Source organism: Streptomyces huiliensis, assembly GCF_020037025.1.
Lineage (GTDB): Bacteria > Actinomycetota > Actinomycetes > Streptomycetales > Streptomycetaceae > Streptomyces > Streptomyces huiliensis.
This window is the reverse complement of record NZ_JAIQLH010000095.1, coordinates 1-53,187: the sequence shown is the minus strand read 5'-3', so window position 1 is coordinate 53,187 and position 53,187 is coordinate 1. Positions and strand designations below refer to the sequence as shown.

The window sequence follows — 53,187 nt, the reverse complement described above, 5'->3', positions numbered from 1 at the left end:
TCGAGATCCCCAAGCGCAGGCTCACGGTGTTCACCGGCGTCTCCGGGTCGGGCAAGAGCTCGCTGGTGTTCGACACCATCGCCGCCGAGTCGCAGCGGATGGTCAACGAGACCTACAGCGCCTTCGTACAGGGCTTCATGCCGGCCCTGGCCCGGCCCGAGGTGGACGTCCTGGAGGGGCTGACCACCGCGATCATCGTCGACCAGCAGCCGATGGGCGCCGACCCCCGCTCCACGGTCGGCACCGCCACCGACGTCAACGCCCTGCTGCGCATCCTCTTCAGCCGGCTCGGGCAGCCGTACGTCGGCCCGCCCGGCGCGTTTGCGTTCAACGTCCCCTCGGTCCGGGCGAGCGGCGCGATCACCGTCGAGCGGGGGACGAAGAAGGCCGAGAAGGTCACCTTCTCCCGCACCGGCGGCATGTGCCCGCGCTGCGAGGGGCGGGGGAGCGTCACCGACCTCGACCTCACCCGGCTCTACGACGACTCCAAGTCCCTCGCCGAGGGGGCGTTCACCATCCCCGGCTACAAGCCGGGTGGCTGGAACCACCGCCTCTACACCGAGTCCGGGCTCTACGACCCGGACAAGCCGATCCGCGAGTTCACCGACAAGGAGCGGTACGACCTCCTGCACCGCGAGCCGGTCAAAATGAAGATCGCGGGCATCAACATGACGTACGAGGGCCTCCTCCCGAGGATCCGGAAGTCGATGCTGGCGAAGGACCGGGAGGCGATGCAGCCGCACATCCGGGAGTTCGTGGACCACGCCGTCACCTTTGCCACCTGCCCGGACTGCGAGGGCACCAGGCTCAACGCGGCGGCGCGGTCCGCGAAGATCCAGGGCATCGGCATCGCCGACGCCTGCGCGCTGCAGATCAGCGACCTGGCCGTGTGGGCGCGCGGGATCGACGAGCCGTCGGTGGCGCCGCTGCTGGGCAAGCTGTGCCACAGCCTCGACTCGTTCGTGGAGATCGGCCTCGGCTACCTCTCGCTCGACCGGCCGGCGGGCACGCTCTCCGGCGGCGAGGCGCAGCGCGTCAAGATGGTCCGCCACCTCGGCTCGCCCCTGACGGACGTCACCTACGTCTTCGACGAGCCGACCGTCGGGCTGCACCCGCACGACATCCGGCGGATGAACGACCTGCTGCTGCGGCTGCGCGACAAGGGCAACACGGTGCTCGTGGTGGAGCACAAGCCGGAGGTGATCGCCATCGCCGACCACGTCGTCGACCTCGGCCCCGGCGCCGGCGCGGAGGGCGGCACGATCTGCTTCGAGGGGACGGTGGAGGGGCTGCGGGCCGCCGGCACCCGCACCGGCCGGCACCTCGACGACCGGGTCACCCTCAAGAAGACCGTGCGCGAGCCGGCCGGCACGCTGCCGGTCCGCGGCGCGACGGCGCACAACCTGCGCGGTGTCGACGTCGACGTCCCGCTCGGGGTGCTGGTCGCCGTCACCGGCGTCGCCGGGTCGGGCAAGAGCTCGCTCGTGCACGGGTCGATCCCCGCGGGCGAGGGCGTCGTCTCGGTCGACCAGGCCCCGATCCGCGGCTCCCGGCGGAGCAACCCGGCGACGTACACCGGGCTGCTCGACCCGATCCGCAAGGCGTTCGCCAAGGCCAACGGCGTCAAACCGGCCCTGTTCAGCGCCAATTCGGAGGGCGCCTGCCCGGCCTGCGGCGGCGCCGGTGTCGTCTACACCGACCTGGCGGTGATGGCCGGCACGGCCGCCACCTGCGAGGACTGCGAGGGCAAGCGGTTCGACGCGTCGGTCCTCGAATACCGCCTCGGCGGGCGGGACATCAGCGAGGTGCTCGCGATGCCCGTGACCGAGGCCGAGGAGTTCTTCGCCGCGGGCGAGGCCCGTACCCCGGCCGCGCACCGGATCCTGCGGCGGCTGGCCGACGTCGGGCTCGGCTACCTCACCCTCGGCCAGCCGCTCACCACGCTCTCCGGCGGCGAACGGCAGCGGCTCAAACTCGCCGCCCACCTGGCGGAGAAGGGCGGCGGCCCGTCGGTGTACGTCCTCGACGAGCCGACCGCGGGACTCCACCTCGCCGACGTCGAGCAGCTGCTCGGCCTGCTCGACCGGCTCGTCGACTCCGGCGCGTCCGTCATCGTCGTCGAGCACCACCAGGCCGTCATGGCTCACGCCGACTGGATCATCGACCTCGGCCCGGGCGCCGGTCACGACGGCGGGCGGATCGTCTTCGAGGGCACGCCCGCGGAGCTCGTCGCCGCCCGCTCGACGCTGACGGGGGAGCACCTGGCGGAGTACGTGGGAGCGGTCTGACGGAGCCCGTCGGGGCGCGGGGTCAGCGCAACGCGACGAGCCCCGCGTCCGTCGCGGTGAAGCCGCAGGCGCCGAAGTAGAACGGGCGCAGGTGCTCGTCGAAGTCGACGTGCAGCCACTCGCAGCCCGCCGCGCGGGCCTCCCGCACCGCCGCCGCCACCAGCTCCGCCCCGACGCCGGCCCGGCGCAGCTCCCGGGCCACCATCGTGTCGAGGACGAAGGCGTGGACGCCGCCGTCCCAGGCCACGTTGACGAACCCGACGAGCCCGCCGCCCCGGTGGGCGCAGACCCAGCCGAGGCTGTGGCGGCGCACCCGCTCCCGGAGGCCGAGCGGGGTCCTCGGGTGGCCGAACGCCTCCGCGTGGAGGGCGTCGGCCGCCGCGTCGTCGAAGTCGCCGCGCCACTCGTACGTGATCGTCATGGACGGCATCGTAGGCGGGCGACGTTGTGGGCGGCCGGCCCGTGGCGTCAGGAGAGCGCCACCAGCTCCCGGTACTCCGCGCTCCACAAGTCCTCGTCCGCGTCCGGCAGGAGCAGGACGCGGTCGGGGCGGAGGGCGTCGACGGCGCCCTCGTCGTGGGTGACCATGACGACCGCGCCCGGGTAGGCGCCGACCGCGGCCAGGACCTCGCCGCGGGAGGCCGGGTCGAGGTTGTTGGTGGGCTCGTCCAGCAGCAGGACGTTGGCGCCGGAGTGGACCAGTCCGGCCAGCGCCAGCCGGGTCTTCTCCCCGCCGGACAGCACCCCGACGGGTTTGTCGGCGTCGTCCCCGGAGAAGAGGAACGCCCCGAGGACGCCCCGGAGTTCGCCTTCCGTGAGGTGCGGCGCCGCGGCCGCGAGGTGGCCGCGGACCGTGCCGGCGGGGTCGAGGGTGTCGTGCTCCTGGGCGAAGTAGCCCAGCCGCAGCCCGTGCCCGCGCACGACCCGGCCCGCGTCCGGGGTCACCTCGCCGGCCAGCACGCGCAGCAGCGTCGTCTTGCCCGCGCCGTTCAGCCCGAGGACCACCAGGCGGCTGCCCCGGTCCACGGCGAGATCGACTCCGTCGAGGACGGGACGGCCGCCGTACGACTTGGTGAGGCTGATCGCGCCGAGCGGCATCCGCCCGCAGGGCGCCGGTTCGGGCAGCCGGATCCGCGCGGTCTTCTCGGTCCGCCGGGCCGGCTCCAGAGCGGCGAGCATGCGGTCGGCCCGCCGGCTCATGCTGCGGGCCGTCACGGCGGTGGCGGACCGGGCCTTCATCCGGTCCGCCTGCGCGTGCAGGGCGGCGGCCTTCCGCTCGGCGTTCGCCCGCTCCCGGGTGCGGCGCCGCTCGTCGGCCGCCCGCTGGGCCAGGTACGTGTCCCAGCCGGTGTTGTGGACGTCGATCGTCGCCCGGCCGGGGTCGAGGTGGAAGACACGGTTGACGACGGCGGCGAGCAGCCGGGTGTCGTGGCTGATCACGACGAGGCCGCCCTGGTGGGTGCGGAGGAACTCGCGCAGCCAGGCGATGGAGTCGGCGTCGAGGTGGTGGTCGGCTCGTCGAGCAGCAGGGTGCCGTCGTGGCCGGCGAACAGGATGCGGGCCAGCTCCACCCGGCGCCGCTGCCCGCCCGACAGGGTGCCCACCGGGCGGCCCAGCACCTCGTCGGGCAGGCCGAGCCCGGCCGCCACCCGGGCCGCCTCCGCCTCGGCCGCGTACCCGCCGCCGGCCTGGAAGTCCGCCTCGGCGCGGGCGTACGCGCGCATCGCACGCTCCAGCGCGGCGGGTGCCGTCGCCGCGGCCATCGCGGCCTCCGCGTCCCGCAGCGCGCGCAGGGCGCGGTCGAGGCCGCGCGCGGACAGGATCCGGTCGGTCACGGTGACGTCCGGGTCGGCGGCCCGGGAGTCCTGGGCGAGGAAACCGACGGGCCCGGTGGCCAGCACGCTTCCGGCGGCGGGCCGCGCCCGTCCGGCCAGGGCGGTCAGCAGGGTGGTCTTCCCGGCGCCGTTGCGGCCTACGAGGCCGACGCGGTCGCCGGGGGAGACGGTGAAGGAGATGTCGGACAGCAGCAGCCGCGCACCGGCGCGCAGCTCGACACCACGAACGGTCAGCATGGGATAACGCTCCGAATAAGCTCAAGGACACACTTCTGGCGTGGAAGCGGGTCCTGAGCTAGGAAATTCGGGGCGTGGACATGCGGCCACGGTAACCGACGCCGCCGCGGGGGCGCATGCCCTTTTCTTGATGAAGGGGCCGCCGGCGGCCGCTTCCGCGCGGCCGCCCGGAGTCAGCCCGCGCGCTTGAGGCGCTGCTGGGGGTCGTAGCCGTGGAACGGGCGGTCGAAGAGCCAGTTGTAGAGGAGCTCGCGGCAGACGGCGGGCTGGAAGGCCGGCACCTGGTGGCCCGAGTCGGGCACGGCGACCTGGGTCAGGTCGCCGAGGCGGCGGACGAAACCCTTCGGGTCGCCCTGGGACTGCGCCCAGACCAGGCGGGGCGCGTCGCGCCACAGCGCGTGCTCGTGCGCGCCCTTGCGCCGCATGAGGTCGTCGAGGATCTCCTCGGTGGCCCGGTAGCCGCACGCGGTGTCGAAGTTGCCGGTGTAGAGCAGCGTCTTGTAGCCCTTGCCGATGATCTCGGCGTACCGGTCCGAGCAGTCCCGCATGTTGTCCGCCGCGAGGGCCTCGGCCACCGGGCCGTCGTTGTCCGCGCACTCCCAGGGGACGCCCGGGGGCACGTGCAGCGCCGCCTTCACGGCCGCGCTGCCCAGGTAGGCGCGGAGGGCGCCCATGGGCAGGTCGTCCCAGCGCCGGACGTCGTAGAGGTCGAAGTTCCCGCCGTACGAGAGGACGGTGTCCACCAGGTCGTTGCCGAGCCGGGTGGCCTCCTCGAACCGGTCCGCGTCCAGGGCGGCCCGGTAGACGGCGTAGGCGTCCTGGAGGGAGTCGCGCTGGGCGATGCCGAGGAAGCCGGTGGTGTACGCGTAGTCGATCAGCACGCGGAGCGACAGTTCCGGCCTGATCCAGCCGTTGCCGACGGATATCCCGCGCAGGTCGACGCGGCTCCCCTCCGGCGCGCGGCCGTTGCGCGCGTCGAGCTCCAGGGCGATGGCCGGCACGTACTTGCCGGCGTAGCTCTCCCCGCAGACGTACAGCGGGCAGTGCGCGTACTCGGGATGCAGGGCGAAGAACGCCTCCAGGCCGTCGCAGAACATCCGGGCGAGCGCCTGCTCGTCGTGGACGTACGTGCCGGCGTCGGAGTGGCTGTAGCCGGTGCCGACGGGCTGGTCCCAGTAGACGACGTGCGCCTCCTGGTTCCAGGTGGCGTCGGTCACGGAGACCGTGCCGGCGGCGTCGTCGGCGATGGACAGCGGGCCGTTCTCCAGGAACAGGCCGAGCAGCGAGGAGGCGCCGGGGCCGCCGTTGAGCCAGACGAGCAGCGGGGTGCGGCTGATCAGGTCCTGCTGGTCGTGGACGGGGGTGCGCGGGTCGCAGGTCTGGCTCTCGAAGAACCAGTAGAAGAGGTGGTTTTGGGAGCCGGTGTCCTCCGCTGTGCCGTCGCCCGTGTCGTCGAGGTGGACGTGTCCGGCGTACGAGCGCGTCTTCAGGTCGATGCTGAGGGTGTCGAGGACGTTGGCGGGTATGGAGGTGACGAGGTCGTCCGGGGGCATGGTTCCCTTTCCGTTTCCGTTCGGCGGTGGCGTCGGCGCGTCGGGGAGCGGGCCGGGCTCAGGAGGTGAAGGGGCGGACGCGCCGGGAGCGGGTGCGGAACGCCCTGGTGAACAGCTTCGTCGACCGCTCCCGCTGTTCCAGGACGCCGATGCGCTGCCCCTGGAGGAGTTGCAGCGCGGGGAACCGGCCCTTTTCGAAGAGGAGGATGTTCAGCGAGCCGCCGTACTTGAAGTTCCCGATCCGCTCGCCCTTTTCCACCATGACGGGGTTCTCGCCCGACCCCGACTCCCGGAACTTCTCCAGGAAGTTCACGGACGCGATGGAGTTGAGGCCGACGGGCACCAGTCCGACGTACCCTTCGCCGTCCGGGCCGCCGGCGGAGTCCAGGTACTGGGTCTTGATGATGACGTAGCCCCGGCGGAAGTCCTCGAACATCGAGTAGTCGTAGCCGTATCCGACGTTTCCCTTGTCGAGCAGGCCGGGGAAGTCCCGCATTCCGTAGTAGCAGCCGCCGATGTCGTCCCGGGCGGCCACCACCTCGCCCGCCACCGGGGCGTGGTACCAGTGGTAGCTGTCGGGCATCAGGATGCACGACACCGCCGTGCCGCCGATGAACTTGTGGGCGTATTCCGAGTGGTCGAGCAGCTTTTCGACGTTCATGCTCACGGTCTTGACGGGTATCTGCGTGTCCGGGCCCAGTTCGTCGACGATCATGTTGATGACACAGTCGGCCGGGGCGACGACCACCGTGTCGTCGTCCTGGTCGGCCACCGGCCGCCGGCCGTCCTTGAGTTCGCGGACGAAGAACTCGTTGAAGTTCTCCCAGTCCCGCACCTTGTAGTCGTCCATGCGCTTCGAGCCGAGCTCCCGGATCCACGCGTCGATGAGGTCCTTGGAGTGCGGATCGTCCATCTGCAGGCCCTGCAGGTGGGTGAAGTCGGCCGTCATGGCGTAGCCGGGACCGGAGGTCACGAAGGTCATGCCGAAGTCGTTCAGGTAGTTGATCCAGCTGAACTTCTCGATGTAGTCGAGCCCGTTCTTGACCCCCGACTTCCAGTCGTACCATTCCCCGAAGAATTCGCAGAGGCGCTGGATGTCCGCGCCCTGCCAGTCGTAGTAGACCTCCGAGTCCTTGTCCTCCGGACACGGTACGACGTGCGCGATGGCGTCGTCGTACAGGGTCGCGAAGTCGTCCTGGTTCTGGTCGTACGCGGTCTGGATCCGCTCCTGGAACTCTTCGATGCTCGTCGAGAACGTCATGGGGTCGCTCATGGCCCGCCTCTTTCCTTCTTCTGATCAGGGGAAGTTCGGGACGTCGTACGGCGTCGCCAAATCTGCCTTCCGGCCGATCGTCCGAGGAAGGGCGCCGAGGCGGCGCATACTGTTCCCTGCCAGGGGCCGTCCCGTAACGCTGGTCGTCTCGTGTCACATGAGCATCAGGGGTGCCGCACGGCGTCGTCTCAGGTGTCCCGTGTGGCAGCCCTGATCCGTTGAGCAACTTCCGTTGCGGGGTAGGGGAGGTGCGCACAATGACCGGTATCAGAATCGGGCACACATTCGGATCGCTGCCGGAGGGGCGCTTTTTTCCGGGCGGGGGAAAACGCCGCAAGGAAGGAACGGGGAGAAACGCGGATTTCGAGCCACCGGACCGTCGGACACGTGTTTAGTGCGCGCGGCACCAATACGCCTGTACGCAGCGGGAATTCCCGTCAAGAGCGGCGAATCGGCGTGGCCGAAGCGCGCTCTGGCCGCCGCGCGGGACGGTGTGTGAAGGATGAGGGCTCACCACCGCCCCGCGGGCCGACGGACAGGAGACCCCCATGACGTCCCGGCAGACCGGCCACCGCACCCCGGCCGAAGTGATCGCACTGCTCACCCGTACCACCGACGCCGAACGCCGGCTCTCCGTCGAGCAGCGGCTGTTCCCCGACCTCCTCAACCTCGGCACCGCCGAGAACATCCTGCTGTTCCCGCGGCTGAACGAGCGGGTCTTCGGCAGGCTGCGCGCGCTGACCGAACAGGACCTGCGCTACCCCGTACCGATCTACGGCACGGAACGGATGCGCGAGGACATCGTGGAACTGCTGAACCCCCGGTTCGGCGGCGACCTCACCACCGACGAGGTCTTCGGCACCTCGGGCGTCTCGGCGGCCCTGGAGTGCCTGGCCTTCGCACTGAAGAGGACCGAGTACCTGGCGGACGGCGACCGGGTGCTGATCCCGGCCCCCTTCTGGCAGGGCTTCCGCTGGTGCTTCGAGCAGCGGCCGGGCCTGGAGTGCGTCCCCGCGCCGCTCGGCACCGACTTCGACCTCACCCTCGACGTCCTGCGCCGCACCTACCACGAGCAGCGCGTGAAGCCCCGGCTGCTCGTCCTCACCAACCCCAACAACCCGCTGGGCGTCAACTACGACAAGGAACTGCTGGAGAAGATCTACACCTGGGCCCTGACCCAGACCGACATGCACGTCATCTCCGACGAGATGTACGCGCACTCGCAGCTCCTGACCGCGCGCACGTCCTTCGTGAGCGCCTTCTCCCTCGACGCCTACCGCGACCACCCGGAGGCCCGGGACCGGGTGCACGTCGTCTGGGGCTTCGCCAAGGACTTCGGGCTGTCCGGCTTCAAGGCCGGCGTCGCCCTCACCCGCAACTCCAGGGTCCAGGACGTGCTCAACGGCACGGACGGCGAGCCCTACTCCTGGTTCAGCCCCTTCGACTCGCTCAAGCACCACGTCATCGGCAGCCTGCTGGAGACCCGGGACACCGGCGGGAGCTTCGCCGCCGAGCTCATGGAGGAGTACCGGACCGTCCTCACCCGGGCGTTCGACTCGGCCCGCACCGCCTGCGACGAGGCCAAGAACATCCCGTACGTCTTCCGCGAAGGGCAGAACTCCGCCCAGTTCCTCTGGCTCGACCTCCGCGAGCACCTGCGGCCGGACGCGCCGGAGATCCCCTACGAGCAGGGCCCGCACTTTCCCGGGGAGGGGGACGCGGGCCGGGCCGGGGACGGCCGGCTGCCCGTCCTCTTCTCCGAGATCGGCGACGCGGAGAGCGAGCTGTTCCAGTACATCAAGGACAAGGCCCGGGTGCAGCTACTCCCAGGCCAGACGCTCTCGGCCCCCGAGCAGGGGTACTTCCGGCTCTGCTTCACCGCCTTCGACGAGGGGACGGTACGCGAGGCGATCCGGCGCGTCTCCCAGGCGCTGGCAAGCCGTTCCGGTTGACGTGGCGGCCGGTTGACGTGGCGGCCGGTTCCGGGGTGGCCGGTTCTACGGCGGTCGGTTCCCAGGCGACGGCCTGGGCGAGGACGACGAGGACGAGCGGGTAGTCGTAACCGTCGTTCTGCACCCACAGGCCGTGCGGCCACTTGACGGTCAGGGCGACCGTCAAGACCCCGGCGATCCCCGCCGCCGCGAGCGGGGTGAGGGCGCCGCAGGCCAGCAGCAGCCCGGAGCCGAGTTGCTGGTGCCCGCGGCGAGGGCGGTGAGGACCCCGCCGCGGAAGCCGTCGCGCCGGAACTCCTCTGCCCCGCCCGCGAGTCCGCCGCCCCCGAGCCGCCGGCTGACCTTCTGCACGCCGTGCGCGGCGACGAGCAGGCCGACCGTGAGCCGGACGAGCAGCAGCGCGGTGTCCACGGTCAGCCCGCGGCGTGCGGGTCGACCATGGCGTGCGCGTAGACGAGGCCCAGGCCGTAGGCGCCGCCGTGCTCCTTGACCACCTGGGTCGTGGCGGCGTACGTCTCCGTGCGGGCCCAGTCGCGCTGGAGCTCCAGCAGCACCTGGAGCCAGGTGACCGGGACGGCGCCGGCGGCCGTCATCCGCCGCATGGCATGCTCGTGGGCGGCGGGAGTCACGCCGGCCGACGCGTCGGCGACGACGTACACCTCGTAGCCCTGCGCGAGCGCCGACAGGGCGGGCATGACGAGGCAGACCTCGGTCCACAGCCCGGACAGGACGATCTTCGTGCGGCCGGTGGCCTTGACGGCCTCGACCAGGGCCTCGTCCTCCCAGGCGTTCATGGAGGTGCGGTCGACGATCGCCTGCTCGGGGAACACCTCGCGGAGCTGCGGCAGCAGCGGGCCGGAGAACGACTCGGCGGCGACGGTGGACAGGACGACGGGTACGTCGAAGACGCGGGCGGCCTTGGCCAGCCCCACGGTGGCGTTGACGACCCCGGCCCGGTCGGCGCTTCCCGCGCCGAAGAACATCTGCGGCTGGTGGTCCACGAAGAGCATCATCGCGTTGTCGGGGGTGAGGAGTCCGGCGCTGGGCACGGCGCGGACGGCGTCGAAGTCGACCATGGTGGTCCCTTTCTGTGGGTCTTCTGTTCTGTGGGTCTTCTGTCGGTGAGACGGACGCTACGGGCGTTGTCACGGCCGGAGTTGACCGTGAGTGGCCAGGGATGTTCCGGCGCTGCACACGCGGGGTTCGGAGCAGGGGTTCAAAGCAGGGGTGCAGAGCAGGGGTTCAGAGCTGGAAGCAGGGGTCGAAGGCGGCCGGGGACGCCTCGGGCGCGGCGCCGCGGGCGACCCGCCACCGCCGGTGCTCCTCGGACGCGGCCACGGCCTCGGCGAGCGATCCGGCCTGGCGCGCACCGGAGCCGCCGGTCGCGCCGGAGTCGCCGGTCGCGCCGAGGCCGCCGGTCCGGGAAGGAGCCGGCGTGGCGTGGTAGCCGCCGAAGCGGGCCACCGGGCTCCACTCCGGCCGGACCGGCGGCAGTTCCTCGTCCAGCCCCTCGTACTCGGCCGCGGCGTACACGATCCGGCCGCCGACGACCGTGAGGACGGACTCGATGTGCGGGATGTCCTCGGCCGGGACGGTGAGGAAGTCGTCGCCGAGGACGGCGAAGTCGCCCAGGAACCCTTCCTTGAGGACGCCCTTGACGTCCTCCTCGCCCGTCATGCGGGCGCCCGCGCGGGTGTAGAGGGCGAGCGCGGTCTCACGGGAGAGGAGCCGGTCCGGCGGGTAGAGGGCCAGGTCGCCGACGGTGCGTCCGGTCACCAGCCAGTGCAGGGCGACCCACGGGTTGTAGGAGGAGACGCGGGTGGCGTCGGTGCCGGCGGCCACCGGGAGCCCGCGGGCCAGCATCTCCCGGACGGGCGGCGTCCGGGCGGCGGCCTCGGCCCCGTACCGTTCGGTGAACACCCGCCCCTGGAACGACATGCGGTTCTGCACGCTCACGCCGCCGCCCAGGGCGGCGATGCGGTCCAGGCTCTCCGGGGACGCGGTCTCCGCGTGGTCGAAGAACCAGCGGTTGCCGGCCGGGAACAGGCCCTCGGCCGCCAGCTTCTCGAAGACGGCCAGGTCGCGGCGGATCGTCTCGTCGTAGGTGGCGTGCAGCCGGAAGCCCCAGCCGTGTTCCGCCAGCAGCCGGACGGCCTGCTCGAACTCGCCCTCGTAACCGGCCGCGAGCTCGGGCCGTGGCTCGGCGAAGTTCTCGAAGTCGGCGGCGGCCCAGGTGAGGTTCTCGCCGGCGCCGTTCAGGCGGAGCCACTCGTCGCCGTCGCCCGGCCGGACGGTCTCCACCCAGCGGCGGAGGTCGGCCAGTTCCTGCCTGGCGGTCTGCGGGAAGAGGTGGTAGGCGATGCGGAGGGAGAGCTCGCCGGAACGGGCCAGGTCGACGACGGTGGCGTAGTCGTCCGGGAAGTTCTGGAAGCCGCCCGCCGCGTCGATGGCGGACGTCAGGCCGAAGCGGTTGAGCTCGCGGAGGAAGTGGCGGGTGGAGAGGCGCCGCCCGGTCTCGTCGAGGCGGGGTGCGGCGGCGAGGGTGGAGTACAGGATCAGGGCGCTCGGCGCGGCGAGGAGTACGCCGTTGGGGTCGCCGTTCCGGTCGCGGACGATCTGGCCGCCGCGGGGGTCGGGGGTGTCGCGGGTGAAGCCGGCGGCGCGGACGGCCGCGCGGTTGAGGATCGCGGACTGGTAGAGGTGCAGGACGAAGACCGGCGTGTCCGGGGCGGCGGCGGTGAGTTCGGCGGGGGTGGGCAGCCGGTGCTCGGCGAACTGGTCCGCCGTCCAGCCGCCGACGACCCGGATCCACTGGCCCTTGGGGGTGCGGCCCGCCTGCTCGCGGAGCATCGCGAGCGCCTGCCGCAGGGACGGGACGCCGTCCCAGCGCAGTTCGAGGACGTAGTTGAGGCCGCCGCGGATGACGTGCAGGTGCGAGTCGTTGAGCCCCGGCACGGCCCGCCGGCCCAGGGCGTCCACGACGCGCGTCCGGCGGCCGACGTACGACGCGACGTCCCGGTCGTCGCCGACCGCCAGCACGCGGCCGTCCCGGACGGCGAGGGCGCTCGCGGCGGGGCGGCCGGGGTCGCCGGTGAAGATCTTCGCGTTGCGGAGGACGAGGTCGGCGCTGTGCGCGTTGGGGGTGGAGGCGGGGGCGGGGTCGGGTTCGGGGGCGAGGGTGACACCGCTGACGGGCATCGACGTCATTGGGTTGGCCTTTCGGGTCAGGGGGGGTCGTGAGTCAGAGCGTGCGGATCCGAGGGTGCGGAGATGAGGGTGCGAAGATGAGCGTGAGGATCAGAGGGTGCGGATCAGAGGGTGCGGCGCACGCCCGCCTGCCGTTCGAGATCCCGCAACTGCACGGTCAGATCGCCCTCGACGGCCGCGTACGCGGGCCCGGTGCGCCCGATGGGCAGCACGCCCACGCCGCGCATGTCCTCCAGCATCAGGGCGAAGGCGGTGTACAGCGCGACGGCGGCCAGGAGGAGGCCGAGTACTCCGGAGACGGCCCCGAGCCCGTCGCGGCCGGTGAGGTTGTGGGCGGTGAGGTTGTGGGCGGCGGCGACCGCGAAGCGGGGCACGGCCACGCACAACACCAGCCACAGCGCGCGCTTGCGCGCCGCCACGCTCGCCATCATCAGGGCGAAGAGGGCGAAGACGGCGTTGAGCACGCCCAGCACCCGGGTGCCGCCGGCCGGGTCCAGCACCAGGACGAGGGATGTGGCGAGCCACATGCCGGAGAAGCAGGCCATCAGCGAGGCCGCGAGCACGTCCCGCGCTCCGAACGCCAGTATGGACACAAGGAGTTGCAGGACGAAGGCGGGCAGGATGACAAGCCCGACCGCCTGCCGGGCGTCCGGCCCGAGAACACCGAGCTGGAGACAGCCGACGACGACGGAGGCGATGGCCACGGCGTAGAAACCGAGCGGCATCGGGGAGGCGATGGGGCGGAGGTTGATGCGCGTCATGCGCCGGAGGTCGGGTTCGTGGCGGCGGGCGGGCGGGGTGTCCGCGGCGGGGGCGAGGGTGTTGTCACCGCTGGTGTTCATGGATGCTTCTCCTCCGGACGGGCCGGGCGCACTGCCGGCCCGTCCGGCGTTCGAGGACCTCGCGGCGAAGCCGCGACGCCGGTTGTCCGGGGCGGCGGCCCCGGGAAACGGTGAAGGGGCGGGACGGGGCGAGGCCGACGGCCGACCGCACCCTCACCCGGCCCGCAGCGCCCGCCGCAGACAGTCCGAGGCGAGAGTGATGGCAGACTCGGCGGCACAAGTGGAGCGCAGCGCGTCAAGCATGACGAAGTCGTGGATCGCCCCCAGAAACCGCACGGCGGTCACCGGCACACCCGCGGCCCGCAGCTTCGCCGCGTACGCCTCACCCTCGTCCCGCAGCACGTCGGCCTCGGCGGTGACGACGAGCGCCGGCGGCAGCCCGGCGAGCTGCTCGGCGGTGGCGCGCAGCGGCGAGGCGGTGATCCGCGCCCGCTCCTCCGGGTCAGGGGTGTACTGGTCCCAGAACCAGCGCATGGCGTCGCGGCGCAGGAAGTACCCCTCGGCGAACCGGTGGTAGGAGTCGGTGTCGAACGAGGCGTCCGTGACGGGGTAGAAGAGCACCTGGTAGCGGAACGGCACGCCGCCGCGTTCCTTGGCCAGCAGGGTGAGGGCGGCGCTCATGTTGCCGCCGACGGAATCTCCGGCCACCGCGAGGCGCCCGGGGTCGAGCCCCTTGCCCGTACCCTCCTCGACGATCCAGCGGGCCACCGTCCAGTTCTGCTCGACGGCGACGGGGTAGCGGTGCTCGGGCGACAGCGCGTACTCGGGAAACACGACGGCGGCGCCGGCGCCGACGGACAGTTCGCGCACGAGCCGGTCGTGGGTACGGGCGTTGCCGAACACCCAGCCCGCCCCGTGCAGGTACAGCACCACCGGGAGCGCCCCGGAGACCCCGGCGGGCCGGACGATCCGCACCCTGACCTCCCCCGTCGGGCCGCCGGGAACCGTCACCCACTCCTCCTCCACAGCGGGCGGCTCGACCGGCGGGGGCCCGGCCTGCACCTCGTCGACGGCCCGACGGCCTTCAGCGGGCGGCAGTTGGAAGAGGTACGGCGGCTGCGCGGTGGCAGCGGCGAACGCGGCGGCGGCCGGTTCGAGGAGGGGCGGCTGGGGCGGGTGGTCGGTCATGGGACGGGCCCTTCGGCTCGGCGGGCGGGCGGGGGGAGAGCCGCGCGCGGGCGCGGCACCCGCAGGACGCTAGGCCGGGGGCCGGCTGCCGAGGTGACGTCACGTGCACTGCTCCTTGCCCGCCGGCGCACGGGCTGCGGCCTGGGTGGGTGGGGTGCCCCGGTCCCGCCCTTTCACCGTTTCTGCCAGGCTGCGCCCGGCCCCCCGCATCGCGGCTTCGCCGCGAGTTCACAGACGAGGGACGCGCGACGCGGGACGCGGGACGCCGAGGGCTGGGGAATTACCGGAAGGCGTCACGGCCGAAGGGCCACCAACAAGTCGACGACGTCCGTCTCCTCGATCAGGCCATCGGGGAACGCCGCACTCAGCAGCCCGCGTTCGGCGGCGAAAAAGGCGCGCCGCGGCTCCTCGCCCAGAACGAGGAACGCCGAACGGCTGCCGATGTTGGCCAGGTGCGTATCGAGCGGGACCACCCGGCTCCAGCGCAGCAGACGGCGTACGACCCGCAGGCCGCTCAACCCGGCGAGCCGGACGGCGTCCTCGTCGTCGGGCCGAGTGGCGGAAGCCGGCTTGGTCCCGCGCACGGCCCGGGCGATGCGGGCGTGCTGCGCACGGATCCACGGCACGTCAAAGGCCGTGGTGTTCCACCAGATCGCCAACGCACCGCCCGGCCGCAAGACGCGCAACGCCTCGGGGACGGAACGGGCCGGATCGGTCCACTGCCAGGACTGCGCGTACGTGACGAGATCGAAGCACGCTCCGGCCAACGGCAGAGCGTTCCCGTCACCCCGCACGACCGGCACCACCTCCCCACACCGCCGAGCCATCGCCTCCCCGGGCTCCACGGCGACCACCTCGGCCCCTCTGCCACGCAGCAGCGCACTGGCGATCCCGGTCCCCGCCCCGACGTCGGCGACCCGAGCGCCTGCGAGACGACGACCGGCGAGTTCCTCGACGGCGTCCAGGAGCGCGGGCGGGTAGGAGGGGCGGGTGGTCGCGTACTGGTCGGCGGCCGTGTCGAAGGATCGAGCGCGGGGGTCGGTGGTCATCTCCTCATCATCTGCCTTGGGCGCGGGCCGTTGGGGGCCGGGCGTTGGCGGAGTCTCGTTGCGTTGCGGCGCGGCGTCCTGGGGGCGGACGGCTGATGGGGCGCGGCGTCGAGAGCACCGGGCCACTGGAGGGCGGGATGCCGTCGGGTGATCCGACGTGGGTTGCCATCACGGACCTGGGGAGCCGGTTGTCGGTGCCTCGTCGTACGACGGGCACTCCGCGCCCTGAACGCGGGCGCCTTGCGGCTCGCTGCGGTCGGCCGGATCGGGGGCGTGGCTGACGGGCCGGGCGCGCACAATTTGGGTGCGCGGCGCGCGACTACGATGGCGGCCGAGCCGGCGCATAAAGCCGTCCCGGCTTCGACGTTCCCGCAGCTTCAGTATCCTCGTGCCCGATCCAGCCGCTGACGGCTCCCGACCCATCGTGCAGCAGCTGCATCGACGGCACGGCTTAGCGGTTCCCCGGACTTGCGGAAGTGAAGGAAAACGGGGCTCCGCTCGTGAGAAGGTGCAGGTCACGAAGTGTCGTCCCCGCGCGTGCGGGGGTGGCCCGGTGAAGTGCCAGGTGTAGAACCGTCGTCCTTCGTCGTCCCCCCCCGCGCGGGCGGGGGTGGCCCGGTGAAGTGCCAGGTGTAGAACCGTCGTCCGTCGTCGTCCCCGCACGCGCGGGGGTGGTCCGGCGCCGGGCAAGGACGGGATCGGCTGGGGCATGTGGTCCCCGAAGGTTCGGGGAGGGGGCCGGGAGGGCGTGCTGAGCATCGGTGATGTGAACCTCGCCGGTGTGGGCCGGTTGCTCAGCAGCCGCCCGCCGACCGGAAGTCACCGCTTGCGCTGACCCGCCTGGGCAGCCGGCCGGTCACCACTCGCCCGGCTGCCACCGCGTCCCGCCCGCGGCGATCGGCGGAAGCACACCGCGTACGTACCCCCCGCACCCCGCAGAAGGACAGTCAACCGACTTAATACCCAGCCGCAGCCCACCACCCACACTTGCCGTGACCACCCCACCCGGCCGCGCCGGGCCACGAACGAGGAGTCACGTGCAGCACATCGACGCCGACGAGAGGACCGCTCCGTCGTCCCGCACAGACCGGCTCGCCGCCTGGCGGGACGCGACCGGACGCGCCCTGGGCGCCGCCGTGCAGACAAGAGCGCGGCAGGCAGGCGACTTTCACGGCACCCTCGACCTACGACACCTCGGCTACCTGCGGGTGCTGTCGCTGGAGGGGGACCCCGTCCGGCTGAGCAGGGCGCCTCGGCTCGTCGCACGCGAGCCCGCTGACGGGATCGCCGTCGCGCTCCAGCTCGAAGGGGTCGCCGCCCTGACGCAGGACGGCCGCAGCGCGACGTTGCTGCCGGGTGATCTGGCCGCGATCGACCTGCGGCGCCCCTTCTCCCTGGAGCAGCGGCTCCGCTTCCGGCAGCGGCTCTTCCGGCTGCCCGGGCACGTCCTGAACGTACCGGCGGCACCCCTCGCGTCCGTGACCGGGCGTGCGCTGCCGGCGGGCGGGGGAGCGGCGGCGGCGCTGGGCCCCTTCCTGGAGCGCCTGGCCGACCGCGCGGCGCGGATCGCCCCGCCCGTCGGCGACGTACTGGCCGGCGCGGTCGCGGACCTGCTGTCCGGGCTGGTGGACGCGTACGCCGACGAGGCCGACGACGGGACGGGCGCCGCCCGCGACCACCTGCTGCCCGCCGTGTACCGCTACATCGACCGGCACCTGGCCGACCCGGACCTCACCCCCGAGAGCGTGGCCCGCGCCCACCGCATCTCCGTCCGCTACCTCCACCGCCTCTTCGAGGGCGAGGAGTCGACCGTCGGCGGCCACATCCGCCGACGCCGCGTCGAGGAGTCCGGCAAGGACCTCACCCGGCCCGCACCGGAACGGGACCGCCCGACGATCGCCACCGTCGCCCTCCGCTGGGGCTTCCCCAGCCCGGCCCACTTCAGCCGCGCCTTCCGGGCCGCGTACGGCCGTTCCCCGCGCGAATGGCGCGAAGCGGCTGCGGCGGGGGCGCGGGGGTGAGAGTCAACAGCCGGGTGAGGCGGCGAACCGAAGGGGATTCGCTTGCCCAAGGCCTGGTGGTGGGGTGATGCGTGGGATGATCGCTCGCCCTCCGCAGACCCGCGCACGCGGGGAGGGGAGGCGGCAGACGAGGCGGGGTGGGGGGTCACTTCGGTGCACGCCCGCGCGCGGATGGCGGATGAGGGGCGCATACCGAACACGGGCACCTGCCCACCGGTGCTCTCCTCGCTCACGGGGACGAGACCGGGACGCGCAGACCGCACAGATCCACGGGAGCACATGGCGACGGGGACAGCGACTGCGTCTCGAAAACCCGCCGAGTGCTGGGGCAGCCTCGCACGTGCAGGGCCGAGTCGTCGGGGTTCCAGTAAGACCTGACTGGCGTGGGGCCAATCCCGCGGGTGCAGGGACGAGAACGGGGCGTGGACCTCGCCGGCCGCAAAGGCCGAACCACCCCCGCGCGTGCGGGGAAGAGGTCGCACAGATCAGCCCGGCCGACCAGAACGCCGAACCGCCCCCGCGTATGCGGGGAAGAGACTTCGTGACCTGCAACTTCTCATGGGCCGGACGTGGTTTTCCGTTCCTTGCCGGACTGGGAGCCAAAGCGTGCGGCACAGGGCCGGAGAGAAAGCCCGCGCACGCCCGCCGGCGCACGGCTCCGATGCCACCGTCATGGGAGTGCCGGGCTCCGCGACGAGCGCGAACGACGTGCACCCGCCCTCGGCATCGAGCCCGGCAGGGAGGCCTGCCCAGCTCGGTATCTCCCAGCCCGCCCGCGCCCCGAAGGGGTGAAGTCCTTGCGTGAGGTCTGTCGGGGAGGGGCGGCTTGCGGTGTTCTCCCCGAAAGGCGGCGTAGGCCGCGAGCCGGGTCGGCCGGAGGGGAGGGTGACTGCCGTGCGAGGTGGCTCCGGGAAGTGGCCCGCGGGCGGAGCCCGTCGGGGGCCGGTGTTCGTGGTCGTCGTGGCGATGGTGCTGTCCTTGCTGGTTGCCGGGCAGACGAGACCAGCCGAGGGCGCCGCACCCGCCTGGCCGCTGCCGGGAGCGGTCACCGGGGACACCTCCGTGCACGACCCCTCCATGGTCAAGGTCGGGGAGCAGTACCTGGTCGCGTCCACACACAACCAGGAGAACTCCGGGTGTCCGACGACCGGGTTGACTTCAGGCGGCTGGGCCCGGCCTTCGGCGCGGTCCCGTCCTGGTGGAGCCGGTTCAGCTCGTCCGACGACGTCTGGGCACCGGACGTCCCGTACCACGACGGCACGTACTGGATGTACTACTCCGTCTCCGGCTTCGGCTCGAACACGTCCGGGATCGGCCTCGCCACCAGCGCCACAGGGCAGCCCGGCACCTGGGTGGACAGCGGAGCACCCATCCTCACCTCCCCGTACCCCGGGTACGACTTCAACGCCATCGACCCCAACCTCCTGGTGGACAGGAACGGCAAGTGGTGGCTGACCCTCGGCTCGTTCCGGCTCGGGATCCACATGGTCGCCCTCGCCCCCCCCCGGACCGGGAAGCCGTCGGCTTCCGAGACCGGGATCCGCCACCTCGCGCAGCGGCTGCACGTCTGGCCCGACCCGGTGGAAGCTCCCTTCGTCTTCCACAAAGACGGCTACTACTACCTCTTCGTGTCCTTCGACTACTGCTGCAAGGGCGTGAACAGCAACTACAGCATCCACGTCGGCCGTTCCGCCGCCCCCGACGGACCGTACGTCGACCAGGCCGGTCGCGCCATGGTCGGGGACGGCGGTACCCTGCGCTCGGCACGCACGACAGCTGGGTGATCGGCCCGGGCGGGCAGTCCGTCGTCCATGACGACGCCGACAACCACGACCTGCTGATCTACCACTACTACGACGGCCGGGCCAACGGAACACCCAAGCTGGGCATCAACCACCTCGGCTGGAGCGGCGGGTGGCCCTACGTCTACTAGGGAGCACCGAGTGAGCCGTTTACCATTTCCTCGTGGCAGAGGAACCGATATCCATCAAGCTCACGCGCGATCAGGCCCTTGTGCTGTCGGACTGGCTTCATCAGGCGATGCACCGGTCCGACGTACTGGAGGACCTGTTGAAGACGGACCGTGCGGTCTGGTCACCGGTCTACACCATCTCTGGGGCGCTGGAATCGACACTCACCGAGATCTTCATGCCGGATTACGAGGGACGCCTGGAAGCGGCGCGTCAGCGGTTGCTGGTCGGGATGTACGGCCTTGAGGGCGAGGCCGCCGCCGACCTGTGACCGCGTCCCCATCCCTCCCGGGCAGGCAGGTGCCCGGCCCCGAGCGGGACTAACGGGCGTCGAGAAGGGCGACCACCTCGGAGAAATCCGCATGCGCGGGCCCGAAGTTCGCCGCGGCGACAAGGAACATCGATCGGTCCGTCAGGGCCCGGGTGAGGCGGGCGGGGTCGTCGGGCAGGCGGCGGGCGAGCGTCACGCCTTCGTCGAAGTACGGCCCGAAGCGCTCCTCGAAACGGTGGTGACGGTTGCCCTCGCGAATGGCCACGCGGAGGGTGATCCTGCGTTGGACGTCGACCAGTTCGGGTATGCGACCAGTCTTGCGGAGTTCCGCCGCTTCCCCTTCGAGCTCAGGCAGCGTGCCGAGGAAGGCGTCCCGCACGTCGCTCGACCATCCGAGGTCGGTGCCGAACGGCGGCATCGGGGACTCGGCGCTCGCGGCGGGTTCGTCGGCCCGCCCCGACAGGGTGAACAGCGTGACCCACCACGCGAGGACGCAGCTCCAGGACTTCGGCTCGCCCGTTGTCGCCAGCTCCTCCAGGACGGTCAGGGCCTCCCGCCGGGTGGCCGCGGAGTCCGGCCCACGCCCGGCGGTCTCGAACATCCGGGAGAGGTGTATCAGCTCCCAAGTAAGTATGGCCAGCGACGTGTTCTGGCCGACGGCCTTGCGCCGGGTCTCGTCGAGAAGTTCGCGGAAGACGGCCGATGCCGCGTCGTGGAGGCCGGCGCCTTCCAGGTTCGCCGCCCACTCGACCATGTTCCAGAAGGAGTGCTCCGGCTTGCGGTCCCGGACGGTCTTCTCGTTGAGCTGCGCGGCCTCCAGGAAGCGGCCCTCCTCGGCCAGGAGGCTCGCCAGCCGCCCGCGCTGTCCGGCCTCGGCCAGTTCCTCGCAGACCGCGCGCCCCTCCGCCCGGCGCCCGAGGGCGAACAGGGCCCGCTGGTAGGCGTCCAGCGCCCCGCACAGCCGTTCCGCCCGCTTCGGCGCGTCGGCCTCCATCCTCCGGCCGGCCCCGACCGCTTCGGCGGCCAGTGCCAGGCGCGCCTCCCGGACCCGGCTCTCGTAGCTCAGCGAGAGGAGCGCGTCGACGAGCTTCGGGAGGTACGCCTTCGGGCTCACCTCCGCCAGGACCCGGTACGCGTGGACCTTTTCGAGCGTGCTCAGCCGGCCGGAACCCAGCAGCAGCACGCGGGCCCGCAGCACCGCATCGTGATCGATCTTCCCCATGTTCCCCCTGTCTCCGCTTGGTTGACGAGGGAGATTCTGGGAGTCGGGGAACGGACCGGACAAGGCTCGCGAACTGTGCGTTCCGTCCTAGGAGATGCGCCGCTGAGCTGCCATGATGGACATGCTGTTGGGGTTGTCACGGTGTCGCCGGGCCTCGCGGAGGCTCCTCGGAGGCGGGTGCCGGACGCCGGCCGCTCTCCGTCGGCCGCCGGCAGGTGCAGGTCGCGCCAGGCGGCGGGGGACATGCCGTACGCCGCCCGGAAACTTCGGCTGAAGTGAGCCGCGTTGGCGAAGCCCCAGCGTTTGGCGACCGTGGCGACGGCCGGGTGAGGCTGTCCGGAACGCGCGCCGGCCAGCTCTCTCCTGCACTCCTGGAGCCGACGCCGCTGGATCCAGCGACTGACCGTGATGCCGTCGGCGGCGAACAGCTTGTGCAGGAGGCGGGTCGAGATGTGGTGGTGGGCGGCGATGTCCCCGGGGGTGAGATCGCGGTCGCCGAGCCGCTCGTTCACGTAGGCGCGGAGACGGGGGGTCAGGGCGCGGTGGCCCGTCGGTGTGCCGGGGGCTTCGGCCGAGGTGCCGTTCGGTGTCCCGTCTGGGGTTACTTCCGGCGTCTCCTCCGGTGTCTCCTCCGGTGTCTCCTCCGGTGTCCCGGCCGGTCTCCCGCCTGAGGCCCCGCCCGGTGTCCCGCCCGGTCGCGTCTCCGCCGCGACGGCGAGGGCGCCCAGCAAGCCGGTCAATCCGGCGGCCAAGTGCTCGGCCGTGCGCGGCGGGAGGTCCCGCGCGGCGGTGGTGACGTCCGTGAGTAACGGTCCCAGCAGGGACGCGACCGGTCCGCGGCCGTGCGGATGAACGCCGCAGAGGCGGCCGACGGCGGTGGCGTCCGCGCCGAGCAGGCGGCGTGGCACGCCGAGGAGGTGCAGGGTGAAGTCGTCCGCCTCGTGGAAGGCGAACGGCGTGGCGGCGTCCAGGACGACGACGTCGTGCGGGCCGCACGCGAGCACCTCGCCGTTCCGGACGAACGTCGCGACGCCGCGCCCGTGGACGGCGACGACGAGGTGGTCCTCGGCGCCCGGGGCCGACGCGACCAGCGGGGCCGCGGCCACGGTGGCCGGAGGCCCGGTGACCGTGGCCACGCGCAGCAGGCCGAGCGGGTGGCCTGGGGAGAGGCTCGGCGGGTGGGTCGGCGAGAGGCTCGGCGGGTGGGTCGGCTGGTGGTCCGGCCGGTGGTCCGGCCGATGGTCCGCGACGCCTACGGCGGCCCGAGGGTCACGGCCCCGATCCCGATCCGCTGGCTCCGGCGGACGCACCGTGCCCGTGCCCGTGCCTGTGCCTGTGACCGTGCCTGTGCCTGTGCCCGGACGAGCCTTCCCGCCGCGCCAGGGCCCGCTGCTTCCGCCACTCCGGGTGCGTCCCGGAGCGGCGGATGCGGCGGCGCGTGCGGTCGCGCTCGCGTCGAGGGCACGCGGCGCGGCCGTGGCCGGGGCCCCGGCCGTGCCGGTGGGTCGTGCGGTCGTGGTGGTGGGTCGTGCGGCCGTGGTGGCGGGGCTCATCGCTCTTCCTGATGGGTTCGGCGCTGTCTTTGAGCGGACATGCGGGTGACAAGCCCAGCCTGGAACGACCAGGCCCACCCCACGTAGGTCGTTTGACTGCCCACCGACACCTAGACGATCTTGCGTGGGCGTCAGGCGGTATCCTGAGCCGCACGCCGGACCACGGCGTGTCACGACACGTCGAAGTGGTGGTGAGGTCCCGGGGCGGCCACTTTCCGAGGGTGCGCGGCGGTGCCGACGCGGTGCCCGCGACGCCCGGGGAACAGGAGGCGGACGTGACGTCCACAGCCGGCTGCGGGACCCTCGTGGGGCGGCACCGTGAGAAGGCGCTGCTGGGACGGGCGCTGGACGACGCGCGGACCGGTACCGGCGGTTCGGCGGTCCTGCTGCGCGGCGAGCCCGGGATCGGCAAGACCGCGCTGTTGGAGTGGACGGAGGCGCGGGCCCGCGCCCTCGGGTTCACGGTGCTGCGGGCGGTCGGTTCCGAGGCCGAGGCGGAGCTCGCGTTCGGTGCGCTGCACCAGGCACTCTGGCCGCTGCTGGAACGCTCCGAGGTGCTGTCGGCCCGCCAGCGGGAGGCCCTGGAGTGCGCGCTGGGACTCCGCGGGGGCCTGCCGCCGAACGGTTTCACCGTCGGCGCCTCCGCGCTGGCCCTGCTCGCGGAGGCGGCCCGCGACCGCCCCCAGCTGCTGCTGATCGACGACCTGCACTGGGTCGATTCGTCCAGCGCCACGGTCTTCGCCTTCCTGCACCGCCGGCTCACGGAGCTGCCGCTCGTCATCGTCGGCGCCAGCCGCCCCGACCCGGCCGCCACCGAGGGCTGGCCGGCCCTCCCGGTCGACATCGGGGCACTGCCGCCCGCCGACGCGGGCGCCCTGTTGCGGCAGCGGCACCCCGAACTCGCCGCCACCACCGCGGACCGCGTACTGGAAGAGGCCGCGGGCAACCCGCTCGCCCTCGTCGAACTCCCCCGCCACCTGCACGAGGACCAGCTCAAGGGCATCGTCCCGCTGCCCGACGGGCTGCCACTCGGGCAGCGGCTGGAGCGGCTGTTCGCCGGCCGGCTGCGCGCCCTGAGCGGCCCGGCCGCGCGCACGCTCCTGCTGGCGGCCCTCGGCGGCACCACGGCCGATGCCACCGGTGTCACCGATTTAACCGGTGTCACCGACGACACCAGTGGCATCGGCGGCGTTTGGGCGCACACCGGCGGCGAGGAGGCGCCCGCGAGCGCCGCCGAAGCCCTGCTGGACGAGATCGAGGCCAGCGGGCTGGCCCGGCTGGACGCCACCGGACGCCGGCTCGTCTTCCGGCACCCGCTCGTCCGCGCCGCCGTGCTCTCCACCGCCCGGAGGTCCGAACTGCACGCCGCGCACCGGCAGTTGGCAGCGTGCCTGGACGCCGACGACCCCCGCCGGCTCGTCCACGAGGCGTCGGCCGCCCTCGTCCCGGACGAGGACCTCGCCGCCCGCCTCCAGGACGCGGGGGGCCGGATCGCCCGGCGCGGCGGCGCCGCCGAGGGCGCCCTGCTGCTCGACCGGGCGGCGGCCCTCAGCACCGACCCCGCCGCCCGCGCCCGCCGGCTGACCTGGGCAGCGGTCATGGCCGCCCACGGCGGCCGGCTCCGCTACACGGCGCGGCTGGTGGAGGAGCTGCGGCGGGGGCCCGTACCGCCGGACGCGGCGCCCCTCTTCGCGTATGCGACGGTGTACGTCGACCAGGGCCACCGCGTCGACTTCGCCTCCTCGTTCACCCTCCTCCCGGAGGCCCTGGACGCACTCACCGCGCCCGCCACCGGGTCCGGCACCCAGTCCGACTCCGACTCCGGCCCCGGCTCCGGCACCGCGCCCGACACCGACATCGACTCCGACTCCGCGCCCGACGCCGACTCCGACGCCGACTCCCGCGACGGCCTGGCCGAGCAGGTCTGCTTCAAGCTCCTCCTCGCCGCCACCTACACCGATGACGACCGCGCCTGGCAGGCCCTCGAAAGCCACCTCGACGACATGTCCCCGCTCGCCCGGCTCTGCCACCGCGCCTGGTCCGACCCGGCGCGCACCGCCCAGGGCGTCTCCGAGGAACTCAAGGCCCTCGTCGCGGAGATGAGTGAGGAGCAGGAGGCCGGCGGTGCCTGGCTGCTGCTGTGGACGGCGTCGGCGGTGGACCTCGCCGACGACGACCTGTGGCGGCGCTTCACCGGCCAGCACTCCTACGCCACCCAGGGCTCCATCGCCAAGGCCCGCTCGTACCAGGACTTCCTGCGCGGACGCTGGGACGCGGCGGGCGACTGCCTCCGGGAGGCCGAGGTCGCCGAGCAGCTCGGTTACCACTGCAACGCGCTGCTGTTCCGCCTCGCCTACGCCCACTTCGCCGCCGGCCGCGGCGACGAGGACGAACTGCGGGCCATGGACGCCCTGATCAGGCCGGTCGCCGTCCGCGCCCGCATGCGGTACGCCACCGACCGGCTGACGTACCTGAACGCCCTCGCCGCCCTGGCGCACGGCCGGCACGAGGACGCCTACTGCGACCTGGTCTCGCTCACCCCGCCGGGCGTCCTGCCGCGCGGCCTGCCCTGGTTCCACCTGCCGTTCCTCGACTTCGTCGACGCCGCCGCGCACACCGGGCGGCGGGACGAGGCGCGGGCGCACGTGGCCGCGGGACGCGCGGCGCGCATGGCGGAGATCTCCGCCCACCACGCCTTCCTCCTCGCCGCCGCCACCGCCCTCGCCGCGCCCGACGAGGAGGCGGACGCCGCCTACCGGGCCGCCTACGCCGTGCCAGGCGCCGACCAGTGGGTCTTCGAACTGGCCCGGCTGCGGCTGGCGCACGGCTCCTGGCTGCGGCGCCACCGCCGGGCCGAGGCGCACGACACCCTGCGCGAGGCGCACCGGGCGTTCCAGGGGCTGCGCGCCCGGCCGTGGGAGGAGCGTTGCGCCCGCGAACTCCGCGCCGCCGGACACGCCGTCGGACCGGCCGCCGACGGGCACGCGCTGCTCACCGGGCAGGAGCTGCGCATCGCCGAACTCGCCGCGACGGGGCTGACGAACAAGGAGATAGGGCAGCGGCTCCGGCTCTCCCCGCGCACGGTGGCGGCCCACCTGTACAAGATCTTCCCGAAGCTAGGGATCACCACCCGCGCGGCCCTCGCGCAGGCACTGCGGCAGGACTGACCGGGGGACCGACCGGGCGACGGACCGGGGGACCGACCGGGGCGGCGGCATCGGTGCCGCCCACGTCTCGTATATCTCATATGCCTCATACGAGGCCGTCCACCCCGCCATGACGAGGCTAGGGGCTGCCGGAGGGACGGACTTGCCCCGGAGCGCACCCGCCCTTGCCCCAGAGCGCACGGAGCGCACGGAGCGTATGGAGCACGTGGGGTGCCCAGAGCGCGGGCACCGGCGTGCGTCCGCCCGACGTGCGCCGAGCTCCGCGTCGTCGAAGAGCCACCTCCCGGGCGTAAGGGGGTAAGCGCCAGGCGACGTACGACGCGTCGGCCCCTCCCGGCGACTTCCAGGAGGCCGGTCCGACGCGGATGACACGGGACAACGGAGGACGGTGATCGTCGATGAGTTTCCTGGACCGGATCCCCCGGCAGAGCGGCCGCGGTACGGAACGGGGGCGCGGGCAGAGGCCCGATCAGGCACCCGGCCCGGTACCGGCCCCCGGGGGCCGCGCCGAGGAGCCCGTGAGCGCCCTGGTCTCTCGGGCCTCCGACCAACTCGCCGAGCTGGTACGGGCGGAGATGCGGCTGGCGCGGGCGGAGATGCTGGACAAGGGCCGGAGCCTCGGCCGGGGCGGCGGGATGCTGGGCGGCGCCGGCCTGGTGGCGTTCGTGGCGTTCCAGGCCCTGGCCGCGGCCGCCGTCGCCGCCCTGTGGCTGGTCCTGCCGGTGTGGGCGGCGGCGCTGATCGTCACGGGCGTACTCGCCGCGTGCGCCGGGCTGCTGGCCCTCGCGGGCCGGCGGCGGATCCGCGCGGCTGCGCCGCCGGTTCCCGGGCAGGCGATCGAAAGCGTCAGGAAGGACACCGCGATGATCAAGGAGAGGAGTACCCGATGAGCGCGAGCCCCGACGACGGACGGGCCGCCCCGACCACCGAGGACCTGCGTACGCGCGCGGAGGACGCCCGCGAGGACCTGGGCCGGACGGTGGACGCCCTCGCGCGGAAGGCCGACGTGAAGGCACAGGCGAAGCGGAAGGCGACCGCCGTCAAGGACGCGGCGGGACAGGCCACGGAACAGGTCCTGGACAAGGGCTCGGAGGTCGTCCGGCAGGTACGGGACCGGGTACCGGAACCCGTCCGCGCCCAGGCGGTCACCGCCCGCGCCGAACTGGCCCACCGCACCACGGCGGTGGTCGAGACGGTACGGCACCGGGCGCCGGCGCCGGTCCTGATGACGGCCCGGCGGGTCACCGGACTGCTGCGCCGCGGACGCGGGCCGCTGCTGGCGGCCGGTGCCGTCGTCCTCGTCGCGGGCGCGGCTCGGCGCGCGAGGAGGTCCCCGTGAAGGCGGTGAAGATTGCCTACAAGCCGGTCGGGCTGGGGCTCGGCCTGGCCGGCGGGCTGCTCGCCGGGGCGGCGTTCCGCCGGACGTGGAAGCTGCTCGGGCACGAGGACGACGCCCCCGACGCGACCGACGAGGACCGCACCTGGCGCGAGATCCTGTTCGCCGCGGCTCTCCAGGGCGCGGTCTTCGCCGTCGTCAAGGCGGCCGTCGACCGCGCCGGCGCCACGGCCACCCGCCGCCTGACGGGTACGTGGCCGGACTGATCGGCTCCGTACGGGCCGGGGCCCGGGCCCGCGCGCTTGTTCGCGCCGGTGCCGGGCCGGTGCCGTGCTGGTACCGCGCCCGTTCAAGCGTCATCGGATGACGGGTGCGCAACGGCAGCCGGTCCTGACGGGCGGGCGGCGGGCGGACGGCGTACCCCCGCTCCCGCTCTCACACAGCGGCGGCAGGAGAGCTTGCCGCCTCAGGAGAGCTTGCCGCCGTAGTCCGGCAGCTTGAAGCCCTTCTCGTAGAAGCCGCCCTCGAAGTCGGTGGAGCGGTTGCCGATGTTGGCGGTGATGCGGTAGCCGTCCTCCGTGAGTTCCCCGCGGCAGCGCGCCTTGCCCTCGGCCTTGCTCTCGCCGTGCTCGCGGGTGCAGATCGCGTCCACCGGGTAGCCGGCGGCCCGGAGTTCCTTCCGGGCGGACGAGGAGGAGGTGCGGGCGGTGACGAAGAGGACGGCGACCTTGTGCTCGCGCGCCCACGCGGCCACGCGGAGGACGGGCTCGTTGGCGCGGCCGGGGTGGTAGTACGTCTCCAGGGCGGTGTTGTCGATGTCCAGCACGACGGCCGGCCTTCCGCCGCGCCCGGCGGTCCGCTCCCGCAGCCAGGGGATCACCGGGCCGACCGCCTCGCGTACGTCGGCCTGCCAGGTCCGGTAGGAGGGGACGTCCGCGTCCGGGCCGGTCTGCGCGGCAGTGGCGGTGCCCGGCGCCGCGAACGGCAGCGCGAGCGCGGCCAGGGCGGCGAGAGCGGCGAGAGCGGCGGTACGGAACCTCGGGGCGGTCCCGGTGGGCTGGGTGGACGGGGTGGGGGGCATCGGTCGCGTTCCTTCCGGTGAGCGGTGAGCGGTGATCAGTGATCAGTGGCCGACGAGCCGACGGGCTGACGGGCCGACGAGCTGACGGGCCGACGGGCTGACGGGCTGACGGGCCGGTGGGGCAGTGAGCCGGCAGTCGGTATGACCATCCGACAGATCAGCAGTGCCGGAGGACGAGCAGGCGAAGGCCCGGTGTCCTTGATGTGAAGACATCCGGTTCCTGTGACGCGCGTGACCGCGGAGCGTGCGGCGTACCCCACCGCAGCCCTCCACCGCAGCCCTCCACTCCAGCCCTCCACCCCAGCCCCCACACCCGCCCGCCGCCGACCCGCCTTGAACAGCCGAACACCGGGTATCAGCCCGGTATGAAGAGTGCCGCCGGAGACGTGCTCCCCGCCCGCGACCGCCGGATACGCGACCGCCGGGCCCGCGCCCTCCCACGGCAGTCATCCGCCCCGGCCGCCCCGGCCGCCCCGGCCGCCCCGGCCGCCCCGGCCGCCCCCGCACGTACCGGCGCCCGCGACGGGAGCGAACGGGCCGCCACCCGGCTCCACCACAGCAGACCCACGGAACCCGGCTACGTCCGCGTCCGGCACGGCCGCGGCTTCCGCTACCGCGACGCGGAGGGCGCACCGCTGCGCGACCCCGAGGCGCTCGCCCGGATCCGCGCGCTCGTCATCCCGCCCGCCTGGCGCGACGTGTGGATCTGCGCCCGGCCGGACGGGCACCTCCAGGCCGTCGGCACCGACGTCGCGGGCCGCCGCCAGTACCTGTACCACCCGGCGTTCCGGGCCGCGCAGGAGCGGGCCAAGCACGATCACGTCCTGGACGTCGCCGAGGCCCTGCCCGCCCTGCGGGACGCCGTCGAGGAGGACCTGGCCGCCCGGGGCCTCACCCGGCGCCGCGTCCTGGCCACCGCCGTCCGCCTGATCGACCTCGGCTTCTTCCGCATCGGCAGCGACCGCTACACCGAACGGCACAACAGCTACGGCCTGACCACCCTGCTGCGCGAACACGCCCGCTGCCGGCGCGGCGCGGTCGTCTTCACCTACACCGGCAAACACGGCCGGGAGATCGTCCTGCCCGTCACCGACCCCGCCGCCTGCCGCACCCTGACCGCGCTGCTCCGTCGCGGCGGCGGGGGCGACCGGCTGCTCGCGTACTGGGAGGGGCGAGCCTGGCACGACGTGACCGGCGACGACGTCAACGCCTACCTCAAGGAGCAGGCCGGACTCGACGTCACCGCCAAGGACTTCCGCACCTGGCACGCCACCGTGATGGCCGCCGTCGCGCTGGCCGTCTCCCAGGGCGCCGCCCGCAGCGAGACCGCCCGGCGCCGCGCCGTCGCCCGCGCGGCCCGCGAGGTCGCCGGCTACCTCGGCAACACCCCCGCCGTGTGCCGCGCCTCGTACATCAACCCGCGGGTGATCGAACTGTACGAGGAGGGCATCACCATCGCCCCCGCCCTCCCGCACCTCGGCGACGGCGTGGACCCCGGCGCCCCGGCCACGCACGGCCCCGCCGAACGCGCCGTCCTCCACCTGCTCCGCACGGGCCGCCCGCCCGGGGACGCCTGAACGCTTCCGGTCCCTGGGCCGCTCGGGTGGCGTGAGCCCGGTGACGGGTGTGCCGTGCGTACACCGTGGCGGAGGGGTTACTCGCCAGGCGAACAAGGGCGCTCGGTAGGCGTCGGAGCCCTCGCGGCGGGCAGGCGCCTGATCGTCACGGAGCCACCGGCGCCGAGCCGACGGCCGGTGGACCGACGGAACGCCCCGGAACGGAGGACGTCATGCAGGCAGACCACGGCGCTCGTCAGCAGGGCTCGACGGACCCGCGGAACGAGCGGAACGGCCGGAGCGCCGAGAGCGGCCCGAGCGGCCCGAGCGGCCCGAGCGGCCCGAGCGGCCGGAGCGGGCGACGACGGGACGAGGGCGGGGCGCCGCGTGCGCGGCCCGCGCCGATCGGCAAGGGCGACACGCCGAACGTGGCCGGCAGCGACGTACAGCAGCCGGAGATCGCCGAAGGCCCCGTCGAAGGGTTGCAGCCCGGCGAGGAGGTGCGGCGCGGGCCGTGGCACCCGCCCGTCGAGGTCGACCCGCCGCCCGGATACGGCCGCCCGCCCGGGGAGCGCGGCCGGGAGGCGCGGCACGGGCAGCACGAACGGCAGCGGCTGGGACGGGAAGGCACCGCCGGGAAGCGGGCCACCGAGGAACACGCCACCGAGACCGGGAAGGAGACCCCGTGACCACCCCCCACGACCCCGGAGCGTCCCCCGAGGACGAGGGCATCCCCGACCTCCAGGACGGCACGCCGGAACAGCAGCGGTCGAGCGACCCGCAGCGGATGCCGGTACCGGGGGACACCCCCACCGCCGTCACCCAGGACCGGCCGACCGCCGAGGAACTGCGGGAGGGCCGGCCGCTGGACGACCGGCTGGAAGAGGAGGAGCCCGACGCGGACCCGGCCCGGGCCGCCGACCCCGCCAGGCCCGCCCGGGACGACCCCGAGCCCGACGAGCCCACCGCGGACGCGGAGGCCGGCGACGAGGAACCCGCCGGCCTCCTCTACGACGAACCCGACCCCGACCGCCCGCGCGACCAGGACGTCTACGCCCAGGAGGGCACGACCGACGGCCTCTCCGCGGAGGAGGAGGCGGTACGGATCCGGGACGACGAGAGTCTCTGACGAGAGCCTCCGACGGGCGACGGGCCGAGGGCCACGGGCTCACCGCGACGGGCGACGGGCGACGGGCCGAGGGATACGGGCTCACCGCCACGGGCGGCGGGGCGACGCGCCACCGGCCACGGCCACCGCCGAGGGGTCACAGACTCACCGGCCATGAATCACCGGCCTGGCGCCACGGGTTCACCGGCCGCCGGCCACGGGCGACGCGCCACGGGCCGTCGGCCGGCCCTCCGCCCCTCCGGCCTTCCGCCCCTCCGGCCTTCCGCCCCTCCGGCCTTCCGCCCCTCCGGCCTTCCGCCCCACCGGCCCTCTGCCCCACCGGCCTTCCGCCCGTCCGGCCCCCCGACTCACCGAAACGGTCCCTGGCGCCCGCCGCCCGCGTCAGCCAGGCTGGCGGCACCCGGCCGGATCCACGGAAAGGTCTGCCTTGTACCTCGCCAACCCCGACCGCTACGCCGCCATGCCCTACCGCCGCGCGGGCCGCAGCGGCCTGAAGCTCCCCGCCGTCTCCCTCGGGCTGTGGCACAACTTCGGCACCGACCGCGACCTCGACACCCAGCGGTCCCTCGTCACCCACGCCTTCGACCACGGCGTCACCCACTTCGACCTGGCCGACAACTACGGCCCGCCGCCGGGGGCGGCGGAAACCGCGTTCGGCCGCGTACTCGACGGCGGGCTGCGCGCGCACCGCGACGAGCTCGTCGTCTCCACCAAGGCCGGCTACCTCATGTGGCCGGGCCCGTACGGCGAATGGGGCTCCCGCAAGCACCTCCTCGCCTCGCTCGACCGGAGCCTGAGCCGCATGGGCCTGGAGTACGTGGACGTCTTCTACTCGCACCGCCCGGACCCCGGCACCCCGCTGGAGGAGACCATGGGCGCCCTGGACACCGCCGTCCGTCAGGGCAAGGCCCTCTACGCCGGCGTCTCCAACTACTCGCCCGAGCAGACCCGCGAGGCCGCCCGCGTCCTCCGCGACCTCGGCACGCCGCTCCTCCTCCACCAGCCCCGGTACTCGCTCCTCGACCGCGCCCCCGAGGAGGAGCTGCTGGACACGCTGGACGAGCTCGGGATCGGCACGGTCGTCTACTCGCCCCTCGCCCAGGGCCTGCTGACCGGCCGCTACCTCGACGGCATCCCGCCCGGCTCACGGGCGGCGGGCGCCAGCCCGTTCCTGTCCTCCACCGACGTGACGCCCGAACTCGTCCACCGCCTGCGGACGTTGAACGACATCGCCACCAAACGCGGGCAGACGCTCACGCAGCTGGCGCTGGCCTGGGTGCTGCGGTCGACGGTGACCTCCGTGATCGTCGGGGCCAGCAGCACGGCACAGCTCGACGACAGCCTGGCCGCCACCCGGAACCTCACCTTCACGGACGAGGAACTCGCCCTCGTCGACGCCGCCCTCCGGCCCGCCGCCTAGCGCGGTAACGGAGACAAGCCGCGCCGGGGTCCCCCGAACGAGGCACCCCGGCCCGGCGCCGCTCACCGCATCACGCCGCCGCCCCCCTCCGCGTCGGCCGGGGTCCGCATGCCCGGCAGCCGGGCGTCCTGGTACTGGGCGCGCTGGAGTTCGTACAGCTCGCGGAAGACGCCCGCCGACGGGCGGTGCAGAAGCTCCTCGAAGGTGCCGGACTCGACCAGTTGGCCCTTGTCGAGGACGTGGATGAGGTCGGCGTGCCGGACGGAGGCGAGGCGGTGGGTGATCAGGACGACCGTCTGCCCGCCGTCCGCCAGCTTGCGGATCCGCTCGAAGACCTCCAGCTCCGCCCGGGCGTCGAGGGCGGAGGTCGGTTCGTCGACGATCAGGATGTCCGCGTCGCGGTAGCGGGCGCGGGCGATGCCGAGCCGCTGCCACTGGCCGCCGGAGATCTGGTGCCCGCCGCGGTACCCCTTCGAGAGCAGGGTGTCCCAGCCGTGCGGCAGCTCTTCCACCACCGTGTCGGCGCCGGTGTACGCGGCGGCGTCCTCCACCGCCGCCTGGTCGACGGGCCGGCCCGGGCGGCCGACGGCGACGTTCATCCGGCAGGTGAACGGCCAGCGGTGGAAGTCCTGGCCCACCATGCCGATCCGCGCCCACAGCCGGTCGCGGTCCAGGGTGCGGGCGTCGACGCCGTCCCACCGGACGGTGCCCGCGTCCGGCTGGTACAGGCCCGCCAGCAGCTTCGAGACGGTCGTCTTGCCCGAGCCGTTCTCGCCGACGAAGGCCACGATCCGGCCGGCGGGGATGTCGAGGGTGACGTCTTTGAGGGCCGGCCGTTTCCGCCCGCCGGGTTTCCCTTCCCCGGCCGCCTCCTTCTCGTCGTCGTCCTCGGGGTAGTGGAAGGTGACGTTCTCGAAGCGGATCAGCGACACCTCGTCGGGCACCGGCGCGCCGCCGGACGGGATGGTGTACTTCCGCGCCTCCGTGAAGAGGCGTTCGAGGTCCCCGACGTAGGCGGACTCCTCGTAGAGGTTGTTGACCTGGAGGACGAGGGCGGTCAGGCTCTGCCCGCCGCCGCGGATGGCGAGGACGGCCGTGCCCGCGATGGACAGCGACATCACGCCCGTGGCGAGCAGCGCGCCGAGCGCCGCGTACGTCAGGACCGCGGCCAGCCCGGTCAGGGCGGAGGCGAGCAGCCGGACCCGGGCCCGGCCCGTCGCCAGCCGCGACTGCTCGGCCTCGGACGCCTCCGCCATCGCGCGGAAGTGGTGCAGCAGGAACGGGCCGACGTCGTGGACGCGGATCTCCGCGGCCGGGCCCGTGCGCATCAGCGTCTGCGACAGCAGCCGCCCGGCCCGCGCGTGCTGCATCCACCGCAGGTAACTGGCGTACCGGGCGCGGGCGCTGCGGAGCGACGCCCAGGAGCGGGGGACGGTCATCAGGATCAGCAGCGGCAGCAGCACCGGGTGCAGGACGGTGAGGACGCCGGCGGCTGCCGCGAAGCTCACCAGCGAACCGATCACTCCCGTGCACACCTTGACCATGCGGCGGGCGGAACCGGCTCCGTACTGGGCGGAATCCATCAGCCGGTTGAAGCGGGCGTCCTCGATCGCGGCCAGCTCCACCCGCGCGACCCGTGCCAGGTACATCTCGGTGGCGACCCGTTCCACCTTCGGCTCCAGCCGGCCGGTACCGGCGGTGGAGGCGGCGTCGGCCAGCGCGCCGACGGCCCCGGTCACCGCGACGCCGATCATCGCCGGGATCGCCGACTGCACCCGCTGTCCGATCGTCCCCTCGGCCAGGACGCCGGCCAGCACGCTGTTCACCGCGATCAGCCCGACGGCCTGACCGGCACCGCGGACCAGCTCGGCGAGGCCCACGGTCCACAGCGCACGCCGGTCGGCGCGCAGGGCGAGGCGCGCGGTGAAGGCCACCATGCGGGGCAGTTGCAGCGCCATCGTCCAGAGGGTCATCTCGAAGAAGGCGTGGTGGTGGTGCGCCCAGCGCGCGTCGTACAGCAGCGGCCCGCCGAACAGCAGCCGCTCGGACGCCGACCCCTCGCCCTCCTGCGTCTTTTCGCGAGCGCTCTTCACGCCGCCCCTCCCGCCCTGGTGGCCCAGTCGTCGGTGGACAGCAGCGCCCCGGCGTTGAACGCGTCGAGCAGCGCGGCCGTGTGGGCCGTCCGGTCCGCGGGCGGCCGGGCCGGATCGGCCCACACCATCGCCGCCCGGCCGCTGTCCTCCCGGGACCGGAGCCGGCCGACCCACCGCTGGGCGGTGAACACCACCGCGAGCCGCCCCTGGCCGCCGGTGGTGCGGCGGTGGACCAGGTGGCAGAACTCCAGATCATCCGGGTCGACCCCGACCCCGGTCTGCCGCCGGACCTCGCGCAGGGCCCGGGCGGTGACCGGTTCGCCGTACCGCAGCACACCGCCGGGCGGGACGAGCGGGCCGTCCCGGCGGACGAGCAGCACCCTGCCGTCCTCCCGGTGCAGCAGCACCATCACGTCGACGGTGCACGGGCAGGGTCCCGTGCGGGATTCGAACGGCAAGGGCGCCTCCGTGGTGAGTGAGTGACGTTCGTTGCGGTGATGCACCGCGCCTCCTCCTTGACGGTCCTGATCGGACGGGTGCTCGGAAAAACGACCCCCGATCGTGGACGTCACGGCTCCCCAAGTGCCTCTGATCGAGCGGGAATTCGATCCACCGTCAACGACCCAGCAACGACACGGCGGCCGGCCCGGCACCCGCTGTGCGATTCACCCGGGCGTGTCCCGTCACCCGATCCGGGCCTTGCGTTGCGCTCGAGAACACCGCCGCCGACGCCCCCGGGAACGTTCCCCCACCGCCCCCGCCCCGCCCGCGAGTCACCTGTGCGACGCCCGGACTTTGCAGCCGGCTGGGTGAACGCCCCCGCGAGCCGGGCTCAGACCCCGGCGCGTCCCGGCCGCACGCTGCGACGGAAACGGGGACGCGCCCGCGTAGTGCCCCACCGCACCTTCCCGGCCCCGACACCCGCCTCGACGAACCGGATCATGTCCTCCCTGCCGCGGCCGCCGGGGGGCGGCTCGAACGAGAGGACCAGGCGGACGGGGCCACCGGCGGCGACGTGGTCGCGCCACGTCCGGCCGGTCCCGGGGATCCGGAGTTCCCACCAGTCGTCGCCGTAGTCGAGCCGGACGATGCCGCGGTGCAGAGAGATCCGCGATCCGACATAGCGGGGTTCCTCCTCGACCGGGCCGAGGCCCAGGCAGAAGGCGAGGGCGCGCATGCCGGCCTCGATCCACTCGACGGTTTCGCCGGCCCGGCGGGGCGGGGTCTGGGTCATCAGGAGGTGCGCGACGGCGCCGGTGTCCGAGTAGTGCATGCCGGTGGCGAACGTGACGTCCGTGAGGAACGCGAGGCTCGGCGTGGCCTTGACGGGAGAGGCGCTCACCGCCTCCTCACCTCCGCCCACACGTACTTGCCCAGGGGGCGTTCGCCCGTTCCCCAGGTGGCGAGGGCGTCGACGATGCGGAGCCCACGGCCCCTCGCGCGTTCACCACTCTCCGGCTTGAGCCGGGGCACCCGGCGGACGGTGTCGTGCACCTCGACGCGGGCCCGGACGTCGTCGGCGTCGAGCACGACGAGCAGGGAGTCACCGGGCTCGGTGCCGTAGCGCACCGCGTTGGTCACCAGCTCCGTGACGACGAGCGCGACGGTGAACACGTAGTCGGGATCGGTGCCGGCGACGGCGTTCTCGACCACTTTCCGGGCGTATGCCCGAGCCGTGGAGGGTGCTCTGCCGGAGCTCTCCACGACGAGGCGTAGTGGTGGGACGACGGGAAGGGCACAGCAGGCGGAGGGTGCACTCCGCTGGTGTTTGATCATGCGTGTCCCCTACGGGTCGGGCGCAACAGGGAGGTTGTGCGTCACGGACGAGTGCTTCCTTCGACAAGGCAACACGCGCGCCGAATCCGTGGGTACCGTCGAGAGGGGTGTCGAAAGGTGTCGCTTTCGCAGGCTCCTCGTCGCAGAAGGTCGTGATCATGACGGTGCCGAACGACAAGCTCGACCAGTGGCTGGACCGGTCGGGGATGAGCCGTGGAGAGTTGGCGCGGCGTGTCAAAGCGGCGGCAGTCCAGTGGGGTCAGCCGCACATCTCCCCGAACGCGACGCGGGTCCGGTGCTGGCTCCGTGGTGAAGCCCCGCGCGCACCGCTCCCCGGCATCCTTGCCGCTGTGTTCTCCGAACACTTCGGCTTCCGCGTCACAACCTACGATCTTGGGTTCGGCGACAGCGGCGCGATCGACACCGCGCTCGTGTACAACTCCTCCTACACGGCTACGGTGGAAGCCATCGCAGACCTGGGGAGAGCTGACGTGGACCGACGGAAGTTCCTTGCAGCCGCACCGTTCGCGGCCGTCGCGGGGGTCGGACCCTCTCGCGACTGGCTGCTCAACACCCTCGACCAGGCGCCCGAGCCCGGGCCCAAGGTGCGCCTTGAGGACGTGTACGCGGTGAAGAACATGTTCACGACCTTTCAGCGCATGGACATCTTCCAGGGCGGTGGGTCGGGCCGACTCGTGCTCGCCGACTACATGAACGCCCACGTGTACCCGTTGCTGCGCAGGGCCCACAGTGACGACGTGCGCCGTGCGCTGTGCGAGGCGACATCGGAGCAGACGTACCTGCTCGGGTGGATGGCCTACGACAACGGGGAACACTCGGTCGCACAGCGCTACTTGATCCAGTCGCTACGCCTCGCCGAGGAGGCGCACGATCCCGCGCTCGGCGCTCATGTGCTCGCGGGTATGGCCGATCAGGCCACGCTGCTGGGGAACCCGGCCGAAGGGCGGCGCCTCGCGCAGGCCGGGCGCCAAGGCTTGTCGAAGACGGCGTCCCCGGCCTGCCTTGCCGACTTGTGGTGCCTGGAGGCACGGGCGCTCGCCCTGCTCGGGGACAAGCCGGCCGCGGCCCGCGCGGTCGGGCGGTCCGAGAAGGCGTACGAGCGGGTCGACCTCACCAAGGAACCCGACTGGGCGGCGTTCATCGACCCGGCCTACCTACACGGAGAGCACGCGAACACCTTCCGCGACCTGGGCGACGCCCCGGCGGCCGAGGAGCATGCGCGCCGGTCCATCGAGCATGCCGCCCAGCAGAAGCGGGCGCGGCGCGGCGCGATGTCGCAAGCCGCACTCGCGGTTTCCCATCTGCAGCGACGCGACCTCGAGTCGGCGTACGCCGCCGGCATCCGGACGCTGAAGCTGTCGCGGCAGGTGAAGTCTTCGCGGTGCGTCGAAGCGGTGCAGGACCTGCAGAAGCGTTTGCGGCCCTTCGGGCGGCACCGGCTTGTCGCCGACTTCAACGAGAGGGCGCGGGAACTGGTGGCCGCGGCATAGGGCTTGTACGGCGACCCCTGTGACAAAGAGGATGCCAAGGGCGGCGCCGAGGGACGTCGGCCGTCAGCGCTGGCCAAGATGCTGGCGCAGCTCGACGCGAACCCGGGCGGCATCGACTTCTCCTCACTCAACCTGCGCTACCTGTCCGATACCGGCTCGGCCAAGACCGGCCTGCGTTACTCCATGGGAGCCTCACCCGTCAGGCGCACCGGTGAGAACCGACGAGCGGACGGGGTCAAGGCGGTGAAGGAGGCATCGGACGCGTTCTTCGTCTGGCTGGCCCTCCGGCCGTCCGCGTTCTGGGTCAACCTCAACCCCACCGAACCGGATCGCATCGTCGACCCCGCGTTCGGACGCACCGACGCGGGGCGCGTCCTGCTCCAGGCCGATCTGCGGATGAAGAAGACGATCGCGCAGCTGATTCACCCGGACGGCAAGCTCGGCGAGGAGTACCACAGCAGGCTTCGAGGAACGTGCATGTCCATGCGCACCTGGATCGTGCCGGGTGAGGCCAAGGTGCGTGCGACGCCGGACGAGCTGTACATCATGGACGCGCCGCTCTCGGTGAAGATGGAGACCCAGTACCTGAAGGGGCGCGGCGCCGGAGAGGCAGCATCGTGCGCGCAGCAGGAGAAGTCGGTCGAGCAGCACAACGAGTCCGTCTTCCGGAGCATGATCCTGCCGCGTGTGGAAGAGGCGGTGAACACCGCGCCGGAGTACGCGGAGCTGCGACGGGTGTACCTCAGCCGGGTGGCGGCCGAGTGGTACCGCGATGGCAGCCGACGCGAGAACGCCACGTACGCGAAGCTGATCGACCAGGGGGACGTCAGCCGCTGGACCGCCAAGAGCGACTGGAAGCCGCGGGACACCTTCGACGCCTACGTCGACTCCTACACCAAGGTCGAGTTCAAGGTGACGCGCCGCACGACGGAGGGCGACGCCATCTACGAGAAGACGTACGTGTTCGGCGGTGTGGACCTGACGAACGTCCCGTTCCGGAAGGTGGACGCCGGCCGGTTCAAGGGCGAGTGGCCCGACGCGTCCGCGACGGTGGACCGGTCCTGGGACAGGCCGGTGCGAGGCGCCGGAACGCGGCAGATCCTGCTGAGCGGTGGGCCGTCTCCCGACGAGGCGCGGAGCGCGGACGACGACCGGGGCTTCTCCTGGGTGGCTTTCGTCGATTCGGTCCCCTTCCGCTGGGCCTTTCTGGCTGCCGTGATCGTCGCCTTCGTCACCGTCAAACGGAGGTTGCGCCGTTCCGGTTCCAGGGGCGCGGGAGGCTGAAGCGCTCGCAGCGGGGGGCGGGGGGAGGGGCGGTGGGACGGGAGGGGCGTCGGGGAGAATCGGGGGCGTAGAGCGGGGCGGTCCGTAGTGGCCGGCCCGGTGGAGACCGTTCAAGGAGCGCACATGTCCGTCCCCTCTGGCCCCTCCTTTCACGATGTGCAGATCGATGCCCTCGGTGGCGGCCCCGCCGACATCGCTCAGTACCGCGGCAAGGCCGTCCTCGTCGTCAACGTCGCCTCCCGGTGTGGGCTGACGCCGCAGTACGCCGCCCTGGAGAAGCTCCAGCAGCGGTATGCCGAGCGCGGCTTCACGGTGCTGGGTGTGCCCTGCAATCAGTTCATGGGGCAGGAGCCGGGCAGCGCGGAGGAGATCGCGACCTTCTGCTCGGCCACCTACGGCGTGACGTTTCCGCTGACGGAGAAGACCGACGTCAACGGCGAGGGCCGGCACCCGCTGTACGCCGGGCTGGTGGACACCGCCGACGCCGAGGGGCACACAGGTGACATTCGATGGAATTTCGAGAAGTTCCTCATCGCCCCCGATGGCACGGTCGCCGCTCGGTTCAGCCCCCGTACCGAGCCTGACGCTCCCGAGGTGACGGCCGCCATCGAGGCCGTTCTGCCCGCCTGACGGCGCCCACCGCCCCGTACGCTCCGTATCTTGACCGGGGCGATGGGCGGACCAAGGGGGAGCCGGGCATGTGGGGGCGAGGACTGCCGCGGGCGGTGCGGTTGCTGGTGGTCGCGCGGGCGGTGAATCGGCTCGGGGCCTTCTCGCTGCCGTTCCTCACCGTGCTCATCAGCACGGACTACGGGACGAGCGCCGCCACCGCCGGGCTCGTCACGGCGGGTTTCGGGCTCGCCTCGATCCCGTCGCGGCTGGCCGGCGGGCGGCTCGCGGACCGGATCGGGCGGCGGCGCACGATGGTGCTCGGCCTGACCGGCTGCGCCGTCACCCAGCTCGGCGTCGCCGGCGCCCGGTCGCTCGCGGCGGTCGCGGTCTGGGCGGTGCTCCTCGGGCTGGTCTTCGAGCTGTACGAGCCGCCGAGCCAGGCCATGATCGCCGACGCCGTGGGCCCCGCCGACCGGGTGCGCGCCTTCGGCCTGCTCAACGCCGCCCTCGCCGCCGGCGGCATGGGCGCCGGACTGCTCGCGGCCGCGCTCGGCCGCTGGGGGCTGCGGTGGCTGTTCGTCGTGGACGCGCTGACGTGCCTGGTCTGCGCGGTGGTCGTGCAGCTGGCCCTGCCGGCCGATCACGCGTCCGGCGGTGACCGGGCGCGCGAGCCGCTGGAAGAGGGAGCCGCCCGCGTCCGCCCCTGGCGCGACACAGCGCTGCTGCTCATGCTGCTCTCCGGCACGGTGTTCGCGCTTGTCTACTCGCAGCTCCTGATGGCGCTGCCGCTGGCCCTGGAGCGGCGCGGCCTGGAACCCGCGGACGCGGGGCTCCTCCTCACCGTCTCCGCCGTGACGGTCGTCGCCGCGCAGCCCGCGCTCCGCGTGCGCCGGTTCGCGGAACTGCCCGCTCCGGCGGCGCTCGCACTCGGGTACGTCCTCTTCGGCGCGGGCATCGCGGGCTACGGGCTCGCCCACACGCTGCCCGGACACGTCGCGGCCACCGTGGTGTGGAGCCTGGGCGACGCGTTCCTGCTCGGCCGGGCGTTCGCCGTGGTCGCCGGGCTCGCCCCGCCCGGCGGCACCGGCCGCTACCTGGCCGTGTACGGACTCTGCTGGGGCATCGCCGCCGTGGCCGCGCCGATCACCGGTACGCAGCTCCTCCAGCACGCCGGGGTGACGCCGCTGTGGCTGGGCACGGGTGCCCTCTGCCTGCTCCTGGCCGCCGCCCAGCCGCTGCTCGTCCGGACGGGTGCCGCCGACGGCGAACCGGCGTCCGGAACGGCCGCCCGGGAGTGTGGGGAACGGGAGTGTGAGGAACCAGCCACCGGCACCCCTTGAGGGATCGAACACGCGTGGGGTTAGCATATGAGCGCCGCCTAGCTCGAAAGATACGCCTGTGACTGTCAATGACGACACGTTCGCCAACTGGAAGTACCGCGAGGAGATCGCGGAGTCGATGATCCCGATCATCGGGAAGCTGCACCGGGAGCGGGACGTGACCGTCCTGGTCCACAGCCGCTCCTTGGTGAACAAGTCGGTGGTCAGCATCCTCAAGACCCACCGGTTCGCCCGGCAGATCGCGGGGGAGGAGCTCGCGGTCACCGAGACGATGCCGTTCCTGCGCGCTCTGACCACGCTCGACCTCGGCCCGTCGCAGATCGACATCGGCATGCTCGCCGCCACCTACCAGGCGGACGACCGCGGCCTGTCGGTGGAGGAGTTCACCGCAGAGGCCGTCGCCGGGGCGCTGGGTGACGACAAGATCGAGCGCCGCGAGGGGCGCGACGTCGTCCTCTACGGCTTCGGTCGCATCGGCCGCCTGCTCGCCCGGCTGCTCATCGAGAAGGCCGGCTCGGGCAACGGCCTGCGGCTGCGCGCCATCGTGGTCCGCAAGGGCGCGGGCCAGGACATCGTGAAGCGCGCCTCGCTGCTGCGGCGCGACTCCATCCACGGCCAGTTCCAGGGCACGATCACCGTGGACGAGGCGAACAGCCGGATCATCGCCAACGGCACCGAGATCCAGGTGATCTACTCCGACGACCCGACGGCCGTGGACTACACGGCGTACGGGATCAAGGACGCCATCCTCATCGACAACACCGGCAAGTGGCGCGACCGCGAGGGGCTGTCGAAGCACCTCCAGCCCGGGATCGCCAAGGTCGTGCTGACCGCGCCGGGCAAGGGCGACGTCCCGAACGTCGTCCACGGCGTCAACCACGACATGATCAAGCCGGACGAGCAGATCATCTCCTGCGCGTCCTGCACCACCAACGCGATCGTCCCGCCGCTGAAGGCGATGGCGGACGAGTACGGCGTCCTCAACGGCCACGTCGAGACCGTCCACTCGTTCACCAACGACCAGAACCTGCTGGACAACTACCACAACTCGGACCGTCGTGGCCGTTCCGCGCCGCTGAACATGGTCATCACCGAGACCGGCGCCGCCTCCGCCGTCGCGAAGGCGCTGCCCGACCTCAAGGCGCGGATCACCGGCAGCTCCATCCGCGTGCCGGTGCCGGACGTCTCGATCGCCATCCTCAACCTGCGGCTGGCCCGCGAGACGACCCGCGAGGACGTCCTCGACTACCTCCGCAACGTGTCGCTGACCTCGCCGCTCAAGCGCCAGATCGACTTCATCAGCGCGCCCGACGCCGTCTCCAGCGACTTCATCGGCTCGCGCCACGCGTCGATCGTCGACGCCGGCGCCACCAAGGTCGAGGGCGACAACGCGATCCTCTACCTCTGGTACGACAACGAGTTCGGCTACTCGTGCCAGGTCGTCCGCGTCGTCCAGCACGTCTCCGGGGTGGAGTACCCGACGTACCCGGCGCCGGTGGTCTGACCCGACGGCCCGGCGGTACCTCTCACGATCACCGGCCGCACCACCCGGGATCACCGGCCGCTCCCTCGTCACGCGTCGTGGCGGGGGAGCGGCCCTTTTTCGCCGCGACCGATGACACGTGACCTGTGACACCGTAATGTGAAATTGTACTGACGTTCGCTCCAGTCCCAGGAGGAAAGGCCGTGCCCGAAGCCGCCGCCGCCCCCATCCGTACGATGAGCCACGACCTGCCGGTGTCCGAGGAACTGGCGGCGTTCATGGGAGCCGGCTGGGCGCCCGTACCGTCCCCCGACGGCATCCGGTCGCCCATCGCGGACACCGCCGCCGCGCGCCGCTCCCGCCTCTCCGCCCGCTTCCCGGGCGAGCGGCTGATCGTGCCGGCCGGCACGGCGAAGGTCCGCTCCAACGACTGCGACTTCCGGTTCCGCCCGCACAGCGCCTACGCCTGGCTCACCGGCCTGACCGGCGAGGACCAGGCCGGCCACGTCCTCGTCCTGGAGCCGGACGGCCCGCACCGGCACCAGGCGGTGCTGTACGTCCGGCCGCGCCCGCCGCGCTCCGCCGCCTCCTCCGCGTTCTACCGTGACCGCCGCCACGGCGAGTTCTGGGTCGGCCGGTCCGCCGACCCCGCCGAGACCGAGCGCGCGACGGGCATCCGCTGCACGCCCCTGGACCCCGACGCCGCCCTCCCGCCCGGCCGCGACGCCGCCACCGACGCCGAACTCGCCACCGTGCTCAGCGAGTTGCGGCTCGTCAAGGACGCCTGGGAGGTCGGGCAGCTGCAACAGGCCGTGGACCACACCGCCGCCGGCTTCGAGGACGTCGTCCGGGCCCTCCCACGCGCCCTGGCGCACCCGCGCGGCGAGCGCTGGATCGAGGGCGTCTTCGGGCTGCGCGCCCGCGCCGAGGGCAACGGCACCGGGTACGAGACCATCGCCGCGTCCGGCGCGCACGCCTGCGTCCTGCACTGGACGCGCAACGACGGCCGGCTGGACCCGCACGACCTGCTCCTCCTCGACGCCGGCGTGGAGACGGACACCCTCTACACCGCCGACATCACCCGCACCCTCCCGCTCTCCGGCCGCTTCTCGCCCGTCCAGCGGCAGGTCTACGAACTCGTCCTCGCCGCCCAGGAAGCGGGCATCGCCGCCCTCAAACCCGGCGCGAGCTTCCGCGACTTCCACCGGGCCGGCATGCGCGTCATCGCCGAGGGCCTCGCCGACTGGGGCGTCCTCGCGACCCCCGACGGCGACCTCCACCGCCGCTACACCCTCTGCAGCAGCGGCCACATGCTCGGCCTGGACGTCCACGACTGCGCCCAGGCGCGCGCCGACGCCTACCTAGACGGCGTCCTGGAGGAGGGCCAGGTCCTGACCGTCGAGCCCGGCCTCTACCTCCAGCCCGACGACGAGACGCTGCCGCCCGCACTGCGCGGCATCGGCGTGCGCATCGAGGACGACCTCGTCATCACGGCCGACGGCGCGCGGCTGATGTCGGGGGCACTGCCGCGGACGCCGGACGCGATCGAGGCGTGGATGGGGGAACTGGCCGCGTCAGCCCGGTAGTCGGGGGACGAACGGTGCCGCTCCGGCCGGCGGCTGTACGAGCCCCGACCCGCCGGTGTGAGGCGTTCCGACGTAGCCCTCGGCCGGAGTGGGCAGGGCGTCGACGCACGCCGCCGAGCAGGCGTTGACCAGGAGCGGCAGCACGTCGCGCCCCGAGGTGTGCAAGGAGATCCAGACCTGACGGAACGTCCCTTCCGGTGAGCCGGGCTCGTCCTCCGCGACGCAGTCGCAGCGGTCGACCGAGGAGCGGCGGTCGCCGGGACCGACGGCGTCGGCCCAGCGGTTGGATACCGGCCGGTGGGGTATCTCGCTCATCCGCACACCACAGCGACGGCGGTGGCGCGTGGCGTTCGGCTGACGCGCCAAGTGGACCCCTCAGTCCGCGTGGCCCCGGCCCGGATGGACCCGTTCCAGCGCCTCCCAGCCGCTGTCCCGTTCCCGTACGGCCTCCTCCGCCTGGGCGCCGCCGCGCAGGCCGAACAGGCGCTTGGCATAGAGGAGATAGGCCACCACGGCGAGATTGACGATCAGGGTGCACACCTTCAACGGGCTGACGCGCTCGTGGAGTTCGTAGACCTCGGGGAGCAACAGCACGCTCGTCGCGACGAAGGTCAGGTACTCGGCCCAGCGCGCGGCGCGCCACAGCCCGTACGCCTCCACGCCCTCCAGGACCGCGTACGCGGCGATGACGAGGCCGATCACCCACAGCGTGCGGTCGTGCGCGGCGAACGCCTTGTCCAAGTCGCCGAGCAGGCCGTGGCCGTGGACACCGCTCGGGCCGCCGACGCCGTTCTGGAGGTCGTCCACGACGCGGTAGAAGGGGCCGCGGAGGCGGGAGCGCTCGCGGGCGAAGACGAAGACGGCGACGGCGAGGACGGCGAGCACCACGAAGTGCACCAGGCGGTCGAGGGCGATCAGGCGGAGGACGTATCGGTCTCGCAGCGGACGCCCCCGGAGCGGGAGTTCGATGGCGTCGCGCCCCTCGGGGACCTCGCGTTCCGGGTGGTCCGGCGGGGGCAGCGGCAGCCACGCGTCGCAGCGCAGGCAGCGGTGCCAGCGGTGGCCGTCGGGTGTCTCGCGCACCACGAGCGCGTCCTCGGGGCGGACGCGGGCGGCGTCGGTGCCGACGAGGCGGTGGCCGTGCAGCGCGCACTCCAGCAGCTCGTAGCCGATCCGGCGGCGGCGCGGCCGTACGCCCGGGGCGGGCTCCAAGGCCGGGGCGGGCTTTGGGTTCGGGGCCGGCCCTGGCGTCGGGGTGTCCGTCACTGATGTCCCCCTTCGATCGGTCCGCGCAGGATTATGCCGATCCGGCGGGTGCGGCACGCCGCGCTTGACGCCGTCATTGCCTGGGGCGGGGTGTCGCGGGAGCCGGTTGGCCGTTTGTTCGAAACGACTCTTGGCAGGCTCTGTGCAATGTGAAATATTACAGCGCATGCCCTCCAGCGACTCCCCGGACGTCATCGTCGTCGGAGCGGGCGTGATCGGTGCCGCCTGCGCCTACTACGCCGCCCGCGCCGGCCTGTCCGTCACCGTGCTCGACCGCGGGCCCGTCGCCGGCGGGACGACGGGAGCCGGCGAGGGCAACCTCCTCGTCTCCGACAAGGAGCCGGGACCGGAGCTCGAACTCGCGCTGCGCTCCACCGAGTTGTGGCGGGAGCTGGCCGACGTTCTCCCGGCGGCCGTCGAGTACGAGGCCAAGGGCGGGCTGGTCGTCGCCTCCGAGGCCGCGGGGGCGGACGCGCTCCGGGCGTTCGCCGACCGCCAGGCGGCAGCGGGCGTGGCCGCCGTCGAAGTGCCGGCGGACGGGCTCCGCGACCTGGAACCCCACCTCGCCCCGGGTCTCGCGGGCGGCTTCCTCTACCCGCAGGACGCCCAGGTGCAGCCCGCGCTCGCCGCCGCCCACCTGCTGCGCGCCTCGGGCGCCCGGGTGCGTACCGGCGAGCGGGTGACCGCCGTCCTCACCGGCCCCCGCGGCGAGGTGCGCGGCGTCCGGACGCCCGCCGGCGCCGTCCACGCGCCGTACGTCGTCAACGCCGCCGGCACCTGGGGCGGCGAGGTGGCCCGGCTGGCCGGGGCACACCTGCCCGTCCTGCCGCGCCGCGGCTTCGTGCTCGTCACCGAACCGCTGCCGCGCGTCGTCCGGCACAAGGTGTACGCGGCGGACTACGTCGCCGACGTGGCCAGCGGGTCGGCCGCCCTCCAGACCTCGGCGGTCGTCGAGGGCACCCCGGCGGGCCCGGTACTCATCGGAGCCAGCCGGGAGCGGGTCGGCTTCGACCGCGCGCTGTCCGCCGAGGCGCTGCGCCGCCTCGCGGCGGGGGCCGCCGCCCTGTTCCCGGTGCTCGCCCGCGTGCGCGTCCTGCGGACGTACGCCGGCTTCCGCCCGTACCTCCCCGACCACCTCCCCGCCATCGGCCCCGACCCGCACGTCCCCGGCCTCCTCCACGCCTGCGGCCACGAGGGCGCGGGCATCGGCCTCGCCCCGGCCACCGGCGCGCTGATCGCCGCCCTGCTGACGGATGGTCGACCTCCGGTCGACCCGCGGCCGTTCGCGCCGGAGCGGTTCGCGGCGGTGGCGGCATGAGCGCGGCTGTGCGCGGGGGGCGGTGGCCCCCGCCGCGTCCGGCGCTCCTACCGCCCGCGCCGCTTCACCGAAGGGCTGCGCGCCGCTCTCGCCGTCCGGTACCGGCCGGAGGCGTGCCCCGGCCCGCCGGTTCAGCCGGTTCACCATGCCGTGGCGACTCGGGTGTTCCGCACCCGGTTCCGCCGTGCGGGCGGGCGCGCCCGTGCCGCTCCGGCGCGCGTACGCGTCCGCATCCCACGGGTGCGTGCGCGGCGGCGCCGTGCGAACGCGCCGGTGCGGCGCGGCGGCGCCGCGCCCGGGACCATCGCGCGTCCTTCCCCACCAGGCGTCATCGGGACGCCGAGTCATCGTCCCCCGAGTCACCCCACCGAAAGGAGCCCCGCCATGGCGCGCCGCCGCGCACCCGGCGTTCCGCACGACACCGCCGCGTTCGACATCAGCTTTGACGGGCGTCCCGTCCGTGCCCTGCCCGGTCAGACGATCGCCGCCGCGCTGTGGGGCGCCGGCGTGGTCGCCTGGCGGACGACGCGGGTCGGCGGCCGGCCGCGCGGCGCGTTCTGCGGGATCGGGCAGTGCTACGACTGCCTCGCCACCGTCAACGGCGAGCCCAACCGGCGGGCCTGCCTGGTGGCGGCCCGGCCCGGGGACGCCGTCACCACGCAGGAGGGGAACGGCCGTGCCGGACTCGCCGTCTGAGCCCCGGGCCCCGCTCGATGGATACGACCTCGATGGTTACGACCTCGCGGTGATCGGCGCGGGCCCCGCCGGGACGGCCGGCGCGGTCGCCGCGGCCGGGCTGGGGCTGTCCGTCGCGCTCCTCGACGCCGCCGACCGGCCCGGCGGCCAGTACTTCCGGGGTACCGCCTCAAGCACACCTCAGGGCGGGGCCGCCTTCGCCGCCCTGCGCGCGCGCATGGCGACGAGCCGCGTCGACCACCTCGCCGCGCACCACGTCTGGTCCGTGACCCGGGACGGCGAGGACGCGTGGAGCGTCCACGCCCTCACCGGCCCCGACGGTGACGGCGGTGAGCCGGTACGGGTCCGGGCCCGGGCGGTGCTCCTGGCGGCCGGCGCGCAGGAGCGTCAACTCCCGTTTCCCGGCTGGACGCTTCCCGGCGTCGTGGGCGCGGGCGGCGCTCAGGCGATGCTCAAGTCCGGGCTCGTCCTGCCCGGGAAACGCGTCGTCGTCGCGGGCAGCGGGCCGCTGCTGCTCGCCGTCGCCTCCTCGCTGGCCGCCGCCGGCGCGCGGGTCCCGGCCGTCGTCGAGGCGTCCGGCTACCTCGGCTACGCCCGCCACCCGCGCGCCCTCGCCGTCAACCCGCACAAGGCACTCGAAGCCGCGTACCACGGCGGGGCGTTGCTCCGGCGCCGGGTGCCGGTACGCACCCGGAGCGCGGTCACCCGCGTGCACGGCACCGACCGGGTGGAGGCCGTCACGGTCACCCGCCTCGACCGCGACTGGCGGCCCGTCCCCGGCACCGGCCGCCGGATCGCCTGCGACGCGCTCGCCGTCGGCCACGGCCTGGAGCCGCGCATCGAACTGGCCACCGGCCTCGGCTGCGCCACCCGCCGCACCCCCGACGGAACCGATGCCCTCGTTGTGAACGGCTTCCAGGAGACCACCGTTCCCGGCCTCTGGGCCGCAGGGGAGACCGCCGGGGTTGGTGGCTGGCAACTTGCTTGGAGTGAGGGCGAGTTGGCCGCCGTCGCGGCAGCCGTGCGGCTCTCCGGCCGGGTCGGTCCCGCCGTGAGCGAGCGCCTGCGGGCCCTGCGCCGACGCCGCGACCGGCTGCGCTCCTTCGCCGACGCGATGGCCGCCGCCCACGCCCCGGGGAAGGGCTGGACGGACTGGCTCACCGACGACACGGACGTCTGCCGCTGCGAGGAGGTGACCGCGGGCCGCGTCCGCGAGGCCGTCGCCGACCTCGGCGCCCGCGACGCACGGACCGTCAAACTCCTCACCCGCGCGGGCATGGGCTGGTGCCAGGGCCGCGTCTGCGGCACCGCCGTGTCCTGCCTGGCCGCCGGCGGTACGGCACCGGGGTCCGTACCGCCGACACCGGCCCGCCGGCCGTTCGCCGTACCCGTACCGCTCGGGGCGCTGGCCGCGCTTGACGAGGGGGAAGGTGGTGAGTCTACGGGGGTCGCCGGCCTGGGGCGGTGCGGCGCCGCCGGGCCCGGCGGTCAGGGCCCTTACGTACTCGGCGAGTTCGCCGATCGGACCCTGGACGGGGTGGGAACCCGCGGCGGGCAGGGAGCAGCCGCAACCGGGCTGCGCGACAGCCGGGCGCCGTACGGGCAGAGTGCGCCGGAAGCCCAACGGCCTTCATCGCCGCCCCCGTTCGGCATCCGGGACGCTTCCGGCCCCGGCGCGGTCGGCGTCCACGAGCCCCGCGATCCGGTCGTGCCCGTACAGCGGCGGGGAACCCGTGGACCGGGCACGCCCGGCGGGCAGCGACCCCCGGCCCCCGACGGGCGGGAACCCGCCCAACCCGCCCGCCCCGCCGAGCCCGGCCGCTCGGAGCCGTCCCGTCCCGGCGGCCCGGAAGCCCCCGCCCCACCCGTCGACTGACCACGGCCACCGCCCCCTTGTGGGCACCCCCACCCCTTAATAAAATGTCATACAGCACAGAAGGGCATCGGCATGACCGCCACCTCCTGGAACACCACCCATCCCTGGCGCGGCGTCATGGTCGCCACCGCGCTCCCTTTCCATCAGAGCGACGGCGACCTCACGGACGGCGACCTCACGATCGACCACGACGCCTACGCCGCCCACGTCCGCCGGCTGCTCGACGGCGGGTGCGACGGCGTCGTCCCCAACGGGTCGCTCGGCGAGTACCAGACGCTCACCGACGAGGAGCGGGCCCGCGTGGTGCGGACCGCCGTCGAGGCGGCGGGGGACGGGGCCCGGGTGATGCCGGGGGTGTCGGCGTACGGATCGGGCGAGGCGCGGCGGTGGGCCGAGCAGGCCGCCGAGGCCGGGTGCGGTTCCGTGCTGCTGCTGCCGCCGAACGGCTACCGCGCCGACGAGCGTGCCGTCCGGGCCCACTACGCGGAGGTCGCGAAGGCCGGGGTGCCGGTCGTGGCGTACAACAACCCCATCGACACCAAGGTCGACCTGACCCCCGAGCTGCTGGCCGCCCTCCACCGCGACGGGTCGATCGTCGCCGTCAAGGAGTTCTCCGGCGACGTCCGGCGGGCCTACGAGATCGCCGAACTCGCGCCCGGGCTCGACCTGCTCGTCGGCGCCGACGACGTCCTGCTGGAGCTGGTGACCGCCGGCGCCGTCGGCTGGATCGCCGGATACCCCAACGCGTTCCCCGCCGCCTGCGCCGCCCTCTACCGGGCCGCCGCCGACGGCGACCTCGGCGCCGCGCTGCCGCTCTACCGCTCCCTGCACCCGCTGCTGCGCTGGGACTCGCGGACGGAGTTCGTGCAGGCCATCAAGGTGTCCATGGACGTCGTCGGGTTCCGGGGCGGTCCCAGCCGGCCGCCGCGGCTGCCGCTCGCCCCGGACGTCGAGGCCCTGGTGCGCGCCGCCACCGAGAAGGCCGTCGCCGACGGACACCACTGACCCCGACCTCGCGAGAAAGCCAGACGCGAGAAGCCAGAAAGGACGTCCGTGCGCACCCGCCACGTCTTCCACGCCGTCGACTCGCACACCGAGGGCATGCCCACCCGCGTCGTCACCGGCGGCGTCGGGGTGATCCCCGGCGCCACCATGGCCGAGCGGCGGCGGCACTTCACCGGGCACCTGGACCACCTCCGCACCCTCCTGATGTACGAGCCGCGCGGCCACGCCTCGATGAGCGGCGCGATCCTCCAGCCCCCGACCCGCCCCGACGCCGACTACGGGGTCCTCTACATCGAGGTCTCCGGGGTGCTGCCGATGTGCGGCCACGGCACGATCGGCGTCGCCACCGTCCTCGTCGAGACCGGCATGGTGCCCGTCGTCGAACCCGTCACCACCGTCCGCCTCGACACCCCGGCCGGGCTCGTCACCGTCGACGTGCGGGTGGAGGACGGCGCGGCGAAGGCGGTGACGCTCACCAACGTGCCGTCGTTCTGCGCCGCCCTGGACCGGAAGATCGACGTCCCCGGGTACGGCACGGTGACCTACGACCTCGCCTTCGGCGGCAACTTCTACGCCTTCGTCGAACTCGACGCCCTGGGACTGCCGTTCGACCGGGACCGCAAGGACGAGCTGCTGGCCGCCGGACTCGCCGTCATGGAGGCGGTCAACGCCTCGCCGGACCGGCCCGTCCACCCCGAACACCCCGAGATCGGCGGACTCAAGCACGTCTACCTGGCCGCCCCCGGCTCGGACGCGTACCACTCGCGGCACGCGATGGCCATCCACCCCGGCTGGTTCGACCGCTCGCCCTGCGGCACCGGCACCTCCGCCCGGATGGCCCAGCTGCACGCCCGCGGCGCCCTCCCGCTCGGCCGCGACTTCCTCAACGAGTCCTTCATCGGCACCCGGTTCACCGGCCGCCTGGTCGCGGAGACCGAGGTCGGCGGGGTCCCGGCCGTGGTCCCAGCCATCACCGGACGCGCCTGGATCACCGGCACCGCCCAGTACTTCCTCGACCCGGACGACCCCTTCCCCGGAGGCTTCCTCCTGTGACTCCCGCCCCCGCCTCGTACACCTCCTCCAATCCGGCCGATCCGGCCGACGTCCTCACCGAGTTCACCGCGCCCGGCCCGCGCGCCGCCGAGGACGCCGTCGCACGGGCCCGCGCCGCCCAGCCCGAGTGGCGGGGCGCCGGCGCCCGCTCGGCGGTCCTCTCCACGATCGCCGGGGCGATCGAGGACGCCACCGCCGAACTCGCCGCCCTCGCCGTACGCGAGGTGGGCAAGCCCGTCACCGAGGCGCGCGCCGAGGTGGCCCGTACGGTCGCGATCTGGCGCTACTACGCCCAGGCACCGTACGAGCCCACCGGCACCGTCCACGAACCAGCCGCCGGGCGGGGCCTGTTGCTCACCCGCCGCCGCCCGCACGGCGTCGCGGGCCTCGTCACGCCGTGGAACTTCCCGTTCGCCATCCCGAGCTGGAAGGCCGCGCCCGCCCTGGCGGCCGGCAACACCGTCGTCCTCAAACCCGCGCCCGAGGCCACCGTCTGCGCCCTTCGCCTCGCCGAGATCATCCAACGGGAGCTTCCGGGCGGGGTGTTCACGGTCGTCCCGGGCGGCGCGGCGGAGGGCGCCGCCGTCCTCGGCGCGGCCGACGCCGTCTCGTTCACCGGCTCGACGGCCGTCGGCGCCCGCGTCGTCGCCGCGGCGACCGCCCGCGGCGTCCCGGTCCAGGCCGAGACGGGCGGGCTGAACGCCGCGATCGTGCTGCCCGACGCCGACATCGGACGGGCCGCCGCGCACATCGCCGCCGCCATCGCCGGGTACGCGGGCCAGAAGTGCACCGCCACCGGCCGGGTCATCGCCGTGGGCGCCGCCCTCGACCCCCTCCGCGAGGCCCTGGCCGAGGCCGTCCGCGCGCTGCCGGCCGGCGACCCCGCCGACCCCGCGACGGTCTGCGGTCCCGTGATCTCCGCGCGGGCCCGCGACCGGGTGGCCGAGGCGGCGGACGGCCTGTCCGTCCTCGCCGCCGGGCCCGCCCCCGAGGGGCCCGGGTGGTACGCGGCCCCGACGCTGGTGGAGAAGGTGCCGCCGGGGCACCGGCTGCTCACCGAGGAGGTGTTCGGGCCGATCGCGGCCCTGCTGCCCGCCGCCGACCTCACCGAGGCCGTACGGATCACCGACTCCGTCTCCTACGGGCTGGTCACGTCGGTGCACACGGCCGGTCTGGACGCCGTCCTGCACGGGCTCGACGCGCTCCGCACCGGCATGGTCCGCGTCAACGCCCCCACCACCGGCGTGGACTTCCACCTCCCCTTCGGCGGCACGGGAGCCTCCGGCCACGGGCCGCGCGAACAGGGCCGCGCGGCGCTGGAGTTCTACACGGCCGAGCGCACGTACACGCTGCTGCCGCACGATGCCGGGTGAGGCAGCGGGATGACACGGCAAGTGGGGCAAAACGCAATGTGACATTGTACGCTGGTGGTCCAGTCCATCGGGGCGCGAAAGGGACACCATGGGCCACCTCAAGCAGCGCAATCTCATCACCGCCCGGGAGCGCTTGCGCGACCAGGTCGCCCACGCCCTGCGCGCCGCGCTGATCTCCGGCGAGCTGCGCCCGGGCGAGGTCTACTCCGCGCCCGGCCTCGCCGCGGACTTCGGCGTCTCCGCGACGCCCGTCCGCGAGGCCATGCTCGACCTCGCCCGGGAGGGGCTGGTCGAACCGGTCCGCAACAAGGGCTTCCGGGTCACCGAGGTCGACGAGCGCGACCTGGACCAGTACACCGAGATCCGCACGCTGATCGAGGTGCCCATGGTCGGCCGGATCACCCGGACCGCCGACCGCGCGGACCTGGAGGCGCTCCGCCCGGTCGCCGAGGAGATCGTGCGCGCCGCCCGCGAGCACGACCTCATCGGCTACCTGGAGGCCGACCGGCTCTTCCACCTCACCCTCCTCGGCCTCTCCGGCAACGAGCGGCTGGTCGAGACCGTCGGCGACCTCCGGAAGCGCTCCCGCCTCTACGGCCTCACCGCCCTCGACGAGCGGAACGAGCTCATCCCGTCCGCCGAGGAGCACGTCGAACTCCTGGACCTGATGCTCGCCGGCGACGCGGCGGCCGCCGAGGCGTGCATGGCCCGGCACCTCGGCCACGTCCGCTCCCTCTGGGCCGCGAACGCGGCAGCGGAGGCCGCGGAGCGGCCCGCCCTCCGCAAGACGGCCGGCGCCCGCCCCTGACGCGGCCGCGCGGCGCG

General features: G+C 73.4%; 43 protein-coding genes and 3 pseudogenes. 27 read left to right on the top strand and 19 right to left on the bottom strand.

What is annotated here, in order from left to right:
* The coding region (locus JNW98_RS18635) for an ATP-binding cassette domain-containing protein (protein WP_223769385.1) at nt 1-2,288 on the top strand (2,288 nt) is incomplete at its 5' end.
* 22 nt (nt 2,289-2,310) lie between these two features.
* Here the strand turns inward: JNW98_RS18635 and JNW98_RS18630 are convergent.
* The 4 genes and pseudogenes from JNW98_RS18630 to JNW98_RS18615 form a co-directional block, all read right to left on the bottom strand.
* A complete protein-coding gene (locus JNW98_RS18630) occupies nt 2,311-2,709 on the bottom strand; it encodes a GNAT family N-acetyltransferase (RefSeq protein ID WP_223769384.1) in 399 nt (132 codons plus the stop codon).
* Between the two features lie 47 nt (nt 2,710-2,756).
* Nucleotides 2,757-4,360 (bottom strand): annotated as a pseudogene (locus JNW98_RS18625) (ABC-F family ATP-binding cassette domain-containing protein).
* A gap of 173 nt (nt 4,361-4,533) precedes the next feature.
* Entirely contained in the window at nt 4,534-5,913 is a 1,380-nt protein-coding gene (locus JNW98_RS18620) for a S10 family serine carboxypeptidase-like protein (protein ID WP_223769383.1), read from the bottom strand.
* 58 nt (nt 5,914-5,971) lie between these two features.
* Entirely contained in the window at nt 5,972-7,186 is a 1,215-nt protein-coding gene (locus tag JNW98_RS18615) for a phosphatidylserine decarboxylase (protein WP_223769382.1), read from the bottom strand.
* 548 nt (nt 7,187-7,734) lie between these two features.
* On the opposite strand from JNW98_RS18615, the gene JNW98_RS18610 reads away from it, so the two are divergent.
* Nucleotides 7,735-9,138 carry a pyridoxal phosphate-dependent aminotransferase gene (locus tag JNW98_RS18610; protein WP_223769381.1) on the top strand — a complete coding sequence of 468 codons (1,404 nt, stop codon included), beginning with the start codon at nt 7,735-7,737 and terminating at the stop codon, nt 9,136-9,138.
* Between the two features lie 64 nt (nt 9,139-9,202).
* On the opposite strand, the pseudogene JNW98_RS18605 reads toward JNW98_RS18610, so the two are convergent.
* From JNW98_RS18605 to JNW98_RS18580, 6 genes and pseudogenes are all read right to left on the bottom strand, one after another.
* Nucleotides 9,203-9,549 (bottom strand): annotated as a pseudogene (locus tag JNW98_RS18605) (DoxX family protein); the annotation flags it as partial.
* Nucleotides 9,550-9,551: 2 nt separating this feature from the next.
* Entirely contained in the window at nt 9,552-10,214 is a 663-nt protein-coding gene (locus JNW98_RS18600) for a hydrolase (protein WP_223769380.1), read from the bottom strand.
* A 166-nt stretch (nt 10,215-10,380) separates the two neighbouring features.
* Entirely contained in the window at nt 10,381-12,345 is a 1,965-nt protein-coding gene (locus tag JNW98_RS18595) for an amidohydrolase (protein ID WP_223769379.1), read from the bottom strand.
* Between the two features lie 104 nt (nt 12,346-12,449).
* On the bottom strand, nt 12,450-13,187 hold the full coding sequence (locus JNW98_RS18590) for a GPR1/FUN34/YaaH family transporter (protein ID WP_223769378.1): 738 nt from the start codon (nt 13,185-13,187) through the stop codon (nt 12,450-12,452).
* 153 nt (nt 13,188-13,340) lie between these two features.
* Nucleotides 13,341-14,315: an alpha/beta hydrolase gene (locus JNW98_RS18585; protein WP_223769377.1), complete on the bottom strand. Its 975-nt coding sequence runs from the start codon at nt 14,313-14,315 to the stop codon at nt 13,341-13,343.
* A gap of 293 nt (nt 14,316-14,608) precedes the next feature.
* Nucleotides 14,609-15,364, bottom strand: a complete 756-nt coding sequence (locus tag JNW98_RS18580; protein ID WP_223769376.1) for a class I SAM-dependent methyltransferase — start codon at nt 15,362-15,364, stop codon at nt 14,609-14,611.
* 1,037 nt (nt 15,365-16,401) lie between these two features.
* On the opposite strand from JNW98_RS18580, the gene JNW98_RS36635 reads away from it, so the two are divergent.
* The 4 genes from JNW98_RS36635 (at nt 16,402) to JNW98_RS18560 (ending at nt 19,626) form a co-directional block, all read left to right on the top strand.
* A complete protein-coding gene (locus tag JNW98_RS36635) occupies nt 16,402-17,385 on the top strand; it encodes an AraC-like ligand-binding domain-containing protein (RefSeq protein WP_223769375.1) in 984 nt (327 codons plus the stop codon).
* Between the two features lie 1,136 nt (nt 17,386-18,521).
* On the top strand, nt 18,522-19,169 hold the full coding sequence (locus JNW98_RS18570; protein ID WP_308015627.1) for an arabinan endo-1,5-alpha-L-arabinosidase: 648 nt from the start codon (nt 18,522-18,524) through the stop codon (nt 19,167-19,169).
* Nucleotides 19,166-19,318 carry a hypothetical protein gene (locus tag JNW98_RS18565; protein WP_223769373.1) on the top strand — a complete coding sequence of 51 codons (153 nt, stop codon included), beginning with the start codon at nt 19,166-19,168 and terminating at the stop codon, nt 19,316-19,318. Before JNW98_RS18570 ends, JNW98_RS18565 begins: the two co-directional genes overlap by 4 nt.
* 32 nt (nt 19,319-19,350) lie before the next feature.
* Nucleotides 19,351-19,626: a hypothetical protein gene (locus JNW98_RS18560; RefSeq protein WP_223769372.1), complete on the top strand. Its 276-nt coding sequence runs from the start codon at nt 19,351-19,353 to the stop codon at nt 19,624-19,626.
* A gap of 49 nt (nt 19,627-19,675) precedes the next feature.
* On the opposite strand, the gene JNW98_RS18555 is transcribed toward JNW98_RS18560, so the two are convergent.
* Both JNW98_RS18555 and JNW98_RS18550 read right to left on the bottom strand, forming a co-directional pair.
* Nucleotides 19,676-20,848, bottom strand: coding sequence for a hypothetical protein (locus JNW98_RS18555; protein ID WP_223769371.1), 1,173 nt, complete (start codon nt 20,846-20,848; stop codon nt 19,676-19,678).
* Nucleotides 20,782-22,401 (bottom strand): AraC family transcriptional regulator, encoded by a 1,620-nt coding sequence (locus JNW98_RS18550; protein WP_263420932.1) that lies wholly within the window; start codon nt 22,399-22,401, stop codon nt 20,782-20,784. Before JNW98_RS18550 ends, JNW98_RS18555 begins: the two co-directional genes overlap by 67 nt.
* Nucleotides 22,402-22,676: 275 nt before the next feature.
* Between JNW98_RS18550 and JNW98_RS18545 the strand changes: the two genes are divergently transcribed.
* The 4 genes from JNW98_RS18545 (at nt 22,677) to JNW98_RS18530 (ending at nt 27,170) form a co-directional block, all read left to right on the top strand.
* The gene (locus tag JNW98_RS18545) at nt 22,677-25,568 is read left to right on the top strand and encodes a helix-turn-helix transcriptional regulator (protein WP_223769370.1); all 2,892 of its coding nucleotides are present in this window, start codon (nt 22,677-22,679) and stop codon (nt 25,566-25,568) included.
* A gap of 518 nt (nt 25,569-26,086) precedes the next feature.
* The gene (locus tag JNW98_RS18540) at nt 26,087-26,458 is read left to right on the top strand and encodes a phage holin family protein (RefSeq protein ID WP_223769369.1); all 372 of its coding nucleotides are present in this window, start codon (nt 26,087-26,089) and stop codon (nt 26,456-26,458) included.
* Nucleotides 26,455-26,907, top strand: a complete 453-nt coding sequence (locus JNW98_RS18535; protein ID WP_223769368.1) for a DUF3618 domain-containing protein — start codon at nt 26,455-26,457, stop codon at nt 26,905-26,907. Before JNW98_RS18540 ends, JNW98_RS18535 begins: the two co-directional genes overlap by 4 nt.
* Nucleotides 26,904-27,170, top strand: coding sequence for a DUF4235 domain-containing protein (locus JNW98_RS18530; RefSeq protein ID WP_223769367.1), 267 nt, complete (start codon nt 26,904-26,906; stop codon nt 27,168-27,170). Before JNW98_RS18535 ends, JNW98_RS18530 begins: the two co-directional genes overlap by 4 nt.
* A 200-nt stretch (nt 27,171-27,370) precedes the next feature.
* On the opposite strand, the gene JNW98_RS18525 is transcribed toward JNW98_RS18530, so the two are convergent.
* On the bottom strand, nt 27,371-27,985 hold the full coding sequence (locus JNW98_RS18525; RefSeq protein ID WP_223769366.1) for an HAD family acid phosphatase: 615 nt from the start codon (nt 27,983-27,985) through the stop codon (nt 27,371-27,373).
* A 365-nt stretch (nt 27,986-28,350) separates the two neighbouring features.
* Between JNW98_RS18525 and JNW98_RS18520 the strand changes: the two genes are divergently transcribed.
* From JNW98_RS18520 to JNW98_RS18505, 4 genes are all read left to right on the top strand, one after another.
* The gene (locus tag JNW98_RS18520) at nt 28,351-29,562 is read left to right on the top strand and encodes a DNA topoisomerase IB (protein WP_223769365.1); all 1,212 of its coding nucleotides are present in this window, start codon (nt 28,351-28,353) and stop codon (nt 29,560-29,562) included.
* Between the two features lie 212 nt (nt 29,563-29,774).
* A complete protein-coding gene (locus tag JNW98_RS18515; protein WP_223769364.1) occupies nt 29,775-30,230 on the top strand; it encodes a hypothetical protein in 456 nt (151 codons plus the stop codon).
* On the top strand, nt 30,227-30,670 hold the full coding sequence (locus JNW98_RS18510) for a DUF5709 domain-containing protein (protein WP_223769363.1): 444 nt from the start codon (nt 30,227-30,229) through the stop codon (nt 30,668-30,670). Before JNW98_RS18515 ends, JNW98_RS18510 begins: the two co-directional genes overlap by 4 nt.
* 427 nt (nt 30,671-31,097) lie before the next feature.
* Nucleotides 31,098-32,090: an aldo/keto reductase gene (locus tag JNW98_RS18505; RefSeq protein ID WP_308015626.1), complete on the top strand. Its 993-nt coding sequence runs from the start codon at nt 31,098-31,100 to the stop codon at nt 32,088-32,090.
* Nucleotides 32,091-32,152: 62 nt separating this feature from the next.
* On the opposite strand, the gene JNW98_RS18500 is transcribed toward JNW98_RS18505, so the two are convergent.
* From JNW98_RS18500 to JNW98_RS18485, 4 genes are all read right to left on the bottom strand, one after another.
* Nucleotides 32,153-34,183, bottom strand: coding sequence for an ABC transporter ATP-binding protein (locus JNW98_RS18500; RefSeq protein WP_223769362.1), 2,031 nt, complete (start codon nt 34,181-34,183; stop codon nt 32,153-32,155).
* Nucleotides 34,180-34,641 (bottom strand): NUDIX domain-containing protein, encoded by a 462-nt coding sequence (locus tag JNW98_RS18495; protein ID WP_223769361.1) that lies wholly within the window; start codon nt 34,639-34,641, stop codon nt 34,180-34,182. The genes JNW98_RS18500 and JNW98_RS18495 overlap by 4 nt, the downstream gene beginning before the upstream one ends.
* A 374-nt stretch (nt 34,642-35,015) precedes the next feature.
* A complete protein-coding gene (locus tag JNW98_RS18490; RefSeq protein ID WP_223769360.1) occupies nt 35,016-35,525 on the bottom strand; it encodes a hypothetical protein in 510 nt (169 codons plus the stop codon).
* Complete coding sequence (locus tag JNW98_RS18485; RefSeq protein ID WP_372459272.1) at nt 35,522-35,887, bottom strand: ATP-binding protein; 366 nt, start codon at nt 35,885-35,887, stop codon at nt 35,522-35,524. Before JNW98_RS18485 ends, JNW98_RS18490 begins: the two co-directional genes overlap by 4 nt.
* A 230-nt stretch (nt 35,888-36,117) precedes the next feature.
* Between JNW98_RS18485 and JNW98_RS18480 the strand changes: the two genes are divergently transcribed.
* The 6 genes from JNW98_RS18480 to JNW98_RS18455 all read left to right on the top strand — a co-directional run bounded on the left by JNW98_RS18480 (nt 36,118) and on the right by JNW98_RS18455 (nt 43,775).
* Nucleotides 36,118-37,470 carry an NsdA family TPR-like regulatory protein gene (locus JNW98_RS18480; protein ID WP_223769358.1) on the top strand — a complete coding sequence of 451 codons (1,353 nt, stop codon included), beginning with the start codon at nt 36,118-36,120 and terminating at the stop codon, nt 37,468-37,470.
* A 78-nt stretch (nt 37,471-37,548) separates the two neighbouring features.
* On the top strand, nt 37,549-38,754 hold the full coding sequence (locus JNW98_RS18475; RefSeq protein ID WP_223769357.1) for a hypothetical protein: 1,206 nt from the start codon (nt 37,549-37,551) through the stop codon (nt 38,752-38,754).
* A gap of 123 nt (nt 38,755-38,877) precedes the next feature.
* Nucleotides 38,878-39,384 (top strand): glutathione peroxidase, encoded by a 507-nt coding sequence (locus JNW98_RS18470; RefSeq protein ID WP_223769356.1) that lies wholly within the window; start codon nt 38,878-38,880, stop codon nt 39,382-39,384.
* 68 nt (nt 39,385-39,452) lie between these two features.
* Nucleotides 39,453-40,706 (top strand): MFS transporter, encoded by a 1,254-nt coding sequence (locus JNW98_RS18465; RefSeq protein ID WP_223769355.1) that lies wholly within the window; start codon nt 39,453-39,455, stop codon nt 40,704-40,706.
* A gap of 58 nt (nt 40,707-40,764) precedes the next feature.
* Complete coding sequence (locus tag JNW98_RS18460; RefSeq protein WP_223769354.1) at nt 40,765-42,210, top strand: glyceraldehyde-3-phosphate dehydrogenase; 1,446 nt, start codon at nt 40,765-40,767, stop codon at nt 42,208-42,210.
* A 215-nt stretch (nt 42,211-42,425) separates the two neighbouring features.
* A complete protein-coding gene (locus JNW98_RS18455) occupies nt 42,426-43,775 on the top strand; it encodes an aminopeptidase P family protein (RefSeq protein ID WP_223769386.1) in 1,350 nt (449 codons plus the stop codon).
* On the opposite strand, the gene JNW98_RS18450 is transcribed toward JNW98_RS18455, so the two are convergent.
* Complete coding sequence (locus JNW98_RS18450) at nt 43,764-44,090, bottom strand: hypothetical protein (protein WP_223769353.1); 327 nt, start codon at nt 44,088-44,090, stop codon at nt 43,764-43,766. The genes JNW98_RS18455 and JNW98_RS18450 overlap by 12 nt on opposite strands.
* 60 nt (nt 44,091-44,150) lie before the next feature.
* A complete protein-coding gene (locus JNW98_RS18445) occupies nt 44,151-45,041 on the bottom strand; it encodes a DUF2127 domain-containing protein (RefSeq protein ID WP_223769352.1) in 891 nt (296 codons plus the stop codon).
* Between the two features lie 166 nt (nt 45,042-45,207).
* On the opposite strand from JNW98_RS18445, the gene JNW98_RS18440 reads away from it, so the two are divergent.
* The 7 genes and pseudogenes from JNW98_RS18440 to JNW98_RS18410 all read left to right on the top strand — a co-directional run bounded on the left by JNW98_RS18440 (nt 45,208) and on the right by JNW98_RS18410 (nt 53,170).
* Nucleotides 45,208-46,359, top strand: coding sequence for an NAD(P)/FAD-dependent oxidoreductase (locus JNW98_RS18440; RefSeq protein ID WP_223769351.1), 1,152 nt, complete (start codon nt 45,208-45,210; stop codon nt 46,357-46,359).
* Between the two features lie 384 nt (nt 46,360-46,743).
* Nucleotides 46,744-47,055, top strand: a complete 312-nt coding sequence (locus tag JNW98_RS18435) for a (2Fe-2S)-binding protein (protein WP_223769350.1) — start codon at nt 46,744-46,746, stop codon at nt 47,053-47,055.
* Nucleotides 47,036-48,478: pseudogene (locus JNW98_RS18430) on the top strand (FAD-dependent oxidoreductase); the annotation flags it as partial. The gene JNW98_RS18435 and the pseudogene JNW98_RS18430, both read left to right, overlap by 20 nt.
* A gap of 525 nt (nt 48,479-49,003) precedes the next feature.
* Nucleotides 49,004-49,936, top strand: coding sequence for a dihydrodipicolinate synthase family protein (locus JNW98_RS18425; RefSeq protein ID WP_223769349.1), 933 nt, complete (start codon nt 49,004-49,006; stop codon nt 49,934-49,936).
* 48 nt (nt 49,937-49,984) lie between these two features.
* The gene (locus JNW98_RS18420) at nt 49,985-50,989 is read left to right on the top strand and encodes a proline racemase family protein (RefSeq protein ID WP_223769348.1); all 1,005 of its coding nucleotides are present in this window, start codon (nt 49,985-49,987) and stop codon (nt 50,987-50,989) included.
* Complete coding sequence (locus JNW98_RS18415) at nt 50,986-52,362, top strand: aldehyde dehydrogenase family protein (protein WP_223769347.1); 1,377 nt, start codon at nt 50,986-50,988, stop codon at nt 52,360-52,362. The genes JNW98_RS18420 and JNW98_RS18415 overlap by 4 nt, the downstream gene beginning before the upstream one ends.
* An 88-nt stretch (nt 52,363-52,450) precedes the next feature.
* On the top strand, nt 52,451-53,170 hold the full coding sequence (locus tag JNW98_RS18410) for a GntR family transcriptional regulator (RefSeq protein ID WP_223769346.1): 720 nt from the start codon (nt 52,451-52,453) through the stop codon (nt 53,168-53,170).
* Nucleotides 53,171-53,187: the final 17 nt, after the last annotated feature.

Bases quoted from the DNA above. Each gene is read 5' to 3' on its own strand.
- JNW98_RS18475 (WP_223769357.1), top strand. From the start codon at position 37,549: ATGCTGGCGCAGCTCGACGCGAACCCGGGCGGCATCGACTTCTCCTCA.
- JNW98_RS18600 (WP_223769380.1), bottom strand. From the start codon at position 10,214: ATGGTCGACTTCGACGCCGTCCGCGCCGTGCCCAGCGCCGGACTCCTC.
- JNW98_RS18630 (WP_223769384.1), bottom strand. From the start codon at position 2,709: ATGACGATCACGTACGAGTGGCGCGGCGACTTCGACGACGCGGCGGCC.
- JNW98_RS18470 (WP_223769356.1), top strand. From the start codon at position 38,878: ATGTCCGTCCCCTCTGGCCCCTCCTTTCACGATGTGCAGATCGATGCC.
- JNW98_RS18435 (WP_223769350.1), top strand. From the start codon at position 46,744: ATGGCGCGCCGCCGCGCACCCGGCGTTCCGCACGACACCGCCGCGTTC.
- JNW98_RS18585 (WP_223769377.1), bottom strand. From the start codon at position 14,315: ATGACCGACCACCCGCCCCAGCCGCCCCTCCTCGAACCGGCCGCCGCC.
- JNW98_RS18535 (WP_223769368.1), top strand. From the start codon at position 26,455: ATGAGCGCGAGCCCCGACGACGGACGGGCCGCCCCGACCACCGAGGAC.
- JNW98_RS18550 (WP_263420932.1), bottom strand. From the start codon at position 22,401: ATGAGCCCCGCCACCACGGCCGCACGACCCACCACCACGACCGCACGA.
- JNW98_RS18480 (WP_223769358.1), top strand. From the start codon at position 36,118: ATGACGGTGCCGAACGACAAGCTCGACCAGTGGCTGGACCGGTCGGGG.
- JNW98_RS18520 (WP_223769365.1), top strand. From the start codon at position 28,351: ATGAAGAGTGCCGCCGGAGACGTGCTCCCCGCCCGCGACCGCCGGATA.
- JNW98_RS18590 (WP_223769378.1), bottom strand. From the start codon at position 13,187: ATGAACACCAGCGGTGACAACACCCTCGCCCCCGCCGCGGACACCCCG.
- JNW98_RS18525 (WP_223769366.1), bottom strand. From the start codon at position 27,985: ATGCCCCCCACCCCGTCCACCCAGCCCACCGGGACCGCCCCGAGGTTC.
- JNW98_RS18425 (WP_223769349.1), top strand. From the start codon at position 49,004: ATGACCGCCACCTCCTGGAACACCACCCATCCCTGGCGCGGCGTCATG.
- JNW98_RS18515 (WP_223769364.1), top strand. From the start codon at position 29,775: ATGCAGGCAGACCACGGCGCTCGTCAGCAGGGCTCGACGGACCCGCGG.
- JNW98_RS18455 (WP_223769386.1), top strand. From the start codon at position 42,426: ATGAGCCACGACCTGCCGGTGTCCGAGGAACTGGCGGCGTTCATGGGA.
- JNW98_RS18615 (WP_223769382.1), bottom strand. From the start codon at position 7,186: ATGAGCGACCCCATGACGTTCTCGACGAGCATCGAAGAGTTCCAGGAG.
- JNW98_RS18450 (WP_223769353.1), bottom strand. From the start codon at position 44,090: ATGAGCGAGATACCCCACCGGCCGGTATCCAACCGCTGGGCCGACGCC.
- JNW98_RS18610 (WP_223769381.1), top strand. From the start codon at position 7,735: ATGACGTCCCGGCAGACCGGCCACCGCACCCCGGCCGAAGTGATCGCA.
- JNW98_RS18410 (WP_223769346.1), top strand. From the start codon at position 52,451: ATGGGCCACCTCAAGCAGCGCAATCTCATCACCGCCCGGGAGCGCTTG.
- JNW98_RS18595 (WP_223769379.1), bottom strand. From the start codon at position 12,345: ATGACGTCGATGCCCGTCAGCGGTGTCACCCTCGCCCCCGAACCCGAC.
- JNW98_RS18580 (WP_223769376.1), bottom strand. From the start codon at position 15,364: ATGACCACCGACCCCCGCGCTCGATCCTTCGACACGGCCGCCGACCAG.
- JNW98_RS18465 (WP_223769355.1), top strand. From the start codon at position 39,453: ATGTGGGGGCGAGGACTGCCGCGGGCGGTGCGGTTGCTGGTGGTCGCG.
- JNW98_RS18440 (WP_223769351.1), top strand. From the start codon at position 45,208: ATGCCCTCCAGCGACTCCCCGGACGTCATCGTCGTCGGAGCGGGCGTG.
- JNW98_RS18555 (WP_223769371.1), bottom strand. From the start codon at position 20,848: ATGGGGAAGATCGATCACGATGCGGTGCTGCGGGCCCGCGTGCTGCTG.
- JNW98_RS18620 (WP_223769383.1), bottom strand. From the start codon at position 5,913: ATGCCCCCGGACGACCTCGTCACCTCCATACCCGCCAACGTCCTCGAC.